Source organism: Candidatus Accumulibacter contiguus (assembly GCF_012940005.1).
Taxonomy (GTDB): domain Bacteria; phylum Pseudomonadota; class Gammaproteobacteria; order Burkholderiales; family Rhodocyclaceae; genus Accumulibacter; species Accumulibacter contiguus.
On record NZ_SPMX01000039.1, the window covers coordinates 56,157 to 109,174 of the forward strand.

Annotated in this window: 39 protein-coding genes and 3 pseudogenes (1 of these 42 only partly in view); 30 read left to right on the forward strand and 12 right to left on the reverse strand. The window is 61.6% G+C overall.

Annotated features, from left to right (window positions below):
• The 5 genes in view from traC to E4Q08_RS14150 are tightly spaced (at most 37 nt apart) and all read left to right on the forward strand, a layout consistent with a single transcriptional unit that may run on beyond the window.
• Positions 1-1,342, forward strand: the 3' portion of a protein-coding gene (gene traC / locus E4Q08_RS14130) for a type IV secretion system protein TraC (protein WP_169070849.1). The gene continues 1,232 nt to the left of window position 1, outside the view; the window shows 1,342 of its 2,574 coding nt (coding positions 1,233-2,574); its start codon lies off the left edge, out of view; it ends in the stop codon at positions 1,340-1,342.
• A gap of 12 nt (positions 1,343-1,354) precedes the next feature.
• A complete protein-coding gene (locus E4Q08_RS14135) occupies positions 1,355-1,741 on the forward strand; it encodes a hypothetical protein (RefSeq protein WP_169070850.1) in 387 nt (128 codons plus the stop codon).
• 3 nt (positions 1,742-1,744) lie between these two features.
• Positions 1,745-2,530, forward strand: a complete 786-nt coding sequence (locus E4Q08_RS14140) for a conjugal transfer protein TraF (protein WP_169070851.1) — start codon at positions 1,745-1,747, stop codon at positions 2,528-2,530.
• A 7-nt stretch (positions 2,531-2,537) separates the two neighbouring features.
• Entirely contained in the window at positions 2,538-3,959 is a 1,422-nt protein-coding gene (locus tag E4Q08_RS14145; protein WP_169070852.1) for a conjugal transfer protein TraH, read from the forward strand.
• 37 nt (positions 3,960-3,996) lie between these two features.
• On the forward strand, positions 3,997-6,819 hold the full coding sequence (locus E4Q08_RS14150) for a conjugal transfer protein TraG N-terminal domain-containing protein (RefSeq protein ID WP_169070853.1): 2,823 nt from the start codon (positions 3,997-3,999) through the stop codon (positions 6,817-6,819).
• A gap of 82 nt (positions 6,820-6,901) precedes the next feature.
• Here the strand turns inward: E4Q08_RS14150 and E4Q08_RS14155 are convergent, their stop codons facing one another.
• Entirely contained in the window at positions 6,902-7,147 is a 246-nt protein-coding gene (locus tag E4Q08_RS14155; RefSeq protein ID WP_169070854.1) for a hypothetical protein, read from the reverse strand.
• Between the two features lie 201 nt (positions 7,148-7,348).
• On the opposite strand from E4Q08_RS14155, the gene E4Q08_RS14160 reads away from it, so the two are divergent.
• On the forward strand, positions 7,349-7,597 hold the full coding sequence (locus E4Q08_RS14160) for an ATP-binding protein (protein ID WP_169070800.1): 249 nt from the start codon (positions 7,349-7,351) through the stop codon (positions 7,595-7,597).
• Positions 7,598-7,787: 190 nt separating this feature from the next.
• Positions 7,788-9,467 carry an IS1634 family transposase gene (locus tag E4Q08_RS14165; RefSeq protein ID WP_169070855.1) on the forward strand — a complete coding sequence of 560 codons (1,680 nt, stop codon included), beginning with the start codon at positions 7,788-7,790 and terminating at the stop codon, positions 9,465-9,467.
• 453 nt (positions 9,468-9,920) lie between these two features.
• Here the strand turns inward: E4Q08_RS14165 and E4Q08_RS14170 are convergent, their stop codons facing one another.
• The 6 genes and pseudogenes from E4Q08_RS14170 to E4Q08_RS14195 form a co-directional block, all read right to left on the reverse strand.
• The gene (locus E4Q08_RS14170) at positions 9,921-11,351 is read right to left on the reverse strand and encodes a hypothetical protein (protein WP_169070856.1); all 1,431 of its coding nucleotides are present in this window, start codon (positions 11,349-11,351) and stop codon (positions 9,921-9,923) included.
• A 10-nt stretch (positions 11,352-11,361) separates the two neighbouring features.
• Positions 11,362-16,319 (reverse strand): annotated as a pseudogene (locus tag E4Q08_RS14175) (AAA domain-containing protein).
• A gap of 354 nt (positions 16,320-16,673) precedes the next feature.
• Positions 16,674-17,189, reverse strand: a complete 516-nt coding sequence (locus tag E4Q08_RS14180; RefSeq protein WP_169070857.1) for a hypothetical protein — start codon at positions 17,187-17,189, stop codon at positions 16,674-16,676.
• Entirely contained in the window at positions 17,186-17,866 is a 681-nt protein-coding gene (locus tag E4Q08_RS14185; RefSeq protein ID WP_169070858.1) for an SOS response-associated peptidase, read from the reverse strand. The genes E4Q08_RS14180 and E4Q08_RS14185 overlap by 4 nt, the downstream gene beginning before the upstream one ends.
• Before the next feature lies 1 nt (position 17,867).
• The gene (locus E4Q08_RS14190) at positions 17,868-18,176 is read right to left on the reverse strand and encodes a DUF6794 domain-containing protein (protein WP_169070859.1); all 309 of its coding nucleotides are present in this window, start codon (positions 18,174-18,176) and stop codon (positions 17,868-17,870) included.
• Positions 18,149-18,649 (reverse strand): thermonuclease family protein, encoded by a 501-nt coding sequence (locus E4Q08_RS14195; protein WP_372703704.1) that lies wholly within the window; start codon positions 18,647-18,649, stop codon positions 18,149-18,151. The genes E4Q08_RS14190 and E4Q08_RS14195 overlap by 28 nt, the downstream gene beginning before the upstream one ends.
• A 302-nt stretch (positions 18,650-18,951) precedes the next feature.
• Here E4Q08_RS14195 and E4Q08_RS14205 point away from each other — a divergent pair, with 302 nt between their 5' ends.
• From E4Q08_RS14205 to E4Q08_RS14215, 3 genes are read left to right on the forward strand one after another with little or no spacing between them, the layout of a single operon-like run.
• The gene (locus tag E4Q08_RS14205) at positions 18,952-19,389 is read left to right on the forward strand and encodes a DUF2924 domain-containing protein (protein WP_169070861.1); all 438 of its coding nucleotides are present in this window, start codon (positions 18,952-18,954) and stop codon (positions 19,387-19,389) included.
• The gene (locus tag E4Q08_RS14210; protein ID WP_169070862.1) at positions 19,386-20,732 is read left to right on the forward strand and encodes a recombinase family protein; all 1,347 of its coding nucleotides are present in this window, start codon (positions 19,386-19,388) and stop codon (positions 20,730-20,732) included. The genes E4Q08_RS14205 and E4Q08_RS14210 overlap by 4 nt, the downstream gene beginning before the upstream one ends.
• Positions 20,729-21,154, forward strand: coding sequence for a ParB/RepB/Spo0J family partition protein (locus tag E4Q08_RS14215; protein WP_169070863.1), 426 nt, complete (start codon positions 20,729-20,731; stop codon positions 21,152-21,154). The genes E4Q08_RS14210 and E4Q08_RS14215 overlap by 4 nt, the downstream gene beginning before the upstream one ends.
• A gap of 222 nt (positions 21,155-21,376) precedes the next feature.
• On the opposite strand, the gene E4Q08_RS14220 is transcribed toward E4Q08_RS14215, so the two are convergent.
• Positions 21,377-21,913 (reverse strand): hypothetical protein, encoded by a 537-nt coding sequence (locus E4Q08_RS14220; protein ID WP_169070864.1) that lies wholly within the window; start codon positions 21,911-21,913, stop codon positions 21,377-21,379.
• A 1,256-nt stretch (positions 21,914-23,169) separates the two neighbouring features.
• On the opposite strand from E4Q08_RS14220, the gene E4Q08_RS14225 reads away from it, so the two are divergent.
• The 10 genes from E4Q08_RS14225 (at position 23,170) to E4Q08_RS14270 (ending at position 38,946) form a co-directional block, all read left to right on the forward strand.
• Entirely contained in the window at positions 23,170-26,751 is a 3,582-nt protein-coding gene (locus E4Q08_RS14225) for a helicase-related protein (protein WP_169070865.1), read from the forward strand.
• Positions 26,748-28,370: a hypothetical protein gene (locus tag E4Q08_RS14230; protein WP_169070866.1), complete on the forward strand. Its 1,623-nt coding sequence runs from the start codon at positions 26,748-26,750 to the stop codon at positions 28,368-28,370. The genes E4Q08_RS14225 and E4Q08_RS14230 overlap by 4 nt, the downstream gene beginning before the upstream one ends.
• An 11-nt stretch (positions 28,371-28,381) precedes the next feature.
• Positions 28,382-31,645, forward strand: coding sequence for a DUF1156 domain-containing protein (locus E4Q08_RS14235; RefSeq protein ID WP_169070867.1), 3,264 nt, complete (start codon positions 28,382-28,384; stop codon positions 31,643-31,645).
• An 18-nt stretch (positions 31,646-31,663) separates the two neighbouring features.
• Positions 31,664-34,945: a DUF499 family protein gene (locus E4Q08_RS14240; RefSeq protein ID WP_169070868.1), complete on the forward strand. Its 3,282-nt coding sequence runs from the start codon at positions 31,664-31,666 to the stop codon at positions 34,943-34,945.
• A gap of 396 nt (positions 34,946-35,341) precedes the next feature.
• Positions 35,342-35,662, forward strand: coding sequence for an IS66 family insertion sequence element accessory protein TnpA (gene tnpA, locus E4Q08_RS14245; RefSeq protein ID WP_169070869.1), 321 nt, complete (start codon positions 35,342-35,344; stop codon positions 35,660-35,662).
• Positions 35,659-36,012: an IS66 family insertion sequence element accessory protein TnpB gene (gene tnpB / locus E4Q08_RS14250; RefSeq protein WP_169070870.1), complete on the forward strand. Its 354-nt coding sequence runs from the start codon at positions 35,659-35,661 to the stop codon at positions 36,010-36,012. The genes tnpA and tnpB overlap by 4 nt, the downstream gene beginning before the upstream one ends.
• 80 nt (positions 36,013-36,092) lie before the next feature.
• Positions 36,093-37,661, forward strand: a complete 1,569-nt coding sequence (tnpC, locus tag E4Q08_RS14255; RefSeq protein ID WP_169070871.1) for an IS66 family transposase — start codon at positions 36,093-36,095, stop codon at positions 37,659-37,661.
• Between the two features lie 16 nt (positions 37,662-37,677).
• A complete protein-coding gene (locus tag E4Q08_RS14260; protein WP_169070872.1) occupies positions 37,678-38,058 on the forward strand; it encodes a hypothetical protein in 381 nt (126 codons plus the stop codon).
• On the forward strand, positions 38,003-38,503 hold the full coding sequence (locus E4Q08_RS26180) for a helix-turn-helix domain-containing protein (RefSeq protein WP_372703706.1): 501 nt from the start codon (positions 38,003-38,005) through the stop codon (positions 38,501-38,503). The genes E4Q08_RS14260 and E4Q08_RS26180 overlap by 56 nt, the downstream gene beginning before the upstream one ends.
• Entirely contained in the window at positions 38,503-38,946 is a 444-nt protein-coding gene (locus E4Q08_RS14270) for a DUF6941 family protein (protein WP_169070873.1), read from the forward strand. Before E4Q08_RS26180 ends, E4Q08_RS14270 begins: the two co-directional genes overlap by 1 nt.
• Positions 38,947-39,122: 176 nt before the next feature.
• Here the strand turns inward: E4Q08_RS14270 and E4Q08_RS24860 are convergent.
• Positions 39,123-39,296: pseudogene (locus E4Q08_RS24860) on the reverse strand (DUF6127 family protein); the annotation flags it as partial.
• Between the two features lie 146 nt (positions 39,297-39,442).
• Between E4Q08_RS24860 and E4Q08_RS14275 the strand changes: the two are divergent.
• The gene (locus E4Q08_RS14275; RefSeq protein ID WP_169070874.1) at positions 39,443-41,059 is read left to right on the forward strand and encodes an IS1634 family transposase; all 1,617 of its coding nucleotides are present in this window, start codon (positions 39,443-39,445) and stop codon (positions 41,057-41,059) included.
• 562 nt (positions 41,060-41,621) lie between these two features.
• On the opposite strand, the gene E4Q08_RS14280 is transcribed toward E4Q08_RS14275, so the two are convergent.
• Both E4Q08_RS14280 and E4Q08_RS14285 read right to left on the reverse strand, forming a co-directional pair.
• Positions 41,622-41,852 carry a DUF6127 family protein gene (locus E4Q08_RS14280; protein WP_169070894.1) on the reverse strand — a complete coding sequence of 77 codons (231 nt, stop codon included), beginning with the start codon at positions 41,850-41,852 and terminating at the stop codon, positions 41,622-41,624.
• A 73-nt stretch (positions 41,853-41,925) separates the two neighbouring features.
• The gene (locus E4Q08_RS14285) at positions 41,926-42,399 is read right to left on the reverse strand and encodes a hypothetical protein (protein WP_169070875.1); all 474 of its coding nucleotides are present in this window, start codon (positions 42,397-42,399) and stop codon (positions 41,926-41,928) included.
• A gap of 179 nt (positions 42,400-42,578) precedes the next feature.
• Here E4Q08_RS14285 and lepB point away from each other — a divergent pair, with 179 nt between their 5' ends.
• The 8 genes from lepB (at position 42,579) to E4Q08_RS14325 (ending at position 50,401) form a co-directional block, all read left to right on the forward strand.
• The gene (lepB, locus tag E4Q08_RS14290; RefSeq protein WP_169070876.1) at positions 42,579-43,061 is read left to right on the forward strand and encodes a signal peptidase I; all 483 of its coding nucleotides are present in this window, start codon (positions 42,579-42,581) and stop codon (positions 43,059-43,061) included.
• Between the two features lie 24 nt (positions 43,062-43,085).
• Positions 43,086-43,403: a hypothetical protein gene (locus E4Q08_RS14295; RefSeq protein ID WP_169070877.1), complete on the forward strand. Its 318-nt coding sequence runs from the start codon at positions 43,086-43,088 to the stop codon at positions 43,401-43,403.
• A 3-nt stretch (positions 43,404-43,406) separates the two neighbouring features.
• The gene (gene mobH / locus E4Q08_RS14300; protein ID WP_169070878.1) at positions 43,407-45,473 is read left to right on the forward strand and encodes a MobH family relaxase; all 2,067 of its coding nucleotides are present in this window, start codon (positions 43,407-43,409) and stop codon (positions 45,471-45,473) included.
• A 98-nt stretch (positions 45,474-45,571) separates the two neighbouring features.
• A complete protein-coding gene (gene traW / locus E4Q08_RS14305; protein ID WP_169070879.1) occupies positions 45,572-46,189 on the forward strand; it encodes a type-F conjugative transfer system protein TraW in 618 nt (205 codons plus the stop codon).
• Complete coding sequence (traU, locus tag E4Q08_RS14310) at positions 46,173-47,183, forward strand: conjugal transfer pilus assembly protein TraU (protein ID WP_169070880.1); 1,011 nt, start codon at positions 46,173-46,175, stop codon at positions 47,181-47,183. The genes traW and traU overlap by 17 nt, the downstream gene beginning before the upstream one ends.
• Positions 47,184-47,187: 4 nt before the next feature.
• Entirely contained in the window at positions 47,188-47,901 is a 714-nt protein-coding gene (gene trbC, locus E4Q08_RS14315; RefSeq protein ID WP_169070881.1) for a type-F conjugative transfer system pilin assembly protein TrbC, read from the forward strand.
• Entirely contained in the window at positions 47,898-49,988 is a 2,091-nt protein-coding gene (locus E4Q08_RS14320) for a conjugal transfer protein TraN (RefSeq protein ID WP_169070882.1), read from the forward strand. Before trbC ends, E4Q08_RS14320 begins: the two co-directional genes overlap by 4 nt.
• Positions 49,985-50,401, forward strand: coding sequence for a hypothetical protein (locus E4Q08_RS14325; RefSeq protein WP_169070883.1), 417 nt, complete (start codon positions 49,985-49,987; stop codon positions 50,399-50,401). The genes E4Q08_RS14320 and E4Q08_RS14325 overlap by 4 nt, the downstream gene beginning before the upstream one ends.
• Before the next feature lie 741 nt (positions 50,402-51,142).
• Here E4Q08_RS14325 and E4Q08_RS14330 read toward each other — a convergent pair.
• The gene (locus E4Q08_RS14330; RefSeq protein WP_169070884.1) at positions 51,143-52,516 is read right to left on the reverse strand and encodes a recombinase family protein; all 1,374 of its coding nucleotides are present in this window, start codon (positions 52,514-52,516) and stop codon (positions 51,143-51,145) included.
• A gap of 177 nt (positions 52,517-52,693) precedes the next feature.
• Here E4Q08_RS14330 and E4Q08_RS26400 point away from each other — a divergent pair.
• Positions 52,694-53,018 (forward strand): annotated as a pseudogene (locus E4Q08_RS26400) (ISAzo13 family transposase); the annotation flags it as partial.

Consider the following 53,018-nt stretch of genomic DNA (forward strand, 5'->3'; position numbering starts at 1 on the left):
CTATCTGCAACACCAGGCGCTCGCAGCGGCCCTGCCGATGACCCTGACGCCGGCCCTGCAGGCCGACCTGCGCCAGTTCGGCCGGATCAGCACCAAGACCGCCGACAACGCGGTGATGATGTCGCCGCTGATCGCCGAGTGGAAGGGCACACCGACCCCGGTCATGACCCTCTTCGGCCGGCGCGGACAGATCCTCGGCTTCGACCTCTTCGACAACACCGGCGGCAACTTCAATTTTGCGGTGGCCGCGCTGTCGGGGTCCGGCAAGTCGGTCTTCGTGAACGAGCTGACCTATCGCTACCTCGGCGCCGGCGCCAAGGTCTGGATCATCGACGTCGGGCGATCGTACAAGAACCTCTGCGAGCTGCTCGACGGCGAGTTCATCGAGTGCTCCGACGAGCAGAGGAACACGCTCTGCCTCAACCCCTTCTCGATGATCATCGACATCCAAACCGACATGGAGATGGTCCTGCCGCTGCTCGCCCAGATGGCGAGCCCGCGCGAACCGCTCGACAACTACGCCTATACCGCGCTCGGCTCGGCGATCAAGCGCGTCTGGGATGCCCGCGGCCGGTCGGCGACGATCACCGACATCTATGAACTCCTGCAGACCGGCCGGCTGTCGAGTGACGGCGAGTACGAACGCGATCTCAGTCGCCTCGCCACCGCCCTCGAGCCCTACACCCGCCACGGCGTCTATGCGAGCTACTTCGAGGGGCCGGCCAACATCGAGTTCGACCGCGATCTCGTCGTCCTCGAACTCGAAGAGCTGAAGGCGAGGAAGGACCTGCAGTCGGTGGTGATGCAACTGATCATGTACCGCATCACCCAGGAGATGTACCGCGACCGTTCGCGTCGCAAGCTGGTGATCATCGACGAGAGCTGGGACCTGATGGGCCACGGCGCGAGTGGCCAGTTCATCGAGGCCGGCTATCGCCGGGCACGCAAGTACGGCGGCGCCTTCGGCACGATCACTCAGTCGGTCGACGACTACTACCGCAACGAGGCGACGCGCGCGGCGATCGACAATGCCGACTGGCTCTTCCTGCTGCGCCAGAAGCCGGAGAACATCGAGCGGCTGGGCAAGGAAGGGAAACTTGTCCTCGACGAATGGCTGAAGCGCCAGCTCGCCTCGGTGAGCACCGAGCACGGCCACTTCTCGGAGATCTACCTGCATTCGCCGGTCGGCTCCGGTCTCGGGCGACTGCTGCTCGATCCGTTCTCGATGCTGGTCTACTCGACGCGTGCGGAGGACTTCGAGGCGATCAAGCGCCTGCGCCAGCAAGGGCTATCGGTTGCGGAAGCGATCGAGCGCCTGGTGGCTGAACGCCGGCTGGCCTGAGGACGACGAGCGATGAGTTTGCGGATCCCGGCGCTGACCGTGCTGACGACATTGCTGGCCGGCGCCGGCTTGGCGATCGCCTGGCTGCACTTCCAGCCACTGGAGATTCCACGCCTCGCGCGCGTCGACATCGGTAGCCTCGTCGCCCGGCAGCAGCAGGCGCTGGTGCAGCGAATCCAGCCGGGCATGACGCCGGACGAGCAGGCGAGACTGTTCGAGGAAGCGAAGACGTTCGGGGTTCAACTCGATGCCGCGCTTGACCAGGTCGCGCAGGAGTGTCGCTGCGCACTGATCAATTCGGCCGCCCTGATCAAGACGTCGCCGGCCGTCGCGGTGCCAGACCTGACGGCACGGGTGGCGGAGATCGTTCGGCCGCTGTCCAACCCAACGGCGAAATGAGCGATGCGACTCCCGGTTCTGGTCGTGCTCTCCCTGCTGGTGCAGGCGGCGTCTGCCAACAGCCGGCTCGAGTATCCGTCCGTCTGGGTCTGCGACGAGGATCGTTTCCAGTGGTATTGCGATCTGCCATCGGAGACGACCCCGCCGGACTCGCCACTGGAGAAGCCGCCGGCGGCCAGCGAGGAAGAGGAAGCCGTCGTGGCGCTGAAGGCGCTGCGCGAAGACGTCGAGCGCAAGCGCGCGCTCGCCATCGTCAAGCCGACGCCGGCGAACCTCCGGCGCTACATCGCCGCCCAGGAGGCACTGATGGATCGCGCGGCGCTGTTCTCGGATGTCTGGCGGCGCGTCCTCTGGGCGCACCCGGAACTCAACTACCAGTTGCGCAACCCGGTGAACAACGCGGCGATCCAGGTGCGCGATGTCGAGCAGGCCGGCAAGGAACGCGCGGCGCTGGCCGCTCTCGGCCGGGAGTGGGGGCTGTTCTTCTTCTTCCGCTCCGACTGTCCGTACTGTCACCGCCTGGCGCCGACCCTGAAGTGGCTGTCCGAACAATACGGCCTGACGGTCTTTCCGGTGTCGCTCGATGGCGGCGGGCTGCCCGAGTTTCCCCGGCCGGCGCGCGACAACGGTATGGCCGCCACGCTGGGGCTGCGCATCGTGCCGCTGCTGGTGCTCGGCAACGTCCGGGATCGCCGGCTGCTGCCGATCGGCTCCGGTGTCCTCTCGGCGCAGGAGATCGTCGAACGGATTTACCTCCTGACGCAGACGCGTCCCGGCGAATCGTATTGAGGGCCCCATGAATCCTGCACGCGCACGGATGCTCGCCATCACGCTGGTCTTCGCGACCCTGAGCTGCTCGTCGCTGGCCAACGTCTCGCAGTCGATGCAGGACTGGTTCAACGACATCGGCGCCTACGGGAATGTGACCGGACCCGACGCCTACCGCGGGCAGACGATGAATTTCTACACCGGCGGCAGTCTCTACCTGCGCACCCCGGTGCGCAACTACCCGCTGGCCAGCATCACGCCGCCCTCGTTCCGCGCCGGTTGCGGTGGCATCGATCTCTTCGCCGGATCATTCTCGTTCATCAACAAGCAGCAGTTCGTCGCGCTGCTGCGCAACATCGGTAACAACGCGATCGGCGCCGCGTTCAACCTGGCGCTCTGTTCGATGTCGCCCGATCTCTGCGACCTGCTGAAATACCTGCAGGACCAGGTGGCGAAGATGAATCATCTCAACGTCAACTCCTGCCAGGCCGCCGAGGGCATCGTCTCCGCCGCCGGCAGCCTGCTGACTGACCGGACGCAGGAGAAGGAAGGCAAGACCGCTGGCGCGAATCTGAACCTGTTCGGCGACGTCTTCGAGTCCTGGGACGAGTGGAAGAAGAACCGAGTCTCCGCGAAGAACATCCGCAGCGCGGCGAGGAACGCGTCCGCGGGCTACCGCGAGCTGTTCGAGCCGGGCAACATCGTCTGGCGGGCGCTGTCGCGGGTCGCCGGGGTGACCGACGAGACGAAGGAACTGCTGATGAGCCTGACCGGCACGATCCTCGTCACGCCGCCCGGCGAGCACGGCGACGAACGGGCGCGCTGGACCTATCTGCCCGGCGGCAAGCTGACCTTCCGGCAGTTCGTCGGCGATGGCGGCACGGCGACGGTGAACCTGCCGGGCCTCACGTGCGGCGCCGATAGGGCCGAGTGCCTGAGTCCGACGTTCTCGGACCGCGCCTTTACGGTGACGCCGTTCTCCCGCCAGGTGCGGACCCGGATCGCCGCGATGCGCGACAGGATCATCCAGCGCGACGCGGCCGGCCAGTCGAACCTCGATGCGGCATTGATCGGCGCCTCGTCGCTGCCGGTCTGGAAGATGCTCGCGGTGTCGAGCAGCATCCCGGGCGGCGACCGGATCACCGAGGACTACGCGCAGCTGATCGCGGTGGATGTGGCCTACGCCTACTTCACGAACCTCTCGAAGACGCTGCGCAACGCCCTGCAGAACGAGACCGGCAAGAACGGCCAGGACGCGGTGGCGGCGGCCGGGCAGATCCTCGCCCGGCTGAACGAGATCGAGCAGGAGGCGCGGGACATGTTGCGCGCCGAGTACCAGAAAGGCCTGCAGGTCGCCGAACTCTCGCGCTCGCTGCAGCTCCTGCACCAGAGTCTCAACGCCGGCCTGCCGACCAACCTCTTCCAGTCGATGATGGTCTTCAACCGCTAGGGCACAGCGAGCGGTTAGCCAACGACGAGCCAGCGACATGTACGAAGTCTATGCCTACTGGAACGTCGCCGAACTCGAGGCGATGTTCAATGCCGTCGCTTCGCTGATGGGCAGCGGCGATTACCGGGGTCTGCTGCGCACGATGGCAATCGTCGGCATCGTGGTGGTCGTCATCGCGACGCTCACCGGGCGAGAACGCCTCGACGGCATGTGGAAGTGGCTCTTCTTCCTGGCGATCTTCCAGGCGCTGCTGCTGGTGCCCAAGGTGACGGTGCTGATCGTCGATCGCACCGGCAACGAGCCGCCGCGGGCGGTGGCGAATGTGCCGATCGGGCTCGGCGCCTTCGCGCACGCGATGAGCAAGGTCGGCGACTGGCTGACCGGCGCTTTTGAGACGGTGTTCTCGCTGCCCGACGACGTGAGATTCCGCAAGAACGGGACCCTGTTTGGTCACCGGGTGCTCGCCGAGCGCCTGGCGGTGAAGAGCGGCAGTCCGGTGCTGACCAGCAACCTGCTCGAGTTCTATCGCGAGTGCGTCGCGCCGGATCTCGCGACGGGCTACATCCGGGTCAAGGAGGATCTGCTCGCCGCCAACGATATCTGGGCCCAGCTCGACGGCAGGACAAACCCGGCGCGGCTGGTCACCCTGCGCGATCCGGCCGACCCATCGCAGCTGGACACCCTGGGCTGCCAGGCGGCCTACCAGCGACTGAGCCGCCAGATCGCTGCCGAAGCGGGCCGGCAGGTGACCCTCCTGGGCTCGCGCCTGTACCCGCGCATGACGCAGGCCGATGCCGGGATCGCCATTGCCGGTGCGCTGGCGACCTCGACCAACTACCTGCTCGGGGTGTCGGCGGCGGCGCAGGACGCGGTCAAGCAGGCGATCGTCGCCAATTTCATGATCGACGCGCAGTACCTGCTGCCCGCCCAGCTCGGCGACGCGGCCAGTGCGCAGACCAATCTCGGCATGGCGCAGTCGCTGCGTTCGACCAGCGATTCGTACAAGCTGATGGCGCGGATCGCCGAATCGACGATGCCAAAGGTGCGCAACGCGATCGAGATGGTCCAGTACGCGATCTTTCCGGTCTTCCTGCTCTTCGTGGTGATCAGCGGCCATCAGGCGGGGGCGGTGATCCGCGCCTACGCCGCCAGTCTCTTCTGGATTCAGCTCTGGGCGCCGCTGTACGCGGTGATGAACTTCATCATCACGATGGTTTCGAAGAGCCAGTACACCAGCGGCAGCGCCGGCAACGGGCTCGCGATCGAGCAGATGAGTTTCCTCCAGACCGCGATCGTCAGCGATCAGGCGATCGCCGGCATGCTGGTGATCTCGATCCCGGCGATCGCCGCGGCCATCGTGCGTGGCGGTGAGGTCGGCCTGCAGGCGGTTGCGGGTCTGGTGGCGCCGCCGCGCGACCCGGAGAAGATCGCGAGTGGCCTCGCCCAGGGCAATCTGCAGATGGGTAACACCTCGCTCAACAATGCGAGCCACGACACGCTCAAGGGCCTGGCGGTCGATCTCAATCCGAGCCTGCGCCAGGGCATGACGAACTATCAGGCGCGCGGCGGTTTCGACTACAGCCATTTCTCGGGCGGTGGCTTCGTCGTGAAGCAGGCGAGCAGCGCGCTGCGCGCCAACCTCGCGCTCAACGATTCGCTCGGAGCGGCCGCCAGGGAGCACTACGAGCGATCGCAACAGGCCACCCAGCAGCGCTCGGCGGAGTACGCGGAAAGTGCGTTGGCGGCGCTGCGGCAGGAAGCCGGCTTCGAGCACAGCCACAGCCAGGGCAGCAGCGGCAGCACCGGCTACCGGCACGGCATGGGTTCTAGCCGCAGCCACGAGGCGAGCGACGCGCTGCGTCAGGTCGACCAATGGGCGCAGCGGATCGGCGTCAGCGAGAAGGTGGCGATGGAGCTGATGATGGGTGCTTCGCTCGGGATGAGCACGCCGAAGCTGCTGGAGATCGCCGGCCTGCGCGGGGGGGTCGAGATGTCGGCGAAGCTGCGCAATTCCGCCGACGCCGCCCGTTCGGTCGAGGAGATGGCGCAGGCGGCCAGCGAATCGGGTTTCGGGCGGAAGGTGGGCACGGTGATCGACAACGGCTGGGAGCGGGGCCATCGGAGCACCGACGAAGCCCGCACGGCCGGCAGCGAGGGAACCCGTGCCTCGTTCGACCGCGCCCGGCAATCCCGCGAAGCGTTCAGTGCGTCGCTGCAGGAGAGCGAAGCGCATCGACAAATGTGGGAGCAGTCGCGCAGCGGTCAGCTCGGTGCCAACCTGCAGCTGCAGGATCATTTCATCCAGGATTTCCTGCTGCCGAAGCTCGATTTCAACTACGAGCGGCTGCAGGGGATTCTCGGTGACCCCTATCGCTTGCGGCCGTACCTCGACGAGTACACCGCGGGCAACTACGACCGGATGCTCGGCGAGCTGGCGGGTGGGGTCCAGGGGGGCGAGGCGGTCCGGGCGCGCCATGCGGCCGATCGCAGCCGGGTCCCCGGGGCGGGTGCGGTCGTGACGGCGGCGGGCGGGTATCTGGGCGAGGTGCAGGGCCGGGCGGGGCGTGCCGGCGTCCCGGCGCAGGGACGCCCGAGTGACCAGACGATGCATACGGCGATGCGGGAGTTCTCGACGAACGCGCAGGAGCTGCGGGACCGGCAACAGGGGTCGGCAGAGGCGCATCGGGAGGAGGCGACCCCTGCGAGTTTTGGGAAGCTGAAACCAGTGTCACCGGTCGGGAAGGGCGCGGCGGTGGCGGAGGAGGTCGGCAACGCTGCCGGACGCGTCGTTGACGGGCTGACCGGCGAGCATCCTGGGCAGTACGTTCGCGAGACGCTGGCCGGGAAGAAGCGCCCGTGAGCAGACACTTGCTGGGTGCCTTTTTGCGGCGGTGGTTTCCCGCAGCGTCAGGGCGGGTTCGGCTGCCGGAAGCCCGCGAGGTTCACGGCCTCGCCGCAAGCCTGAGCTTGATGCGCTGCAGGCCGTCAGCGACGGATCTCGCCAGTTGGGCTGCCTCGGGATCGTCGAGAGGGTTCTCGGTGGCCCACTCGCAGAAAGAGGCCATGAGTGCAGCCCGTTCGGCGGAGATCCGTGAAGCGGCCAGGCCGGATTCGATGATGGGAATCAGGGCGGTCGCGGCGCGGAGGCGGTTCAGCGCCGGGGTTGAGGGAGGAAGCGGCTTCGACATGCGCTCATTCTATCGAGGAGCGGGCCAGGGCACGGAAAAAGCGCTGAGTAGGGTTTCCTGTGGGCGCGACGACACGGTCTTGCCGACAGCCAGGTGCAGGCGTTTGGCTCATTACGGCAACGAGTTTGGGGTGACGGCTACCTTGGCGATGCCGTACCCTGGCGTGTTCGGTCGCTCGCGACCACAGGTCGTACGGGAGACGTGAACGACGAGGAAGGGTCTTGCGTATTCCACGGCAAACTGAACACCGATTCCACAGCAAACCAGACTGCCACAGCGATTTCATGCAGCATTGCTGAAAGGACACCCCAAGGCAACCGCGGCCAGGGACTCTTTGTCGCCAGGACCTACATGGCCAAGATGGGCGGCACGATCTCGGCCCGCAACGTCGAGGGTGGCGTGAGCTTCCTGCTGACGTTGCAGCAGGTGCGAAGTGGGCAAGTGCGGTAGCCACCGGGGCGTATGCTGTCGCTGCTGATCGTTCCCCCCGAGTTCGACACTATTCGCGTGCCATACGCATAAATAGGGCTTTGGTCGCAATAAAAACAAGGAGTTGGCGCGCAGCGGGAAATTTATTGTAGTGACACGTCTTGCCTAAAAGCCTATTGCGATCATGGCAGTATGTGGATACAGTAGCGACATGTTCGTGAAGATCACCACGTCCGGCCCGCGCCAGTACGTCAAGCTCGTCGAGTCCTACCGGGACACCGCCGGGGTGCCTCGCCAACGGGTCATCGCCACCCTGGGGCGCATCGAAGCAGTGCGATCTGGCGAGGCTGACTCGCTGCTCAACGGTCTGCTGCGGGCGGCGGGCAAGCCCTCCCTGGAGGAGGGAACCGGCGAGGTCGCCTTCGCGCCAGCGCTGTCGGTCGGCGACACCTGGCTGCTGACCGCCTTGTGGAAGGAACTGGGCTTCGCCGACGCCTTTCGCCGGTTGCTGCGCAACCGCCACCAGTTCGATGCCGAACGCCTGTTGCGGGTGATGGTGTTCAACCGGCTGTGTGATCCGGAATCCAAGCTGGGGATCCTGCGCTGGCTGGAGGGCACCCGGGTTCCCGAGGTCAGCGCCGAGTCTGTGAACCACCAGCACCTGCTCCGCACGATGGATACCCTGGCGGAGGGTGCCGACCGGGTGGACGACGCCTTGACAGGTCTTCTGCGGCCGTTGATCGATCAGGAGTTGGCGATCGTCTTCTACGACCTGACGACGATCCGTGCCGAAGGCAGCACCGACGAGTCCGAAGACCTGCGGCACTTTGGCCATGCCAAGGAGGGCGGTACCGTGCGCCAGGTGATGCTCGGGGTGGTCCAGACAGCGGAAGGCCTGCCGATCCATCACGAGGTCTTTGCCGGCAATACCGGTGAGACAACGACGCTGGTGCCGACGATCGAGAAAGTGCTGGCACGCTATCCGATCAAGCGGGTGGTGCTGGTCGCCGATCGCGGCCTGCTGAGTCTCGACAATCTCGACGCCATCCGGGCCCTGCGGGTTGGCGATCAGCCGCTGGAGTTCATTCTGGCCGTCCCGGCGCGGCGCTACGGGGATTTTGACAGCCTGCTCACCCCTTTCCACGAGAAGAGCTGCCAGTCGGCGACGGCAGAGGTGTTCGGTGAGCTGAAGTGGCAAGGGTTTCGTCTGATCGTTGCCCATCGCCCCGACAGGGCCAGCGAACAGAGTCGCGTGCGCGATGAGCGCATTGCGGCGCTGGAGGCCGATGCCGCGCAGTGGGTGGAGAAACTCGATGCTCAGGAGGCCGGTCAGACCCATCCGGGCAAGAAGCTGTCAGACGCCGGCACGATCGCCCGTTTCTACAAGGCGGTCGCTGACGCGCATCTGGCGCACATCATCAAGGTCAATCTCGCCTCCGAGGTATTCACCTACGAGATCGACGAACGTGCGCTGCAGCGCGCGCGGCTGATGGATGGCAAACTGATCCTCGTTGCCAACGTTCCGGATTCTCCCCCGGCCGAGATCGTGGCGCGCTACAAGGCGCTGGCCGACATCGAACGGGGATTCCGTGTCCTGAAGTCCGAGATCGAGATCGCGCCGGTCTTCCATCGCCTGCCGAACCGAATCCGGGCGCATGCCTTGATCTGCTTCCTGGCGCTGCTGCTCTATCGGGTGCTGCGCCTGCGTCTGAAAGCGAAGGCCAGTCCCCTCTCCCCGGACCGCGCTCTGGAGATCGCCCGCCGGATCCAGTACCACCAGGTCACGCTGCATCAACGCCAGTCGGCCTCCGGTCTGTCCACCATCACCCCCCAACAGAAGGAGCTGTTCGAAACCGTCGCCCTGCCCGAGCCCTCCGCCAGACGCCTGTAGTGCCAATTTAGAACCCGTGAATTGAGCACAAACAATCACTTGGCCGTTTTTTTTGTCGAACTCGGGGTTCCCAGGTTCGAGCCACGATGGGCGCGATGGGAAAAAAGGGGAGGAGGACACCTACGACCGGTTCATCGGGAGCGGGCGGTAGGTGCTGGGAAAGGGCGGCTGGCGACCCGTAACGGCCTGATGATGTTTGCAAGCGATACGGCGGCTTACCGATCCTCAAGCCGCAGCTCGCTGGAAGTTGAGGTCCGCCTGCTGCTCGGCCTTATGCAAAGCTTTCCATAAGGCCGACTATGCATAATCGGTCGAAGCGGTCATTCAGCCGGCGCGCACCTAGCGACAGGATTGCAGCAAAAAACAGACGTTTGAAAATATTACGGAGCCCGGTCGAGCAGCACTACGGGCTCCGACGGGCTCACACAATTTACAACTCAACTCTAATCTTGATCATTCATTACGCCCGAAACGGGATAGCAATCCACAGTCGTTAGGACGTTCAAACCCAGAACTGCCCTCTAGGTATGTCGTAACCAGCCGTCCAACAGACGAGACGACATCTTTGTCGGCACTGATGAATCCGATGAGGAGGCTGACAGGGTAAGAATCAGGCAATGAGACGTGATAAACGACAACCACAAACTCGCCTTCGAAGTGCATCACCTCGACATTCCCGCCAAGGAAGCCCTCAATCAACCCATGAACCTTGTCGGTGTTAGGGTCGAACTCCCATTTCCACTGGCGGGCAGTCTTCTGGTCATCTGGTCCGGAGACAGGCAAATAGATGGTCGGCGAATAGAGCCTCTTCTCCTTCGTGCTTTCCATTCTGAGAATCTCGCTGACTCTCACCTGGAGACTGCTGCTCTTTCCCCAATACGGGTCGCTGGGTGCAAGCCAAAGGAAAGGGGTTTGCCCCACGTCCGCCTTACTTTCTCTCCTTGCCTTGATGATGGGAGCCAAGTGTTTCTGGAGCAATTCCCAATTTGCCGACGAATAGATCGGTCCGAGAAAGGTGGTTCTCTTCTTCTGACTATTGGCTTCCAGCTTCGCTAGGTCTTCGAAGAATTGCAGACTGACGGAACTGCCCTTCGAGTCGAAGAGCTTCAACGTCTCGCCGTCCCCAATGTCGAGCATCGCTTTCGCAATCTCCCCAAAATTGCTGGGTCTTCCCAAGCGGTCAAGCTCCAACGAGATCCGCTCATGCACGTAGTCTGAGCTTTTGAGCTCCTCGAAATCTTCCCGCTCGACGCTTCTGCCATCCGCGTCCACCTTGAACTGGACCGGCAGTCTCACAGGCATCTGCTTAATCTTGTTCACCGAATTGACGGTGTAGACAGTCGGCGAATCCTTTTCATCCTGAGTCAGCGACCTGGAGAGAAATTCCTTCTGCAAGATTTCATGGAATTGCCATTGGAAATGCTTTTCCACCTGCATCTCGCTGCAAGATGCGTTTTCGTCGGCAACCTTGATTGAAAGACCTGCTTTCCATTTTTCGGACGAGTTGTCTTTCCCAAGGCATGAGAAGGTTGCGAGGTCGAAAGACAAGCAAGCCGTGCTGTCGCGAACCATCGATAGACGTGGCACCTCGCCAAGCTCGGTGAAGTAACCGCTGGATTTCTCCGTAAGCGTCAGACGCCCATTTTCAGATAGCGTAAGTTCGCCGCGTTCGACGAGATCATCAATTGCTTCTTGAACCTCCTTGCGTGTAAAGCCGAAGAAGGTAGCAACCTGCGAGATCGACATCGGCGCCAAGTGGATCAGGCGAAGAACGAATTCCCGAACAAATGGCAACCCCTTTTGGGTGATGTACGAGAAATTGATGTTGAAACGTTGCGCAGGCAACAGGAAGTCAATCTCGTGATAAATCGTAGTGTTTTCCAATGTCGTCACCTTAGCGGGTCTTCTTCGAGGACATGAACTTGTAGCCGGCATCCTCGCCCATATCGCTCATGTAGAAAAAAACCTGTCCGAGAGGCTTATCCTTGTTGTGGGTTTTCCACATCTCTGCATTGCCGATGATTAGCAGCCGATCCATTGCTCGGGACATCGCGACGTTTATTCGATTGGGGGTACGCAGGAAGCCCGGACTCTTCTGCTTGTCGGAACGTGTCAGAGTCAGAATGATGATTCGGTTTTCCTTGCCTTGGTAGCTATCGACAGTGTCGATTTTCACCAATGCCTTGAAGCCGTCGCTCCAAATCCCTTGGTTGAATTTCTGCCGAATCAAACGCTTTTGTTCGGCATACATGCAGATGACACCGATCAGCGCATCATCTTTGTCCTTGAGATTGGAAAGGTCAGTCAGGAATTGACCGCTCTCGGAGATCTGCTTGAGGAGGTCAATGACCTGCTCTGCCTCACAACGGTTGTAAATACTGACGCCACGGTCGCTCTGGTGATTGGCATGATCGCCATGCGATGAGGTGTCGAGCCAAGTTACGGGTGAACGAAGCGTGTTCGGAGCACCCCGATAGATATCGGGAATAGCCCGATCTCCATTGTTCAGCTTGCCCTCGTAAAAGGTCTTGGAAACCAGATTGCCGATGGGGGGCGCCATCCGATACTGAGTGAGCAGCGTGGCGCTCGTTTGCTTCCCATATTCAGAATTGAAAGCCCGCGCAAAGTCGCTTCGCAATACTTCATCAAGCTCGGTGTGCTTGTCGTTGATACCAAGTCGGCGAGCCAGAGCCGCTTTGTGTGCATCGGAATACAGGGGAGGCAATTGCAAATGGTCGCCGACCAGCAGGACGCGTTTCGCCGACTGCATTGCAATCGCCAGTTCGCTGGATATCGAACGAGCCGCCTCATCAATGATTACGAAATCATAGATGTTGTCGTGAATCCCGATATGCCCTTGTCCGATACCGACGCATGTGCCGGTAACCAGTTGTCTCGACCGGGCGTAGAACTCGTCGCAATTGACCCTTTCCGCCGACAGGGCGTCCTGGATGTCTCGGGATATCCTAGCTAACGCCCGAACCCTTCTGGCTTCATTTGGTCGGACGCCATACTCGGAGCAGAGGTTGGAAAGCAGGATGGACTTCGCATCCGAAACCTTGCTTTCCTGGGGAAGAGCAATGCCGTAGTCCAAGTGGAGCTTGGTCCGGATAGTCTCATCCAATTCGACCACGATCGGTTTAAGGGCTTTGATATCGTCCTCGTCACCGATGTTCTCGAAATTCTTGAGCTGGGATTCGAGATGGTCAATTTGCTTGAATAGTTTCAACTCCGCATTGACGACCTTGGAAATGAATTCAGCGTCGAGACCCAGCGCATCGGATAGAGCAGCGACACGGTAGCGATATTCGGCGTTAAACAATTCGCGCCTTTCGGCAGTGATGGCATGGGAGTAGACGTCTTTCAGACCATGCGAAACCGCCCCTTCACGGTTGCTGAACCTAACGACTTCCAGTGAAGTGCCCAACCTTCCGCAGTGCTTCCTTATCCGCTCTGCAGCCGTGTTGACTGCCTCGTGAGATTGGCTGACCAGCAGAATTCTTCGCACATCCAGCTTCTCGACGAGAAAGTGGACGAATGCAGCAATGAACTCCGTCTTACCTGTTCCAGGCGGACCTTGCAATAGAGAAAGAGGTCCGTAGTTCAGCAGCTTGGTGAGTGCCTCACGCTGTTGCTCGTTGAGGCTAATCTTGTTTCCATGCTGGTCTTCGCGGTCGTATCTGGCGAAGTCATCATCAGTGACCGAAATCTTGAAATTCGTCGCATCCTTGTTGCAGGTGGGGTCGAACAAATCGAGTAGGTCTGGCAACACCCCTTCCCTATCAAGTAGTCTTTCAAGCGCTGCCTTGCGTTTGCGGTATGAAGCCCTGTCTTGTTTCGTCCGGAAGAAAACAGGGTCTCCATCCTTCAGACCGTAGGCAGAACTACGGACTTTATTCAGTCTGACCTCGTTCAACGCTGATTTTTTGAGCAAGACTTCCCCGATGACTTTCTCCGCCCCATCCTGATCGACGAGAAGAGCCTCGACTTCATCCGTGCTTGCGAAAGCACCAAGCGGATCGATGTCCGCGTCGTATGGAAGTATCAGTTCGGAATCGGTATCCGATGGCTTAATCGAGGCGCCATTCAACTCGATGTTCGGGCTTGACTCGGTCTCCGTGGCGAGGATTGCCCGCCAAAGCGCTTGTGTCGAAATATCGAACGAAATAACCGAACGTTCTTCCCCAACGGAAGCTGCTGCCCTTTCGAACACATCCTTGAGTTGTTGGCTCAACCCCGATTCATCAAATTCTGGCTGAACCGTCTGAAGCATCTCGATTGCACGATGAAACGCGTCATCATCGCGAAGATGTTCAGACAAACCTGAAAGTTGAGCCGGTCGTCCTGGCTTGATGCGAATTGCCGTGCTAATTTCGAATTGGCTTTCCTCTGTCACCCTTAAATTGACATCGGATCTGATTCGAGGGGGCAACCCTCCGACAAAGCATCGTTGTTCCTTATCATAGAAGGCGCAGAATGTTCCACCAATGCCTGCAAAGGTGACCAACAGGACGTTCTCACCCTTCTTGGACGCTTCAACCTTGACGAAGAGATGACCGTTATCCGGAAAAATCGTCGTCTGCTCATCGATCCCATTTAGAAGAATCTCGACAAACGTCTGTTCTTCCACCTTTGCTGCTGAGGTTATAGCCTTCTTGAAGCGTCCAAAATCCTTGAAGCCGAACTCGCCGTCATTCGATTCCGACTGAATCGCATCCGAGACTCTCGGATAGGTTTTTGACTCCTCGCCCCACTCCAAGCCGAGCAATTCACAAGACATTCGGAGCACCGCAAAGATATCCCGCTGTTCGGACGAGCTTCCGTCGATATTCTCGGGGCTATATCGATGGTTTCTGGCTTCGGCAGTGTTGTGGGAAAAGTCCGGAATATCTATCAGGTACACATTGCCGTTTTCCTTATCCAGCATCACGTTGTGGGGATGAAGGTCGCCGTGGGAAATCCCGAGTCCATGAAGATGCTCAACGGCATCGGTCAGTTTCTCGATAACGCCCAATTTGTCCGACTCATTGATTGCAGCATCAGCCCACGTCGTCCCATCAACCTCGTCGGTCACCAGATACATACTGCTGGACCTTGCCGCGAGTCCGTATTCATGAATTCGTGGCAGGTAAGTGGGATTTACTGCTGCCAGCTTGTCCAAGCGCCTCAAAAAAGTAAAGCACGCGGAAATTGCTTACCGAATCATCTCCCTTGCCGCCAACGTTCAACCAAGCTTTGACGAGCCTTCCCTCTGAGAAATAGACCTCTTTATCATCAGTCGAAACTAGAAACTCGCCCTCGTCTGGAAACTGCCGCGTATGATTTATGGGATGGCGATAGGCTTCCAGTTCAGAATCGTCGAACGTTGGTATCGACTCGCCCTGCGGTTCCGCACGCTTCAAGGCATCGAAGAATGCCGATGCATCCTTGAATTTCCCTGTCACTGCATCAAGAAGAACATCTGCATACCAATCACCGCTTGATAGCATCTCGTTCTGAATGTTCTCCAAGCTCTTCGGAGACATTCTTTGAGCCGTCAGCAGATGCCACGCCACAAGCCCAAGAGCATGCACGTCCTGCTGGAATGGGGTCGATTTTAAGCCATCCAACATCTCCTTCACCTCGACAGCCCCTACCGAAAGACTGCTCCGATAATCACCGACCGTTCCAATCGGTTGGTGGTACGCGGAGATGAAATTGGATAGAGCAATTTCCTTCGAAGGCGACAACCACAGACTATGCTCTGCAATGTCTCGGTGGGCAATTTTGATCTCATGCAGGTCACCGAACTTCGCGAGGAGCAGCTTCGTGAGGTTCAGTCGGTCAGTCTGGGTAAAGGACTGACCATATTTGCCCACGAATTCGTTGAACCTCACATGCCCAGGAGGAAGCTCATAGACCTCGCTGTACTGGGATGTAACCTCATTCTTTTCGAAGCTTGTCAGCGAACGTAGGCAATGGTTGTACAGGTCGCGATTCTGGTGGTTGATGAACTGCAACACCTCCCGCTCGCGAGATACGATTTCAGCCCTGCCCTGTGGGGTAATAGCCTTGTTGCCTTGGACCTTCTTGAAGTTCCAGACCCGCAGCAGAGCCTCGGTACCCTTCGAGATTTCCGAACTTGCCAGATACTCTTTATATACAAATTTCGGATGCTCGAAGATTTCCTCGACCGCTGTGTACCCTCCGATTTTCAGAGCCTTCGGTGCTGTATTGCCCTTCAGAAATAGCTCATCAAAGACCGGAATGTCTTGATTCAAGACTTGCGAATCGGGATGCGGACGGAAGTATTCGTTGAACTTACCTTTGTCCGAGAACCGTAGGAACTCTTTCAGGGAAATCGTGTGTTGGAGGTCGACCTCAGGAAGCTGACTGAAATCAGCATTTCCAGTCATGACGACAAAGAAATGGACTCGCGGCAGGTACTTCTTGTTGGTAAAGCGAGATGAAAGCCGTTTAAGCTTGTTATCCAGCAAGAATTTTTTTGTTTCTCGTGACGCTGACGGGCGAACGTCCCATGTTCTTGTCGCCCTTGAACCAGACATCCCCGTTAGCCATTACGGATTCATGGTTCCAATCCTTCAATTCAACGATGATGATGTTGCAGTGAGTCGCAATAACTAGATCAAACTCACCTTCCTTGCCCTTGGAATCGACGAACCTGAACCCTGCATATCCTTTCCACGGTTGGTTTTGGGGGCGTCCGAGCTTGTTTTGAAGCTGGTCCCGTAAGGAGTTTCCTCCACCTTGAAACTTACCAGCAGGGAGAGTATCCGCGAACGCCGCCTTGATCTTGTTGATTGCCTCGATTTCTTGTTCTTGTAGTCCGCCATCCCAAATTTCGATGTCCAAGGTGCTTCCTTTTATCCCATTACCGAATTAATCGATCTGCCGGAGGGAGTTTACACGCCAAACGGTTGCCGCGTTCGCGCGCTTCTTCACCCAGCAAACCTCCCTGCCACTGTCAGCGTTTAGCGACAATGCAGACCTATTCCTCGATGTGCACCACAGGCGGCGCTGGCCGCGACCTCGACCGCCAGCGAACGTAGCCGGCGGCGGGTTCCGGATCGGTTAGCCGCCGTTTGTGCCGGGCGATTGTTCGCTGCCGCTACGTCTCTTCCTGGCCGGAAGCTGACCTCCGTGATCCCTTTTGCGGGAGCTACAAGGAAGGGCAAGCGCTCAAGCACCGCCGTCTCAACCTCCCGGCTAACGGTAGTCATCACCCTCAATCCGTTCCACCGCCGCATTCCGGAACATGGCGATGATACCCTCGGTGACTTCCTCGCACATCTCCTCACGCAGCCTCAGTTGCTCGCCCAGCCGGTACATCGCCCCGAGGTGCCGCGCCAGCGATCGCTCCATTTGATCGAGGTCGATGGACGTCACCCCGGGTACCACCTCGATGGTCTCGCACAGACAGCTCTCCAGCAGCTTGATCGACTCGTCGGCTTGGGACAGGAAGAAGAACCAGTAGGACCACTCCCGGTCCAGGCGATCGACGTACGCGCGCACCTCGGGGATCTCGAACAACTCCCTCGGGTCGTCGTTGTAACCGTCGACTACCAGGCTGATCCGGCCGCAGAACTTGATTGCGACATCGCGATCGGCGGTCAGGCTGCGCAGAAGCTCCAGCGGCTCGTCCACGTCGCAAGTCTCTACCTGGAGGCGTGAGAACATCAGGATGACCGGGTCGGTGACGGCGGGGCGGAGGCGCTGGTTCATACTGGTTCCACGAACGTCGGCGAATCGCCTCGAGACGAATTGACCGCCCGGCAAACCTTGTAGGCGATCATGCCGTCAGCCGCAGCCGGCCCCAGCAATGCGCGCAAGCCGTCCGCATCCGGATTACCCGGGTCCAGCCACGCGCCATAATCGTTGGGTGCAAGGATAACGGGCATTCGGTCGTGAATCGGCATCATCAGTGCGTTGGCGTCCGTCGTGATGATGCAGCACGTGTGAACCTCTTGGCCCTCCGGCGACATCCAACGCTCGGTGAGGCCGGCAAACCCGAACAGATCGCCGTCATCTTGTGGGCGAATGAAATACGGTTGCTTAATGGTGCGACTGCCTTCCTGTACTGGCTTCCACTCGTAGAAACCGTTGGCAGGCACAATGCACCGCCAGCGACGAAAGGCAGCGCGAAACGCTGGCTTTTCAGCGACCGTTTCACTACGCGCGTTGATCAGCTTCGCACCGATCGTGACGTCCTTTGCCCACGACGGGATCAGCCCCCACCGATATGTGCTCGCCAACCGCTCGCAGTGCTGTCCTGGGTGGACAACCAAGACCTTCGTCGTCGGCGCGATGTTATAGCGCGGCCCAAAGTCGAACCCGTCATCGAGATCGAACTGCTCCCGAATGCGAGAGGTCGGACCGTAGAGGGCGTATCGACCGCACATCTCAATGCACCTTCGGCACCATTTCCCGCAGCCGCCGCCACACTGCCTCGACGATCACCATCGAAGCATCATCGGCGTTTGGCGCGTCCGTGCACTCCAGCAGCGGTCGGTTGCCCTGCCACAGCCCAAGGTTGTTCCGAATCCACGCGCCGAGGCCCATATGCAAGCCGATGAGTTCAGACTCCGCCATGGCGCTGATCGTCGCCTTGTCTTCATCAGAGAGGGCGGCGATCACCACGCCGACTGCTTCGTCGATCGTGACTGGCCACTGCTTCCGTTGCATCAGCGCCCGCCCTTCCGCCAGTCCCAAGGGGGTATCGGCTGACCATCGGCCCACAGCCCGACACGTTTCGCCCGCGCTTCATGTTCGGCGAATTCATACCGCCCAGCGTCCTCGGTCGATTGCTCCTTGGCGTACTTCTGGTACCACCATGCAAGGGCGACGGTGAGTTGCGCGAGGCCGGCGTCGAGCGTCTTGGGGCAGGTCGGACAGCCGGAAGGTTGCACCATCACTTTTCCGACGATCCGCTGGTAACGGTCACGCTTGTTCCACTGCACATCGACCTCCTTCCCGAAAACAAGGGTCGACATGGATTGTTTCGAGCGCTGCCCGAAGGGTTGCGCCTTCTCGGGTGCGTCGATGCCGCCGAGCCGGATCTTGTGCTGCTCACGGTTGGCATCGAGCACGGTGATCGTGTCGCCGTCCGCCACGCCAACAACTCTCCCCGTGAGCGTTTCCGCAGACGCGCCGATGCCGACCATCAGCAGCATCGCCGGAAACACGAGATTTCTTATGTGAATCTTCGCTCTCTTGCTCACGCCTACTCCAAAACACCACGCACCGAAAACTCTCTAGCCATATCATTTTTGGGGTCCGCACAACCCGAATGGATACCGAAGATGATCGCTGAACTCACTCTACCCGAATCGATGTCGCCACGCGAGCGCGCCGCCGAGATCGCCACCCTTCTTGCCACAGCGGTCGCCCGACTGCACGCCAGTCGGCCCCTGCAGAGCGAAGTTTCGCTTGGCTTTTCGGCGCCCAAGCGCGTTCATATAACTCCCTCACCACCGGGAGTACCACGATGACTTCGCCTTCCGTCGCCGCGCAGCTCGCGGCACTGCCCCAAATGCCCCTCGATCGCCTGTGGTCGCTGTGGGATCAGCATTTCCCCCGCCGGCCGATGCGTGTCACCCGGCGCTACCTCGAAAGTCGCCTCGCCTATCGCCTCCAGGAAGTCGCCTACGGCGGCCTGCCGAAGGTGATCAAGACGCAACTCGCCGACTGCGGGGAGCGCCTGTCAAAGATCAAGGTCGGGCGCGGTGGCGAGGTCCGCCTGATGCCGGGCACCGTCCTGATCCGCGAATGGGACGCCCGCGAGTACCGCGTCACCGTCACGGCCGACGGCCTATACGAACTCGACGGCCAGCAGTACAAGAGCCTGTCCGCCGCTGCCAAGGCGATTACCGGCACCCACTGGTCGGGGCCGGCGTTCTTCGGGTGGAAGAAGGGGCGGCGATGAACCTCCCCGCCCCGAAACGCTGCGCCGTGTACTGCCGAGTCTCGACCGACGAACGGCTACACCAGTCCTTCAACTCCATCGATGCTCAGAAGGAAGCCGGTCTGGCCTCGGTCGCCAGCCAGCGGGCGGAAGGGTGGATTCCCGTCCCCGACGACTACACGGACCCTGGCTACTCCGGAGGCAACCTCGAGCGGCCCGCATTGAAGCGCCTGCTGACCGACATCGAGGCCGGCAAGATCGACATCGTCGTGGTCTACAAGATCGACCGACTGACCCGGAGCCTGACCGACTTCTCCCGACTGATCGAAGTTTTCGAGCGCAACAAGGTCTCGTTCGTCGCCGTCACCCAGCAGTTCAACACCACGACATCGATGGGACGGTTGATGCTGAACGTCCTGCTGTCGTTCGCGCAATTCGAGCGCGAAGTCACCAGCGAACGCATCCGCGACAAGATCGCCGCCAGCAAGGCCAAGGGGATGTGGATGGGCGGGCCATTGCCCTTGGGATACGACGTGGAAAACCGACTGCTGGTGATCAATGAAATCGAGGCCAGTCTGGTCAAACACATCTTCAAGGATTTCGTGCGTTGTCGCTCGACGACCGACATGGTGCGGGAACTCACCGCCAACGGCCAGACGACCAAGTCGGGACTGCCTTTTACCAAGCAGATGCTCTACAAGATGATGCACAACCGCATCTACCTGGGCGAGATCCTCCACAAGGGCACCTACTATCCCGGCCAGCATCAGGCCCTCATCGACCAGGATCTCTGGGACGCCGTCCACGCGATTCTCGCGGAGAACAACCGTCAGCGCGCCTCGGCAACCTTGCAGCGTCGTCAGCCCGAGGCTTTGCTGCTCGGCCTGTTCTATGCGCAGGACGGAGAGCGTTTTCAGCCGGCATTCACCCGCAAGGCCAATGGCAAGATTTATCGCTACTATGTGCCGATCCGCAAGGTACGCTTCGGCGCCAAGGCCACGGGCGCCGGCAGGCTGCCGGCCGAGGTCATCGAGCGGCTGGTCCTGGCCCAAGTCCATGTCGCGCTGAAAACACCGGAGGTGGTCCAGGCAGTGTGCGACCGCGTCGCCGCGGCGAAACCCAAGGTCACCGAGCCGGAGGTGGTGCTGGCCCTGCGACACTTCGGCAACGTCTGGGAGCATCTCTTCCCGGCCGAGCGCCAGCGCATCGTCCAGTTGCTGATCGAGCGGGTCACCCTGCGCGACGCGGGGATCGAGATCATCTGGCGGGATGCGGGGTGGGCGACCCTGGTGGATGAGATGCTGCCTGGCACGATCGGCGCCGAGTTGGCCGAGTTCGAGCAGAGGCAGGAGGCCTTGGCATGACGCGGATCATCCAGACTGGCGACGCCATCCAGCGGCGGGAACCGAGGCTCACCACGGTCATCCCGGTGCACCTCAAACGTAGCGGAGGTCGGAAGGTGGTGATCCCGGCGTCGGAGACACCGGAAGCGGAAGCGCCCGAGCACCACGAACCGATCCTCAATGCGCTGGCTCGGGCCTACCACTGGCAGCGCCTGCTCGACGAAGGTCGCATGACCAGCGGAGTGGAGATCGCTCGCCAGGAGGGTCTGAACCAGAGTTCCGTCAACGAACTGCTGCGGCTGACGCTACTCTCACCACAGATAGTCCGGGCGCTCCTCGCCGGCCGGCAGCCGAAGATGCTGACGCTGAGCTGGCTGAAGAACCACGCGCTACCGGCGGATTGGGAGGCGCAGCTGGAGGTGTTCGGGGGGTTTGATCGGTAGGGCGCTCGAATCCGCTACCTCCCGGGTGGTCAGAGCCTTGCCCGCCCGGATCACGCTTAACCTGCAGCAGCTCGTCGCCAACCGGTCGAAGCCCCGAAAGCCCAGCCCAAACCCCATCTCGCTAACGCTTACGAGCCAATATGACCACGAGTTAAGTCGAGAGTATTGGAGAAGGCTGCCCGACTTCGTCAGCGCACCCCTCGAAGAAATCAACGCGGCCTATCACCAGGTTTCGGAGAGGCGGGCTCCCGGCTGCTCAGCAACGAAGACTGGATCGGTAAGGTGGTCTGTAGCGAAAGTGTCCGCGACGAGGTGCTCCTCGCTTGGCGCGTTTAGATAAACTCTGTAGCCATGAGCGCACTGAATTGCCATCCCGGAGACGTGCGCATTTCGATTTGCGCCATTAACTAGAGGTATCCGGCCGTCCAGTTCCATGTCTACCCGAATTTTGCACAGTGCCGAAAAAGCGTCGCCGCCTTTAGTCCAGTATCGCACGTCCTTCATGGTCAAGACGATCAAGCCGCTCTCGTAACAATCGAAGCGCCCTGGGGACTCCGTACCGTCAATGTTCAGAACCATAATGTCATGAGTCTCGTTCAAGACGTCTTTCGGCTCAATCAAGGTCGGTTTTCGATCCACGGACACCAGCCTCGACATGGCGAGAATGGTCCAACCACCGCCAGGTTCGCTGCGCGTGGCCGTATATACGATCCCGGCCTTAAGGCAGCCCACCACAGGATGTTCTTTTCGCACCTGCACGTGCGTTTGGCCGGGCCTTCGGAACGATCGGCACAGGTTCGCGGATGTCACTGGAGTTCCGTGAATATCGCATGTTCCCCGCTCACCTCGGCCATATGTGCACGCACAGTGCATGCGATCAAGGCACTCTCGCCGCCGGCGTTACTCGCAACAGGCATTGTAGTTCTCCCTCTAAAGCCGGCTTGAATCCATCAGAAACTTGGTCAGACGATTCGAGAGACAAGCGTAAGAACAATCAGTACAACAATGCGCATGCTGAGTCCCTTGTAGAGGAGGGGATGCCTTGCGAGGCCCACCGGAAATAGCATTCATCCGCCATGTCGGAAAAATTGAGCAGAGCGAGGTGCCCCTACGGAAGATAAGCCTCGGTGGGGCTGAAGCGCCGCGTCGGCGCTATCCGACTACAAACATTGTAGGCCGAGCGCATGCTCGGTCAACGGCTTTCGGCGAGACGACGCGGTGCGAGGCGCGGCCGGCCGACCCGGTCGCTGCGTCATCAGGGCCGGCGCTGGCGATCGAAGTCCCTAACCGACCCACCGTTGCTTCCTACCGCCCCCCCCCGCACGCCCTCCCACATACCGATTACGCCACAAACTGATGATCGAGTTCGCTTTTTCGCTTGGGTGGCGATGCAATTTCACAACTGAGGGTCAAAAACACAATAAAAAACAACGACACCATCCTTCGGCTACCCGAAGGATTAACGGAGAAAAAAGAGGAATTCGGGCGGGTTGGGGCGCGAAAACCGACCCCTGGGGCAGTGAGGAGCCAAAGCATCCTGGAAAAAAATGTCGCGAAAACATGCGGTTATAGCGACAAAAAGCCCCGACCGAGAACGGAGGGGGCTTCGTGTCTGGTGGTGCAATCGCACCCTGGATCACAACTCGCTATCGGGGCATGTGAGTACTGGTGAGGAGGTGTGAGGGTGTTTGTCCGTGTAATGCGGGCGAATGCTACCGAACCACAGCGACCTTCAGCCCAGATCGTACCAGCCGCCCGGCCCGCTACTCTTTTTGGATCAGGTGCCGTTCTCGGTCAGTGAACGCCGTCCTGCGTCTTCAGATAGTTCCAACCAATCCCGCGGCAAAATGGCCCCGCCAAGAAGCGCTCATCCGGAATTTCAGGCGCCCCTTGTTGATGGCGACGCTTGTCATTGTTCACACAGCTATCTAAGCACTCAACTTCCCTTATGCAAAAAGATTTGCATCGATTTATATCGCGTGATATAAAGCGCAATTCACCGTACGCGAACAACAATGGAAGCCAATCAAATCCGCGATCTTCGTAAGAGGATGGACCTCACCCAACAGCAGTTTGCTGGACTGCTGGGGGTCTCGTTTGTAACGCTCAACCGCTGGGAAAACGGGCAATCAAAGCCATCGGCGATGGGTCTCGCCAAACTGCAGCAGATTTCGGTCGCAGAGTCTGGGTCGGTCGGTGAACGGCGTGCGGCTAGCGGTGAAGTGCCCATCGATCAGTGCGAGCTTGTGCGGCTCGACTTCCTGGGCGATGCCAACGCTCTGCGCGTGCTGGTCGAGGGTGAGCGGCTGTCTTACGGGCATCTGTTCAATCCCGCTTTCGCCACAGAAATCAGCGAGATCGATCCGCTCCCCCACCAGCGCATCGCCGTCTACCAGAGGATGCTGCCCCAGCCACGACTGCGTTTCCTGCTCGCTGACGATGCAGGCGCCGGCAAGACGATCGTGACGGGGCTCTATATTCGGGAAAGCTTGTCTCGCCGCACGATTCGGCGCGTCATGGTGGTAGCGCCAGCTGGTCTTGTCGGCAATTGGTACCGGGAACTGCACAAGCTCTTCCAGCTTCAGTTCAACATCGTTGTTGGCGCAGACACCAAAGACGGCAACCCATTTGCCGGCAAGAGCAGCGATCTGGTTATCGTCAGCCTTGACAGCCTGCGCGCTCCGCGACTGTTTAACGCCCTGCGTGAGCCCAAGGTTGCTCCCTACGACCTCGTAGTGTTTGACGAGGCGCACAAGCTTTCCGCCAACCGGGATCCCGATGGCAGCTTCCGGCCGACTGACCGCTACCGGTTGGCCGAAGCCATCGCTGGTGTGCGTGAGTTACCGGACGACTGGCGACTGCCCTGGGCGGCACATCACCTTCTGTTGCTCACAGCAACGCCGCACATGGGCAAGGAGTACCCGTACTACTGTCTGTGGCGCCTGCTGGAGCCTGAACTCTTCAGCACCGAAACCGCGTTCACCAAGTTTCCGCGTGATTCACGCGAGCGCTACTTCATCCGGCGAGTGAAGGAAGAGATGGTCGATCTTCGCGGCAAGCCGCTGTACGCCGAACGTATGTGCGATACGGTCAGCTACGACCTCTCGATCGGAGCCGTGAGCGAGCAGGCCCTCTATGACCGCACAACCGTTTACATACGCCACTACTACAACCAGGCCCGCCTGCTCAACCGCCAGGCTGCCCGGTTTGCGATGATGGTCTTCCAGCGGCGGATGGCCAGCAGTACCTGGGCACTGCTGTGCTCGTTCCGCAATCGCCGCGCCAAACTCGACGCGTTGATCGATGACATCCAGTCCGGTCGTATTCCAGAAGAGGAACTGCGCGCTCAGCAGGAACGTTTGAACCGCAAAGTCCGTGAAGGGCGCCTCGTCGACGTCCTCGCTGTCAAGACTGGCGACGAAGAGACCTCTGCCGCTGGCAAAGAAGAGCACGAAGAAGGTGAAGCCGAGGCACTCGGTGCATTCATCGCCACAAGCCTGGCAGAGCTCATTGACGAATGCAGCCAGGTTCAAGACCTGATCGCGCTGGCCGAAATGGTGCATAACAGCGGCCAGGAGTCGAAATTCGAGCGCATGGCCGCACTGCTGCGCGCGCCGCAGTACCGGGACCAGAAGGTCATCATCTACACCGAGCACCGGGACACGCTCGAATTCCTGAGGCGCCGTTTGGAAGGCATGGGTTACGCCGACCAGGTGGCATACATCCATGGTGGTCTTGGGTTTGAGGAACGTGATGCGCAGGTCGAGCGCTTCCGCAAACCTCACGACGCCGAAAGCAAAGGCGCACGCTTCTTCATCGGCACCGACGCGGCAGCTGAGGGAATCAACCTGCAATTCTGCTGGATACTGATCAACTACGACGTGCCCTGGAATCCAGCCCGCCTCGAACAGCGGATGGGCCGCATTCACCGCTACGGGCAGAAGCGCGACCGCGTCGCGATCATCAATTTGGTTGCGGGCAAGACACGCGAAGGCCGCGTCATCAAGACGCTTCTCGATAAGCTGGAGGAGATCCGCAAGCAGCTCGGATCCGACAAGGTGTTCGACGTTGTCGGTCGCATCTTCGAGGGGATGTCGATCACCGAGTACATCCAGCGCGCCGTGGAATCGGATGATGAGGCCGACAAGAAGGCGCTTGAACTTGCCGGCCAACTGACGCCAGAACAGATCAAGGCGATCAAAGTGCGGGAACAGGCGATCTACGGCAAGGGCGGCGAGGTGCTGACCGACCTGCCGCAGCTTCGTGAGGCGATGGCGATCGAGGAGATGCGGCGGCTGCTGCCCGGTTATGTACGCCGCTACCTGGAGCACGCGGCGCCGGTGATCGGCGTCGACTTCATTGGCGACCTAGACAGCCAGTTCTTTATGCGGCCGCGCAAGCGGGGGGTGCTTGAAAGCCTTCTGCCTCTGCTCGAAAACTACCCAGAGTCAGCACGCAACCGCTTCACTGTCTATCGCCCGGACGACGGGCGCGACGCTATCTTCATCCACCCTGGTGAACCGGTATTCGAGCGGTTGTCCGCCATCGCCATCGAGCACTCCCGTTCGGCAGGCCAGCGGGGTGCGATCTTCACCGACATCAGCGCCACCGCCCCGTACCTCTTTCATGTGGCCCGGGTGACCATCGTGCGCGGCATCGATCCAGGCATCCCTAGCTTCAACACCGTCGACGTCATTGAACAGCGGCTGGTCGCGATCAAGCAATACGCCGATGGTCGCTTGATTGAGGCGCCGGTTGAGCATCTTTTGCTGCTGAGGCCAGCTGCGAAGTCCAACCCTGGCAGTGTCGTCTTCCTGGCCCGGAGCAACACCTGGCGCCTTGCGGCCGAGGAGCACATCCGGCGTGACCTCGCCAGCAGACTGGCCGATTTGCAGCGCATGGGTGCGATCAATCAGTTGAGGGACACCGAGGAGTACCTCCAGTGCGCCTTCGACTACCAAGAATCCGAGCTTGCTGCTGCGCGCAAGCGGTTCACCGACAAGGCGCGCGCTGGTGAACGCGCGGCGCACACCGAACTGGATCGGATCAAGGCGCAACAGAGGAGCCTTGCCAGTCGGCGCGATCTGGCGCTGCTTCAGGCGCGGCGCGAGGTTGAGCTGATCCAGGCCGGCCACGTCGAAATGGTGGCCACCGCGCTTGTGCAGCCATCGCAAGACCCGGAAGACATCAAGGCGCGGGACGCCGAAGTCGAGCGCATTGCCGTCGAGGTAGCCATCGCATTTGAAGCGGCCCAAGGCGCCGATGTACGCGATGTCTCCACACCCCCAAAGGCGCGCTTGGCTGGCCTGAACGACTACCCAGGCTTCGACCTCATGTCCAAGCGAGCCAGTGAGGAGCGGGGTATCGAGGTGAAGGGGCGTGTGGGTGTCGGCGAGATCGAGCTGACCGAAAACGAGTGGGCCCGCGCCTGCATCCTGCGCGATCGCTACTGGCTCTATGCCGTGTTCGACTGCGGGGGCGTGCAACCACGACTCCTCAGGGTGCAGGACCCCTTCGTCAAGCTGATCGCCAAGGCACGCGGCAGCGTGGTCATCGCGTACAGCGACATCGCCAACGCATCAGAGGCCGTCGAATGAACTCGATCGAGACCCGTGCCGGAGGCGATCCCCGCCTCACTGCACTCAAGGAAAGTGCACGCGTTCGCGAACGTGAGCTGCTCCGCGTCGTTGGGCAACTCACCGGTGCTGATTCCGCGGTCGCAGCCCAAGCAGCTCGGATGGAAGTCCTGAAGTGGGCAGCTCAGCAGATTGGCGATCAACTACCCGGTGTGGCGATGGAGGGTCGATCCTTCGAACATCTGCGTGGCGGGCGAACCTGCATTGCTGCTGGCTTTGCGGACGACTATCGCGTGCTGTGGGCGCTGCGTGTGGACCGGCCCGATGCTAATGTTGCGCAACGCACATGGACCACTGAGATTGTGGTCGGCCACGCACCGGGTGGGACGAGTGCTCTATTCAGCCTGCGGCTGCTCGCCAGCAGCCCTGAAGCCACGCTCCAGGTTGATCCTGCGGTTCCTGGCCTGGTGCGACAAATCGCTACCACCTGTGGGTTGCAGCAAAGCGGCAGCCGGCTCGACGCAGCGGCATGGCACATCGCATCGGAGGACGACGCGCATGAACTTGTCGCCGCGCTCCTCAATCCTGCCCGCATCGTTCCCTATCTGGTCTGCTCTGTTGCCGAGCGCGAGGATCAACCCAGCATCAACAGTCAGATGCTCGCCAAGGTGACCTTGGGGATCGCCAAAGTGGTGGTCGTCCCTGCGGCCTACACCTGGGTGTTGACCCAGCAACTGGGCAAGCCGCTTTCGGTCTTCAACGGCGCCGTTCGCGCCTACATGCCAGGTTTCTCGTACGACGCGAACCCCTACGCACACCGGCTCTTCTTCGTCGACCCGAAGCCTAGCGAAGAGCGCGCCAAGTCGACGCTCGCCGCGCTGCGGTGGCTCGCCGCCAATGAAAGCATCCGCCGCTTGCAACTGGGTGCTGATGTTCTCGCGTTCTCCGCCGTCCGTGAGGTCAGCCTAGACGTCGAACGTGAGCGCCTGAAGCAGACGGGGTCGGCCGATACCGAACAACTGCGGGCCGCGCAGGCGCAGATTGATGCGTTGAAGGATGACCTGCGTCGATCTGTTGAGACCCAGCAGTGGCTGTCTGACGAGCACACGTTCATCGAAGAGCACGCGCAGAACCTGGAACAACAGCTCCGTGGCGCCCAGTTCCGGATTCAGCAGCTGCTGGACCAGATCAAGGCGCGTGGCGATGAGCCTGATGCCGGCATCAGCCTTCCTGAAAGCTGGGATGCGTTCGCAGACTGGTGTGACGAGGTGCTTAGTGGACGTGTCGCGCTGTCGGGGAGGGCGCGCCGGGAAACCAAATCGGCGGGCTTCGATGATCCGCAGGCGGCTGCGCGCTGCCTGCTCTGGCTGGCCAACGAATACCGAGACTCCCGCATTAACGGTGCCAGCGGCGACTTGCGCAAGCCAATCGACAGAGGCATTCACAACGACCGCTGTGGCGCCGACAGCTTTGAGTTCGACTGGCTTGGCCGCAAGGTGTCGGTGGAATGGCACCTGAAGAACGGCGGCAACACGCGGGCCCCGCACCGCTGCCTGCGTATTTACTATTTCTGGGACGAGGAAAGTCGACTGGTGGTGATTGCCACCATGCCGGCACACATAAGAACCGGGGCGACCTGAAGGAAACACCCATGAACAACGACAAGCGGCTGATCGAAGTGGCCTTCCCGCTCAAGCAGACCTCGATCGACTCGGTGCACGAGAAGAACGTGCGCCATGGACACATCTCCACCCTGCACATCTGGCCGGCACGTCGCCCCCTGGCGGCCAGCCGCGCGGCATTGATCGCCACCCTGCTGCCCGACCCGGGCGACAAGGACAAGCGCGACGAGCTCCTCAAGCGGCTGGGCGGCACGCTCAACAAGACGCTCAAGAAGAAGAAGATGCCCAGCGGACGCATCGAATACATCGAGGCTTGGGAGACCGACGGGGGCGTCCTGCGCTGGGGGCGCGAGGTTGGCCCGGATATGGACTGGTTCCGGGACGAAATCCGGCGGGTCTACGGTGGCCGTCAGCCCAAGGTGTTGGACCCGTTCTCTGGCGGCGGCGCCATACCGTTGGAAGCCATGCGCCTGGGCTGTGACGTCACGGCGGCCGACATCAATCCGGTCGCATGGTTAGTGCTCCGTTGCACTTTGGAGTATCCGCAGCGCCACGCGAACTTCAATCGACCGCTGCCTGCGTTTGTCGCTGCTGACGAGACGTTCATGACTGCCTATCTAAAGGCGAAAGACATGACGCCGGCGCAGATCAAGCGCCATCTCCGGGATGCAAAGGCCAAGCAAGCAGTCCTGCCGCCGGTCAGCGTGATGGAAACGGTGGAATGTGGCGAGAACCTGAGCTTCCTGGAACATGCAGAGGTCGACACCAATCTCATGCAGGCCGGCTTGGCCTGGCATGTCCGTGCCTGGGGGCGCTGGATCCTCGATAGTGCGCGCGAAGATCTCGCGAAGCTGTATCCGACCTACGCCGAGTACTGCTCAGTCAAACCCTATCGGCGCGTGCATCTTGATGTAGATGAGCCGCTGAAGCGGGTGCCGCTCAACGACGCGGGCCAGCACCGAGTCGAGGTGCTGAACGTAGGGTTCGATGTCGCGTATCTCGACAACCCGACGAATCCACGCTGGGTGGCCAAACCCACGGTCGCCTATCTTTGGGCACGTACGGTCAACTGCAAGGCGTGCCGGGCTGAGGTGCCCCTGCTGAAAACACGTTGGCTCGCCAAGAAGGACAACAAGCGCGTGCTATTGACCATGCGGCCGCGTGGGGATCGCAGTGGGGTGGAGTTCGGAATCGACACCGACGCCAAGACCCAGGGTGGCAACGCGGCGCAGCGGCGGGAGTACGATAAGAAACTCAGCGCTGGAACGATGAGCCGCTCGGGGGCCACTTGCCCCTGCTGCGGCACCATCATGACGATGGAGGATCTTAGACTCGCCGGGCGCACCGATCGGCTCGGCGCCTTCATCACGGCTGTCGTAGTCGACGGAATGGCAGGGAAGGAATACCGCCTGCCGACGGCAGATGAAGTCGAGGTCGCACGTTCTGCCAGCACGCAGCTCGAACAGGTGTACGCCGAGGTGCCGTTTGGATTGCCCACCGAGCGGTTGGCCGGCGCAGATGCACTGGGCTTCCGCGTTCCCCTCTACGGCCTCGATTGCTGGCACAAGATCTATAGCCCGCGGCAACTGGTCGCCCTTGGTTGTTTCGTCAAGGCCATCAGGCAAGCCCGCCAGGAGTTGGCCAAGTCAGGCTATGACGCGGCAGAGGTCGAAGCGCTCTCCGCATACTTGCAATGCGGCTTCGACCGCATGCTTGACTTCAACTCCAGCATCCTGGCTTGGATCACCAGCGTGGAGGCGATTGGTCACACCTTTGTGCGGTTTGCGCTTCCGATGAACTGGGATTTCAGCGAGGCAGCACCTATCAATGATGTTCGCGGCGGATGGTGGATGTGTCTGAACGCCGTCGGCGAGTCAATTGAGACGATCTTGCGCGCTGCGAACTCGGTGGCACCGGTACCGAAGGTACTCAACCAGAGTGCCATCGAATGCCCCGAGGTGGGCGCTTTCGATGTGATCGTTACCGACCCTCCGTATTACGACGCCATCCCGTACTCCGATTTGATGGACTACTTCTACGTCTGGGACCGGCGCCAGCTGGCAGACGTCTCAGATGCCTATCGACTGGCCTTTGACTCTCCTTTGGGTCCGAAGTGGCGCAATGACACGAATGACGGTGAACTGATCGACGACTCGTCACGCTTTGGCGGCAACCGTGAGGCGTCGAAGCGCAACTATGAGGAAGGTATGGCGCGGTCCTTCAAGGCTTGCTACACAGCGCTGCGCCCCGAAGGCCGACTGGTCATCGTGTTTGCGCACAAGCAGCCCGATGCCTGGGAAACGCTGGTGTCCGCCATCATCAAGGCTGGCTTTGTCGTCGATGGATCGTGGCCCATCCAGACCGAGCAGGCGGCGCGCATGCGCGCACAAGGCTCAGCTGCACTGGCGTCGTCGGTTTGGCTGGTCTGCAAGAAGCGCGACTCGCTTGCGCGCGCCGGTTGGGACACCCAGGTGCTCAAGGAGATGGAGGCCAGCATCACGACCAAGCTCCGCGACTTCTGGGACGCCGGCATCCGCGGGCCCGACTTCATCTGGGCCGCCACCGGTCCGGCGCTGGAGTCGTACAGCCGCTATCCGGCGGTGAAGAAGGCGTCCGAGCCTGGCGCTTTGATGTCGGTCACGGACTTCCTGGGCCACGTGCGGCGCATCGTGGTCGATTTCGTCGTCGGCCGAGTGCTGTCGCATGGTCAGGGAGAGCCTACGCCCGGAGACCATCCGCTGGACGATGTGACAACCTACTACCTGTTGCACCGCAATGACTTCGGCCTGAAAGAGGCGCCGGCCGGGCCTTGCATCCTCTACGCGGTGTCTTGTGGTCTGTCCGAGCGTGAACTCACCGACCAGTACGAGCTGCTCGTGCGCAGCGGCAGCGCGGCAGCGACAGAAGACGAGGAAGACGCTAACGACGAAGAGGACGGCGATGCGGATGAATCCCCATCTTCGGGCGGTGGTGGCAAGTACAAGCTTCGGGACTGGCGTGCTCGCAAGCACCGCTCGCTTGGGATGGAAACGGCCAGCGGCCGCGTGATTCCGCTGATCGACCAAGTGCACAAGCTGATGCAGCTCTGGGTGGCGGGCGACGTCGTCAAGGTCAACGAGTTTCTGGACAGCCGCGCGTTGCGTCGCAGCCAGGTGTTCGTACAGCTGATTCAGGCATTGATCGAGAAGAGCCGCGCCGAGGGCTGCACGGAAGAGTGCTCGATCCAGGAGCGCTTGCAGAACTATCTGCGCTCGGTCGGTAGTACGGCTCAAGCCCCGCTCGGGTTGGAATAAGAACAAGGAGAATCATCGATGGCCAAGCCCACCACGAAGCCCTGGCATCAGGTCGTGCAGTTGCGCGACGACATCACCAACCAGGATCTGTCGCAGAAGCAGTTTGCTGCGGACCTGTACGACGTCGTGATGAACCGCAACCCCGGCGTGTATCACGACGCCCAGGAGTTCTTCGCTCTCACCTACCCCACGGTCAAGCTGCGCGACCTGGCGCGGGACGTCACGCACCGCCTGTCGGGGAAGTCAGAGAAGGCGGTCCGCCAGCTGCATATGACCTTCGGCGGCGGCAAGACGCATTCGCTCATCACCCTTGTGCATCTAGTACGTGATCCGGCGAACCTGCCTGACATCCCGGCCGTAGCCCAATTCAAGGCGCACTGCTCGCTGGAAGCTGGGCTTCCAAAGGCGCGCGTTGCGTCGGTGGTGTTTGACCGGTTGGATGCCGAAAAGGGCATGGAGGTGGCCTCGCCCGATGGTACCGAAGCCACCTTCAAGATGCCCTGGAGCGCGATCGCCTGGCAGCTCGCAGGCCAGGCTGGTCTGAAGCTGCTCAAGGACGACGGTACCGAGCGCACGAGCCCACCTGCCACCGGCGTAATGGAAGACCTGCTGCAACTGGCTCGGAAGGACGGCTCGGGCGTGCTGATCCTCTTCGACGAGGTCTTGTGGTTCGTTCGCGTGATGGCCGACATCGATCGCGCATGGATCGGCCGTATGCGCGAGTTCTTGCACAGCCTTACCCAGGCTGTCGCAAAGGTGCCCCAGTGCTGCCTGGTGGCCTCACTGCTGGCTTCCGACACGAACAAGATGGACGAGCTTGGCAAACAGATCAGCAAGGATCTCTACGACGAGTTCAAGCGTCTGGCCGACGAGGGCATTCAGCCGGTGGAGAGTCAGGATGTGCCAGAAATACTGCGCCGCCGATTGCTCAAGCTCGAAAGCTACACCGACCGCTCCCAGTGGCCGAGCCAGGTGTTCGGCGCGTTGAACGGCGTGCAAGCCGTTGATGACTACACATCCAAAAACCGCACCGCCGAAGAGAAGCGCTACTCCGACTCCTACCCGTTTCACCCGGCGCTGATCGAAACGCTGTACCAGAAGTGGACACAATTGGAGGGATTCCAGCAGACGCGCGGAATCTTGAAAACACTGGCATCAGCCTTGCGCGACGCAGTCAAGTGGGACCAGATGCCGATTATCGGCGCGCAAGTGTTCCTGGTCGACCCAAGTGTCGAAGGCCTGGGTGTGGCAGCACGGGAGATGGCGAGCATTGCCCAACTGGAACAGTACGAAGGACGGCGCCAGAACTGGACCGCCATTCTCGAGGCAGAACTTGGGCACGCTCGCAAGGCTCAGGAGGCTCTGCTGGGCGTCCAGAACCGCGAGATCGAACAGGCGGTGATGGCGACCTTCTTGCACTCGCAGCCGATCGGACAGCGGGCAACGAGTCGTGACCTGAAGATGCTGGTGGGAGTCGGTTCTCCAGATCGCATCGAACTGGACAAGGGCCTCGCACGCTGGTCCGATGCGTCCTGGTACCTGGACGACACCTTCACTTTGGACCGTGAAGGCGGCTTGCCCAAGGTCTGGCGACTGGGTTCGAAGCCGAACCTCAAACAGATGCACCACGATGCCCGCCAGAGCGTGAGCGTAACGCTGGTCGACGAGGTGTTGGAGAAAGAAATTCGCGGCGCGGGCAAGCTGACCGAGGGCGCACGCGGCGCTGGAGCAAAGGTGCATGTTCTTCCGGCAAGGCCGGCGGATATCGAGGACGACGGTGAGTTCCACTACGCCGTTCTGGGCCCGAAGGCAGCTTCCAGCGGCAAGCCGAGTGCTGAAGCGAAGCGCTACGTCGACGAGACCACAACCCCAGAGAAGCCCCGCGCTCAGAACCGCAACGCCGTGGTGCTTGCCGTGCCTTCGAAAGACGGCATGGACGTTGCCCGCGAGAAAGTGCGGGATCTGCTCGGATGGGAGAAGGTTCGGGAGATGCTGAAGGAGCGCAGTGATATAGACACTGCCGCCACGACGCGCCTGGAAGGCAATCTGCGCGCCGCACGTGGCGAGATGGTGTCGCAGATCGTCATGGCGTATAGCATTGCCGTGACAGTCAATGACGCCAATGATGTGGCCGCTTACCGCATCAACGTGGACAACGACCCCCTGTTCCCAAAGATGGTGGCCGACAAGCGCCTGCGGATCGAAAGCTCCGCTGTCAATGCGGAGGCGCTATTGCCCAGCGGTCCGTTCGATTTGTGGAGTACGGGCGACAAGGCACGCTTCGTGAAGGATCTGGTGGGCGCTTTTGCAGCAACAGCCAGGCTGCCGAAAATGCTGAACCGATCGGCGATTCTGGAGACCCTGCTTCAGGGCTGTGAGGCCGGCGAATTCGTGCTGCGCGTGACGCGTGCGGACAAGTCCACACGCACGTTCTGGAAGAATCGCCCTGACGACACGGCGATGCAGGATAGCAGCCTCGAAGTCGTTCTCTCGGATGCCGCCACGCTCACCGAGATGGACCCTCAACTCATGGCGCCCGGCAAACTGCCGACGCTGTGGGAGAAGGAGCCGATCACGCTATCCGATCTTGGCGTGTACTTTTCGGGCAAGCACTTCGTTGCAGTCGACAAGGGGGGCTACACAGAGAACCTGCTGATCCCAGCCGCGACACCGCAGGCGATTGCCGACGCCACGGCCAGCGCGGTGAAGAGCGGTCGCGTGTGGCTGGTCAACGGAATGATCAGTGTGCTGTCCGAAGACGTGCCGCCAGGATTTGTCAACGAGTCCGCGCAGCTGTTCTCCCCGCCGCCTCCGGTTCTCAGCGTCGATGTTCTGCCAGCTCAGCTCGCCGCTGCATGGCAAGAGGATGAGAGCAACGCACACCTGATCCACGCTGCGCTGTCGTCAAAAGCTGGGAAGCCATTGCCCTGGTCACGGGTCGCGCATGCCTTGGACGAGGCTTTCCGGCTCGGTCTCATCGAGCGCACCTTGGACTCCGGAGCATGGCCTTGCGACCTGGGAGGAGCGTCGGCTGTCAAGGTTCGCGTACGCAAGAGCGAAGCCAAACAGTCTCCGCCAAGCAAACACTACGGATCAAAGGTCGCCAGTGCCGAGCTTCAAACCCATGAGGTGCAGGACTTTGCTGACAACATCGACGCGCTGCGCGAGGCGACTGCTGGTCAGCCTTTGCGCATACGCGTGACATTGGAAATCGGTGAAGAAGGCCAGGTCGATCAAGCCGTCGTGGACAAGGTGAACGGAATCCTTGGGCAGATCAAGGCGGGCTGGAAGGCAGAGTAGTCTTCTCAGGGGAACCGTGCTTATCCGGTTAGCACCCAAAACATGCGGCTCACCCCACGTGATGGCCGATTTTGCGGAAAACGCTCGCAGCGCGGCCATGCATGAGGTCGCAAACAGGGGCACCGCCCCACTTTCGGCCTAAAAACAGGCCACCGTTTCTGAGTTGGGTGCTAACCGGATAAGCATGAGGGGAACATCGGCACGAGACAATGCAATGCTAGCCGCTCATTTGCATCCACCGGTCTTACCGAACTTGACAAATTATACCTAGGTCGATATGGTACTACGACTGTTTGTTCATGATGATGCGGAAGATGATCTGTAAGCGTCCAGCCCCTCCACCTGTAAAACCCGCGAGAAAAGGAGCAACCTCCGGGTTTTCGACAGGAGGAAGAGATGGACAAGGCTGGGGAACTGGAAGCGCAGTGGCGGGGGCATGTGGACGCCTGGCGGGCGAGCGGCGGCAGCCAGAAGGCGTACTGTGAGCAGCACGGGCTGAGAAGCCATTCGCTCAGTTACTGGCACCTGCGCTTGGCGAAGGGTCCAGGACCGAGCGGAGCGAGAGTCCCACTGACCCTGGTTCCTGCAGTGAGGGTTCCCAGTGCCGCGGCCTCAACGCCGAGCCTGTCACTCCATAGCCCGCAGGGCTGGCGACTCGACTTTGCCGCGCTGCCACCGGCCGAGTGGTTGACGGCCCTGTGGGGAGGGCGCGCATGAACGCGCCGCTCGGAGCGGCGCCGGAGCGCATCTGGCTTGCCGTCGAAGCGGTGGACATGCGCCTGGGCATTGATGGCCTGTCGGCCCGCATCCAGGCCAGTCTCGGGCGCAGCCCCTGTGACGGCACCACCTACGCCTTCACCAACCGGCGGCGCAGCCGGCTCAAACTGCTGGTCTGGGACGGCACGGGCGTCTGGCTGTCGCAACGCCGGCTGCACCGCGGCTACTTCACCTGGCCGAGCGCCAGCGACCCGGTTTTCGCCCTCACTGCAGCGCAATGGCGTTGGCTGACTGCCGGCGTAGACTGGCAACGCCGGGACGCGCCAGCACCCGCCCACTGGCAGGTCTAGGCATGCGCCGTCTTGTCATAAAAGCACGCAAAATCCGTGACTTCCACGCCTTTCTGAGCATCTTGATGGTATAATTCGTCATGGATTTAGCCAGCGAACTTGCCCCCTTCTCACCCTCGCCGGAACTGCTGTTCTGGGCCGAGAATCGGGTCGGTGGGCTGCTCGAACAGGTCAAGACCAGCGCCACGGAGATTCACTGGCGCGATGCCAAGATCGAGAAGCTGACCCTCGAACTGGCCTATTTGCGGCGGATGAAATTCGGCGTCAAGAGCGAGTCCCTGGCTGCCGCCGCACGGGACCTCTTCGACGAAACCCTCGCTGCCGACCTGGCCGCCTGTGAAGCCAGCCTGGCCGAACAGCGCCAGGCGGCCGAAATGGGACCGCACCAGCTGCCCCCCGAGAAACCCAAACGCGACCGCGCCGGTCGCCAGCCCTTGCCCGAGCAACTGCCGCGTGTCGAGCACCTGCACGAGCCCGAAACCTGCACCTGTGGGCAATGTGGTCAGGCCCTGGTGCGGATCGGTGAGGACGTGACCGAGAAGCTCAGCATCGTCCCTGCCGAGTTCTTCGTCGAGCGCCACCTCTATCCCAAGTACGCCTGCCGGCCCTGCGAGACCCTCATCGCCGCACCGGCCATCGCTTCGGTCATCGATGGCGGTCTGGCGGCACCGGCCTTGCTGGCCTGGGTGATGGTCAGCAAGTACGCCGATCACCTGCCACTTTATCGTCTCGAACGGCAGGCCGCTCGCTCGGGGGTGACCCTGTCGCGTTCGACGCTGGCCGACTGGGTCGGCCGTACCGGCGTCGCCTTGGAACCGCTCTGGCTGCGCCTCGCCGAACTGCTCCGCCAGGGCACGGTGCTGCATGCCGATGAAACCCCGGTGCAGCAACTCGATCCGGGCAATGGAAAGACCAAGCGGGCCTATCTCTGGGCTTATCGCAGCAATGCCTTGGCAAGCGACCCGCCGATCGTCGTCTTCGACTACCAGCCCGGCCGGGGTGGGAAGTATGTGGCGGAGTTCCTCCGGGACTGGCAAGGCGCGCTGATGGTCGATGAATTCGCCGGCTACCAGGCCCTGTTTCGCGGCGAGGTGATCGAACTCGCCTGTCTGGCCCATGCCCGGCGGAAGTTCTTCGATCTCCATCAGGCGAATGGGAGCCCGATCGCGGCCGAGGCCCTGCGCCGTATCGGCGAGTTGTATGCCATCGAGGACGCGGTGAAGGGGGAGACGGTCGAGGAACGGGCCCGACGACGAAAGGAAACCAGCCAGCCGCTGCTCGAAGCCCTGCACCTATGGCTCCAGAACACCCGCCGATCGGTGGCCGACGGCGGTGCTCTGGCCAAGGCGATCGACTACAGTCTGCGGCGCTGGCCGGCCTTTGCCCGTTATGCCACGAACGGTTTCTACCCGATCGACAACAACCCCGTCGAGAATGCCATTCGCCCGATCGCCATCGGCAAGAAGAACTGGCTGTTCGCTGGTTCCGAGGCGGCCGGCCAACGCGCCGCGGCGATTCAATCGCTGCTCGAAACCGCGCGCGCGAACGGTATCGAGCCCATGGCCTGGCTTACCGACACCCTCGAGAAACTCCCCTCCTGGCCGAACAGCCGCATCGACGAGTTGCTGCCGCTCAAAAAGCCACTGTGATCCGGCGCGCCCTGGGGTGGGTGCGCTGAACGCTTACGATGATCTGAACGCGCTGTGGGATGAGGCGCCAGAGACTGCTGCCCGGATCACGGTCTTGCTTGAGGAACTCGAAGGCAACCAGGATCTGCTGGACCGACTGACGCAGCATGACTTTGGCGCGTACGGGTCGCGCGACTTTCACGTCAGCAAGTGGATTGAGCAATGGAGGAAAGGGAAAGACCTATGGCGTTTGAAAGTCTGGGAACTGGAGAAAACAGGCGTCAGGTACCGGATTGTTTACGCGTTCGTTCCAGGCAAGGGGCAATACCATGTGCTGGGCATCGTACCGAGGGAATTCAACTATGAAGCTGACCATGAACTCAGTCGTCGCATCCTCACAGCGTACGAAAACCTTTGAAAAGCTGGTTGCGGCGCCAGGAGTGGCTTGCGAGGCTACTTCTGTTGCACAACCGTGTGCTATCTTTCGATTTGAAGATCGCGCCAATCCGAGGGTTGACACGCCCTCCAAACACACAGCGATCAACGATCTTGTCGGTACGTGGAGCAAGAGCGAGAAGCGGCGTGCCGCGCTCGAACAAGCCCGCCAATGGGTCGCTGACTCGTTCCATGGCGACGATGGTGATACGGTTCGTACACTTCGGCTTCGCAAAGGATGGTCGCAGGCGCAACTGGCAGCCACCCTTGGAACAAGTCAGTCGCACGTCGCACGCATCGAGCGCGGCACTGAGAATCTGTCGATTGAAACATGTCGTCGCCTGTGCGTCTCTTTGGGCATCAACATGAACACTCTCGACGAGGCACTTCGCCGCCAAGAGACTCTGGCTGCCAGTAAGGCTACGTAATGGACCGTCAGATCCAGACAGTTTTCTGCGACGATATTCGCCACGAATTAGGCGGAAAGCTTTCCTATATTGGCGTTTATAGCGGCATGCTATTCGTGCCAATTTTCCCTGCAACACTATCAAAGCTTTGTCTGGCGATGAATGTCCTTACGCCTGCTGACAAGCCATTTGCGAAGCTTACCGTGAGGCTCCTGAAGGACGAAGATGTGCTGGTTGAAGGCACATTGGACGATGCACAATTGTCGGCAGCTGTAGACTTGCCCACAGATGATGCAATGGCCAAGGACCGGATTCTTGCCCTTCAATCCATCATCGTGTTTTCTCCCTTTGTCCTTGAAGGCCCTTGTACCCTTCGAGTGCGGGCTGAAACCGAAGAAGGCGAACTGCGTGGGCTTGGGTTGCGGGTTGAACAGGCGCCGGCGGAAATGGTGATTCAGCAGTAGCACTGCTACGTTGTATTTTGCTGCGCTACTTTTCGCCGGGACACCCGCGCCGCCTGCCCCGATCAGATCGACGAAGTCTGCCGCCTCCATCTCAGCACATCCTTCACTGCCTTGGCAACTTCATCGACTCTCAACGGAAGCGCCAAGATCGGTCAATCGGTTCCACGGCTGACCACTCACTGCCCACCCCCGAACACCTTCAACCTCACGAATGCCCCAGCGAGCAGCGCCATCACCAGCCCGGTGACCAGCATCCTCACGATCGTCAGTCCCGCCCTCTTCTTCGCCTCGTTGAACGCGTCGAGCAGACTGCGCAGTTCGCTGATGTCGCGTGCGGCCTCGGGCCCATCGAGTCCGACCTCCGACGGACCTTCCTGGAGCCCTTAATGTAAGTCGTTGATTAATTGTAAGAAATCATAAAGTCGGCGGAAATGTAGGCATGTACATGTGATAATAGTGCTTCACAAACAATGCGATATATGCTTTTATTGTCGGCATGTACATCGCCCGCGTCCCCAACCGAAAATCCCGGCCCGCCATCCTGCTCCGCGAGTCCTATCGTGAGGGCGGCAAAGTCTGCACGCGGACGATTGCCAACCTGACGAACTGGCCACCGGAGCGGATCGTCGCCATGGAACGTCTGGTGAAGGGCGAATTCGACGACTGGTCGGGAGAGATGACCAGCGGCGAGATCTTTGGGGTGGTGTTTGCGCTCAAGCAGTTGGCTGATCAGGTGGGCATCACGCGGGTATTAGGCAGTGCGGCGGAAAGCAGGCTCAACCTGTTTCTCATTCTCGCACGCATCGCGCATGGTGGGTCGCGGTTGTCGGCGGTGCGCTGGGCGAAACAGCACACGGTGGCCGATGTGTTGGCGCTGGAGGCGTTCGATGAGGACGACCTCTATGCCGCGCTGGACTGGCTGGCGAGCCAGCAGGAGCGTATCGAGCGGGAACTGTACCAGGCCTACGTCAAGGAGCAGGGCCAACCACCGGTCCTGGTGCTCTACGACGTCACCTCCAGCTATTTCGAAGGAGAATGCAACGAGCTGGGGCAATACGGCTACAACCGCGACGGCAAGCGAGGCAAGCAGCAAATCGTCATCGGTTTATTGACCGCCGAGGACGGCGAGCCCCTCGCTGTGCGCGTCTTCGAAGGTAACACCGCGGACCCGATGACGGTGGCCAGTCAGATCACGATTCTCAAAGAGCAATTCGGCATGGCCGAGGTGGTGATGGTGGGCGACCGGGGAATGATTAAGGCCAAGGGGAAAGCCGCGCTGTCGGCACAGGGCTTCCGTTATATCACGGCCTTGACTGACGCCCAGATACGCACCTTCCTCAAGGAGGGCGTGCTGCAGACGGATCTGTTCGATGCGCATCTGTGCGAGGTGGAGCACGACGATAAGCGCCTGATCGTGCGCCGGAACGAAACCGTGCGGGTGCGCGAGGGGCGGCGACGAGAGGACAAGTTGGCCCAGTTGCAGGCGAAGATCGCCGACCGTAACGCCTTCGTCAAGAACTCCAGGCGCGCCAACGCGGCAATCGGCCTGGCCGCCTTGCAGCGCTGGGCCAAACGCCACAAACTCGCCGCGTTTGTCACCCTCGCGCTGAACGAACGCGTCATTGTCTGCACCATCGACCAGGAGGCTAAAGCGCAGGACGCCCTGCTCGACGGCTGCTATCTCCTGGAAACCGATGTGCCGCAAGGTTTGATGGATGCGAAGACGGTCGATGCGCGTTATCGCGACCTGCAGAAAGTCGAGCGCAATTTCCGAGCGGTCAAAACCACCTTCCTGGAAATTCGCCCGATCTTCCTGCGCAAGGCCGAGCGTACCAAGGCACATGTCTTCGTGGCGATGCTCGCCTTGAAGATCACGCGGCGGTTTGAAGCCGATCTGCACCGCACCTTCGGCAGCACCGAAGACGACCCCGCCGCCATTACTCCGGACGACGCCCTGGTGGCCCTCGGACGATTGACCTATCTCTACAGCACCGACCGCAACGGTCAGCGTCACACGCATCTGCCACGCCCGGACGATCAACAGGCCAAAATCCTCGACGCCATCGGCCTGCCCTTCCCGCTCAAGGCCAAAGCCGACAAGCGCGGCGTCTAGGCAGACGCCGCTTTTACGGCATTGGCTATTTTTTAACAAAAACCGATAGTTAAAGCGTAGTTGCGTCTACTAGCTAGGGGAAGATCCGTCCGACAGTGCATGGCGAGCGCCTCGCTGATCCGTCATCTCTCCGAAACCTCCAAGGATTGCGCTTATGACCTTCTCGCACCCGTATACTCAACCGAGGAGAAACGGAGACGTGGGCGCCGCGCTACCGCCTTTCTCGCCTCTGACTACGCCAAGATGGTCACCGACGATGTGATGTAGATGGGCTGCAGCTATCACAGCCTGGGCTAATTGCGGCCCGAAGCGAACGTTCGAAGGAACTTGGGGGTCCGATTCCTTCCAGACCTACCAAAATTCTTTTTTCGCCCACGAAAGGAAGTAAAGATGTTTGAAAACTATGCAGACCTCGAAGAAATTCTTGAGGATCGACGCAACGATTCAACAGACGCAATCGAAAGTGCGGAACGACAAGGCCCAGGGAGCCCCGTTTGTTTGGACAGAGCATCCCCCTCGGACAGTGGAGCCCTGCCGGTTGCGATCGATTGACCAGCCTCTCTCACTGCCCACCCCCGAACACCTTCAGCTTCGCAAACGCCCCGGCGAGCAGCGCCAACACCAGCCCGGTAACCAGCATCCGCACGATCGTCAGCCCCGCCGTCTTCTTCGCCTCGTTGAACGCATGGAGCAGACTGCGCAGTTCGCTGATGTCGCGTGCCGCTTCCGGCCCATCGAGTCCGACCTCCGACAGCGCATGCCGCGCGCCACGCTCGGCCGCTCGCTCCAACATCGCCTCGAACTCGTCCTGCGGCAGCGTGACCAAGGGTGACCGCTTGAATTCAGCCGCGCCGCCTACGCCAGACTTACGACGCGGTCCACTCTGTGCTCTGCAACCGCTGGTTCGCGACCACGGCCGTCCCCGAGTACGTTACCCGCGCCACCCGCCACTTGGACCCAGCCTGATCGTAGTGGGCGTTGCTCTTGCGCACGCCGACGATGGCATTGGCCCCGATGCCAAGCCCCTGGCGAGCGAGAGCGAGCAGCGCCTGTTTCTCCGCCAGGCGGTACTCCCAATCTGATGCGGCCTCGGTATCCGACAGTGCTTCCACGTAACCCAGGGTCCGTACCGTCCTGCCGCCAGGAACCGCGCTGGTGGTGACGAGCAGGATCTGGCTTTGGACCGTGGCGAGTTCGCGCTCCACTTCCTCCAGCCGCCGGGTCGTGGTCGCTTTCGACCGGCGACTCCAGCGGAACATCACGACCCCGATCAGCAGCAGACCGAGTACTGGCAAGAACCAGAAGACGGCACTTGTCTGAGTAGCAGCGGCGATTGGCATGGGTATCTCCAGAGACTTTTCAATCCAGCATCGCACAGGTCGCCAAAAATGCAATACCTCGGCTTGGGCCCGCGGCCCTTGGCAATCGGAACACCTTCCCTGCAGGCCGCAGACCGAAATGCACCATCGCTGGCGACATTTCCAGCACCGCAACCCGACCACTCCGATAGAGTCCGGCCATGCCGATTCGCCGTCTCAATCTCCGTGGCCTTGAGCTACCTCTGATCCTCTGGGTCGTCGCCGCGCACCTCGCCTTCAGCCGCGCGTATCTGGTCGCCTTCAATCTCACCGAAAGCCTCCCCGGCACGCTCTTCCTGATTCAAAAGGGCACCCTGCCAAACCGCGGCGATCTCGTGGCCTTCCGCTGGCAGGCCAACTGGCCCTATCCGCAGGGCAGCCTCTTCGTCAAGCGTTTGATCGGTATGCCCGGCTCGATCGTCAGTGCCCGCGACCGCGATTTCTTCGTCGATGGCGACCCGGTCGGCCGTGCCAAGGAAAGGGCCAGGACTGGGGAAGCTCTTGAAATCGGCGCCGTCGGCATGATCCCCGAGGCGCACTACTACGTCGCCGGCGAACATCCCGACAGCCTCGACTCTCGCTATCGGCTGACCGGCTGGGTCGCACGACAGCAGATCGTCGGCACGGCCCACCGGATCTTCTGAGGGACGAACGGCCGGGCACCGGGGATGCGACACGAGCAGGCGGCACGGGTCTTCGCGCAACGATCGAAGCGCCTGTGGATCGCCGTCGTCCAACAGGCGATCGACGATGCCATGGGTCGGGCCAGTTTCGCACCCGGCTCGCCCGAGGAGATCCGAAGGATCCAGCGCGAGGCGCTGAGCTGGATCTTTCATGACCGTTCGCCGGTTGCCAACTCCTTCCACTCGCTCTGCGACCTCCTCGACATCGACCCAGACCGGGCTCGCGAGCACCTGCGGCAGGATCCTGCGATTCGCCGCGGGCTTGCCAGTGCGCAACGCCAGCGCAGCGGGGAAGGGGGCTGACCGGTGTTCGGGTTTCTCAAGAGGACGATTCGCCCCGAAACGTCAAAGCAGGCGCTCGCCACCAGCCTCCCGGTGATCACCCCTGCAGAACCTCTCCTCGACGACGAGATTCCGCGCTACCCCCCGTTCATGAAAGGCCTGCCGGCCACCCATCCGGACAAGCTCATCGAGACGCAGCGCGAACTGATCGGCCAGATTCGTGAAACCGGCGTCGCCACGCCGGAGATCTTCGAGCAGTTCCATCTCGCGGCCCTGCGCCGCTTCGCGTCCTATGCGCACCTCCTGCCCGCCAGCCAGACGCATCATCACCGCGGGGCCGGCGGGCTGCTGCGTCACGCGGTAGAAGTCGCCCTGTGGTCGCTGCAGTCTGGCGATCGCGTGCTGCTGCCCGGGGAGCAGACCCCACGCAGACGCCGCGAACTCGAGCCGCGCTGGCACCTGGCGGTCTTCCTGGCAGCGCTTTGTCACGACCTGGGCAAGCCGGTGACCGACCTCGTCGTCACCAGCCGCGAAGGTGCAGAGGTCTGGAACCCCTTCGTCGAGGATCTCCACGCCTGGGCGACCAGGAATCATGTCGATCGCTACTTCCTGCACTGGCGCGACCAGCGCGGTAGGAAGCACCAGGCCGTTTCCGCCCTCATCGCCGAACGCATCATCGGAGCGCAGGGCCTCGCCTGGATCGCGGCGGGGGACACCGAACTCGTGTTGTGGATGATGGAAACCATCAACGGCTCATCCAGCGCCGAGAACCCGATGCACGATCTCGTCGTCCGATCGGACCAGGTCAGCGTCGAGCGGGACCTGCGCAGTCTCGGCGTCGCGTTCACCGGCTACGAGATCGGCCTGCCGGTCGAGCGCTTCCTGCTCGACCTCATGCGCCGGCTGGTCCGCGAGGGGACGTGGGCCATCAATTGCCCGGGGGCGCGCCTGTGGTGCATCGACGGGCAGCTTTATCTGGTCTGGCCGGCCGCCGGCGAGGAACTCGCCGCCCTCATCCATCAGGAACAGATCCCCGGCCTGCCGAGAACCCCGGACAGCCTGCTCGAGATGCTCGTCGACCGGAGCCTGGCCTGTATCCGGGCAGATCGCGGCGAAGGAGAGCGCTACTGGCTGATCGCCCCGGCGGTGCTGACCGAGAAGATCCCGAACCTCCGCCTGACGGCGATCCGGCTGCGTGACCCGGCTTTGCTAAGCGAGCCGCCACCGCCTTCGATTCCCGGGAGGCTACTCGTTGACGAGGACCCGGCAACGAAGGCGCCTGCCGTTCCGGTTCAGTCTGGCACGGTGTCTGAGCCGCTTCTTCCAGCAACGCCGGGTGGACCGCCCGATCCGGATGGGAAGCCCCAGGGGTCGCCCGACCGGCAGCCTCCGGCGCAGCAGGCCGGTCACCTCGATGGCGCGGTCGGCGAGGCGCTGCAGGCGCTCGCCCGGGATCTCCAGTCCGGCAAACGATTCGCTGCCACGCTGACCCAGGTCGACCCCGCCGGCGTCGTCTGCCTCAAATGGCCGGACGCATTCAATGGTTGCGGTCTGGAGAGCAAGGCGATCCTCGACGAATTGTCGCACCATGACTGGCTGGCGGTCGATCCGCTGTCGCCCTTTCGCAAGGTGACCGAGATCGAGGTCGAGGGCGGCGAGAGGTGGCGGGTCATTCGTCTTCAGCCCGCAGTCAGCCGGCTGATGGCGATCGGACAGCCCGTGCACCCGGTCGGACCGACGCCAACCGCCGAACCCACTGAACGGCCACTGCAGCTGCGTCCAGTGCCGCGCGAGACCGATGGTGCTGGCACAGACGAACGGCTGGCGCTGATCCGGAGGATCGTCGCCATCTTGCGGGAAGCGATCCAGGAGGGCCTGCTGACGCCGGAACCGGACGGCCCCTTCGTGTGGCTTCCCTCGCGGAAGGCCGAGTCGCTGTTGATCGAGCGACTGCAACTGGAGAGAACGAAGATCCTGCGCTTGGGTGCCGTCGTCCCGGACGTCTTCCTCTGCCAGACCCGCAACAAGGTGCACTGCTATCGAATTCCGGCCGCTCCCTTTGGCGATGGCGGCGGCAGCCACCGACCGTAGCAGCGTCGAAGCCGGGGTCCGTCGATGCACCGAAATGCGCCCGCGAGCTGCGCATTTCGGCCGCCAGCGCGCGCAGCGACAGACCAGAATCGATCCCCATGTCGACGCTTCTTCCCCTCCTCGCATTGCTCCTGGTCGGCTGGATGCCGGCCGTCCGTGGCGATGAACTCGGCGTCGTCGGCCCGACCTGGGAGATTGCCGAACCCGACCTGCTGGCGGTCATCGAGTCGCGTCTGAAGCGCATGGCGCAGACCGGCGAACTCGCCCGGAAGCAGCGCGAGCACCGTAATCGCGTCGTCTCTGCCGTCGAGAAGCCGCGACCGGTCGCCGGTCTGCGGACGACAGTGACGCCGCGCCGTTTCTTCCTGGATCCAACGTGGGTTCTCGATCGCGACATCCGGACTGCCGACGGGGCGCTCCTGTTCGCCCGCGGCCAGAGGGTCAATCCCCTCGATCACGTTGCCCTGCGCGAACGCCTGGTCCTTTTCGATGGCCGTGATCGGCGGCAAGTCACCCTGGCGCGACAGATGCTGCAGCGTGGCGGTGCGAAGCCGATCCTGGTCGCCGGCGAGCCCCTGCGACTGATGCGCTCGTGGCAGCGCCGGGTCTTCTACGATCAGGGCGGAAGCCTGACGCGGCGCCTCGGCATTCGGCAGGTGCCGGCCGTGGTCAGTCAGGATGGCAAGCGGCTGCGGATCGATGAAATCCGTCCGTGAGCTCGCGCTCGGCCTGCTGCTCCTTTGCCTCGGCGGTCCCGGCTTCGTCTCGGCGACGCCGACCTGCACCGGTCGCTTCGCCAACCCGATCACCGACATCTGCTGGCGCTGCATGCTGCCGATCCGGTTCGGCGGCGCGACCCTGTTGTCGAAGGGGCAGGAAGACACGCCAAATCCCGGCGGCTCGCCGATCTGCACCTGTCCGTCGAAGCGGCGTATCGGCTTCAAGGTGAGCTTCTGGGAACCGGTGCGGCGGGTCGATGTCGTTCGTCGCCCGTTCTGCCTGACCAGCCTCGGCGGGCTTGAACTCGATCCCGGCTTCGACGCGCCGCGCGGCTCCCGTTTCAGCCAGGACAGCACCTCGACCGCTTCCTTCTATCACGCGCACTGGTATGTCGATCCGGTCCTCATCTGGATCGGAGCGATCTTCGACAATGCCTGCCTGGAGCAGGGCGGCTTCGATGTCGCCTATCTCACCGAACTCGACCCGCTGTGGCACGACGACGAGCTGACCTTCCTGCTCAATCCCGAGGTCGCGCTGTTCGGCAATCTGCCGGCGCGCGCCGCCTGTGCCGCCGACTGCGTGGCGGCCAGCGCCGGCTTCCCGCTCAACAGCCTGTTCTGGTGTGCCGGTTGCCAGGGCAGTCTCTATCCCCTCAACGGCAATGTCCAGGCGCACATCGGCGGCGTCGAGGCATCGAGTCTGGAAATGACCCGCCTGATTGCCAAGATGCACCGCGAAGGGCTGATGTGGGCCGCTGCCGGCGAGGACGGCCTCTGTGGCTACTACCCGCAGCCGATCATGGACAAGACCGGCTACAAATACCACATGCTTTATCCGGTTCCCCAGACCGCGCGTATTGACGGCAAGTGCTGCCAGCCGCTCGGGCGATCGACGATCCGCTGGGGCGCCGGACGGGAGTTTCCGTTCGAGGGTGAGGATTTTGCGTACATGGTTTTCCGCAAGCGCAACTGTTGTCAGGGGGCGTTCTGAGGCCATGAGCAAGTCCTTGGTGCGGGCCAGTTTCCGGGCCATGTTCCTGGCGACGGCCTGGGGTCTGACGCTGACGCCGGCATTCGCTCAGGTCGCGCCAGTCCCGCAGGCCGAACTCCAGTCGGCTCGCGAGCGAATGGCTGCCACGCTGAAGGCCATCGATGGGGCAGGGACTTCGAGCCTTTCGGTGGTGCCCGAGCTGCGAAAGCTGCCGCAGCCGGCAGCGAGCGCTCCCGACCTGGCTGCGCTCGCGCAGGCACACCGCCCGTCCGTGCCGGGCGGGAATTCGGCGAACCCGGACGTTCCCGAGCTGATGGTGTTCGTCTCCTTCTCGCTGCCGCGCGAAACCCTGCAGCGCATCGTCCACCAATCCGAGCGATCGGGTGCCGTGCTGGTCCTGCGCGGTCTCAAGGGCCACTCGCTAACGCAAACGGGCGAGGAAATCGCGCGGCTCGTCGGCGAGCGGAACGTCACGGTCCTCATTCACCCGCCAGCCTTCCAGCAGTTCCAGGTACGGCAGGTCCCTTCTCTGGTACTGGCCCGGTCGGGATCGGCGGCAAAGATCGACGAAGACGGTTGCGCACCGGCAGCGAGCTTCATCCGGATCGACGGCGACGTCGGTCAGGACTACGCGCTCGATCTGATCGAGCGCCAGGCGCCGGCGTGGGCGGACATCGCGCGTCGCCATGCGGCCCGGCTTGAGGGACCGCGGCCATGAACTGCCGGCCCGGGCTGCTCCTGGCGCTGCTGGTGGCGAGCCGTGTGTGGGCGCAAGGCGACGATCCGGCGAACGCCTTCGCCGACGGCAAGGCACTGGGTGCCGGTTCGCTCGATTCCTCCTTCCAGGGCATTGGCCGCGGCACGGCCGCTGCCATCGTGCCTGGGTTCGCTGCGACCGCCCCGCAGTCGCAGTACTTCCAAGCTGGCCAGGGGCAGTTGGCGGGACCGGGTGTTGCCAGGGTCACGGCGTGCGCCACCCTGCCGCCCGAGGTCGATGCCTATCGCCGGCAGGAGTGTGAAGCGGTCAATTTCGTGGCGCGGAATCCGTCGCTGCGGCCGGCCTTCTCGATCGATCGCGCCAACGAGCCTCTGATCAGTCGTGCCACTGCCGTGGCCCGCCATCCGACCATGGCCCCGACCGGGGTGACGGCCGGCAGTGGTGCCGAGGACTGCCGGATGGTGACCGAGACGACGCCGGCGTCAGTCACGCGGGAAACCTGCAGTGACTACCGTCCCGTGACCAGCCAGTCCTGCACGACCGGGCGGCGGATCCAGGTCGATCGGCATCACCGCTATCAATGTGTCGAGCGAATGCCAGACGACTGCGCGGCGATCGAGGCGACCGAAGGGTGTGTCCTGGTCGGTTCGACCTGTGACAGCACCGCTGTCGACGGGTCCTGCAAACAAGCGACGCGAACCTACCGGTGCACCAACGTGACGGTCTCGACCAGCCCGGTGGTGGCACTCGACACGTCCTACACCATCGCCTCGAACACCCTCGACACCAGCGCCTGCACGTCGCTGGCGCAAAGCAGCGACTGCGTCCATGCGGTGCAGACCTGCATCGATGACACACCCTGCAAGACGATCAACGGCCTGCAGGTCTGCCTGAACACCGTTTCGCCGCTGCCAGCAGGCGCGCAAAGCGCCGGGGACTCCTGCTGGGCGTGGTCGGAGGACTACACCTGCGCCGCGACCGCGCTGAGCCATGACTGCCAGAAACTGATCGACCGCGGATGCACCCCGGTCGCCAGTGACTGTCTCGACCGTGCGGCCTCGGGTGCTTGCGAGATGAGTGAGCGCACCTACGCCTGTCAGACCTCGCCGGCCACGGAGACTCGGCGCAGGGTGTGCGATCAGAGATCGTTCTGTCCGGGTGGCACGGGTTGCTTCGATACCAGTCATCCGGCCGATGAGGATTTCGGTCGGGTCGTCGCGACGCTGGAAGCAGCCCGCGAAGCCGGCGTGTACGGGGCGGATCAGAGGCTGTTCACGGGCGTTGCGGAACAGTGCCGGAAAAAGCTCTTCGGTGTGGTCAACTGCTGCCGGAAGGGCGGCGGCAGCACGGCCAAGAGCAACAACGCGGTGATGTCGGCGGCGATTCAGGGCGCTTCTGCGGGTGGCCAGCTCGCCGTCAATGCGGGTAGCAAGTACCTGTTCGATTTCATGTATCCGCAGTACGCCGGCTACGTCGAGGCCGGTATGCAGGCGATGATCTCGTCGGAGGTGCTGTTCACCCCGACGAACTTCCAGCCGTCGTTCAGCTTCTACGGTCTGACCCTGTCCACGGGGACGATGAGCACCGGCCTGCTCGGGGGACCGATCTATTCGCTCGGAACCGTGGGTCCCTTCAATTTCTACTTCGACCCGTACTCGCTGGCGATCGCCGTGGCCATGCAACTGATCTCGGAGCTTCTCTCGTGCCAGGAGGCCGAGAAGCTGCTGGCGATGCACCGCGAGGCCAATCTCTGCGTTCCGGTGGGTTCGTTCTGCTCGCGGCGTGTGCCGATCATCAGGACCTGCATCGAACAGACGCAATCGTACTGCTGCTTCAACTCCCGCTTGGCGCGGATCATCAACGAGCAGGGCAGGGGACAGGTGGGCAAGGGATGGGGCAGTGGCAAGCGTCCGGACTGTTCGGGCTTCACCCCGGAGGAGTTCGAGCAGATCGACTTCTCGCGCATCGACCTGAGCGAGTTCATTGCCGAGGTGGTGGCGAGCGTGCGCGTGCCCAGTGCTTCGGCGATCGGCCAGAACGTGCAAAGCACCGTTCAGCAGCGCGTCGAGAGTTATTACCGGCGATGAAGCGACGCGCAACCGGACTCGCCATGGCGCTTGGCTGCGCTGTCCTGCTGGGCAGCGGCGATCTGGCTGCTGCGGACTTGAAGGCGCATCTGCTCGCGGCGCTCGATTCGCCCGAAGGTCGCTCCGATGGGGATCTGAGCGGCCCGATGGCGGAGTTTTTCCAGGCACAGACACGATCCTCGGCGGCGGTGCGGGTTCAGGTCAGAACGCTGACGAAGTTTGCCCAGGTGGGTTGTGCTCGCCTGCAGGCGACTCTGCTGCAGGATGATGTGCCGACAAGAGAGGGCCAGCGAGTTCCGTTCGCCGTTCGCTACGAGCTGAATCTGTGTCGTGACGGGCAACCGCCGAGTGAAGGAGTCGATCTGGAGGCGGCGGCGCGGGGGCTTTCTGGTGGATCGCCGGCGCAACGATAACAGGCACGGCTCTCAATTAGGATCTCGTCGAGACCCTTGTTGGTTGGTCAGTTACGGGTAAAAATTGGAACACCAGTCGCGCATCGTTGAGGTGCAGCGACGCTGCAGGCGCTTACGTTTCTGGTGTGTCGATCAATTGCCTCGCAGCCATGGGGCACACTGCTGAGCATCGTTTTAGAACCCCAAAAGCATAAAAGGATTTCCGCAACCCTGTGCCCCCTCGACGTAGGTACTGGGTTCCAGATGCCTCGAATCGCCAACGTTTGCGGAAATTAAACGTGTGCAACGAATTGAATAAAAAACGAGTATCCGAAAGACTCGAAATCAGGCGTAGGTGTGAGCCTACCGCGGGTTCGAATCCCGCCCTCTCCGCCAGGATACCAGACCTAAACTGTCTGCACCAAAAACGAACACCCCGCTCAACGCCTTGTTTTGCGGGGTTTTTCGTGTAAACCTCCTGACCTCGCCTACGCCACAAATGTCATATCTGCGCTCTTGAGAGCCATTTCTCTCGAAACCTCCTGACTTCGAAAATTTAGTACGGTTTTTTCAAGTGGTTGTTTTGAAGTGACTTTTCGATGGGCTTGGGCGGGTTTCGCGTTGGCGTGTGCTTTGGTTTCGTGAGGTACGCCATCGCGAAATTTCCGGTTGGTGATGCGCCGAAATGGCCAATAGCGTTCCACTCCGCTTCACCTGGCACATGATTTGGGTCGTCCCGGCTACAGGCATCGGCATCGAACTTCACGGCGTCGCAGCCGCCGCCAATTTGGGCGACAGCCCTTTCAACAGATCCAGAACCACCTGTCCGAGGCCCTCCAAGTCGAGGCTGATGCTCACCTTGTCTGTGCTGACGGTGACGCGCCTCACCATCGTCTGAACCAGATCGTGGCGAACGTCGAACACAAGCATGTCCCATACAGCGTCGATGTTGGCCAGCATGGCAAGCACGGCGGCCCCCTCGTAGCGCGGGTGCTGCTGTACCGATTCGGGCAAATTTCCCAGCCAGGATGCTGGCGCTCGAAGCTGGCCTCTCAGGTATTCGATGATCACTGCCTCCAGTTCACCCGCGGGGCAGCGCGGAAGTCCGGAGGCGGCAGCGCCTTCTGCGATCTTGCTCTGGGGGACGTAGTAGGCGTAGCTACGGCCGTTGCGCACGCTGGAACGCCACGGCGAGTAGGCACGGCCGTCGGAGCCAAACACCAGCCCCTTGAGCAGGAAGTCTTGGTGTTTGTCCGACGCACGTTTTTTCGGACGGCGCCGGTCATCGAGCAAGGCATGGGCGCTTCCCCATAGGTCGGCCGCAACGATCGGCTCGTGGGCGCCGACATGCCACTTGTCGCCAGACTTCATTTCACCGATCAGCGTTCGGTTGTTGAGCAGCTTGTACAGGTAGTTCTTGTCGAGCGGCCGTCCGCCTCGCGCCCTGCCCGTCTTTGTCGTCCACGACTTGGTAGTCACGCCTTGTTCGCCGAGTTCCTGGAGCAGGTCGGTGATCGATCCCACAGCCACGAAGCGCTCGAAGATGTGCCGCACCACCCGTGCCTCATCCTCGTTGACCAACAACTGCTGGCCGCGGGCCTCGTAGCCCATCGGCGGCACGCTGCCCGTCCACATCCCCTGGCGCCGCGTGGCGCGGATCTTGTCGCGGATGCGCTCGCCCGTGTTCTCCCGCTCAAATTGGGCAAAGGTCATCAGAGCGTTGATCGCCAGGCGACCGGCGGCGTCGTGGCTGTTGAGGTGCTGCGTGACGGAAACCAAGGTGACGTGGTGGCGCTCGAACATTTCCATCAGTCTAGCGAAGTGCGCCATGCTACGGCCCAGACGGTCGAGTTTGCAGACCACGACCATGTCAATCCGGCCGGCTTCGATGTCGGCGAGCATCTGCTGCAGCGCCGGGCGATCGAACGTGCTACCGGAAAAGCCTGGGTCGTCGTAAGAAACGGATATCGGCAGCCAAGTCAGGTGGTGCCGGCTGGCGATGTAGGCGTAACAGGCCTCCTGCTGAGCGTTGATGGAAGTGAACGCCGGGTCGGTCTCGCCTTCGCGGGAGGTGCGTGTGTAGACCGCACAGCGCAACGGGAATGGTGGCGACGAGGGGTCGACGTGGGTTGCCATCCCTCGATCATCTCAGGGATCGCTGTCGTTGGTCGAGCAGTCACAGTTCGCCAGTTCCTGCAGCTCGTCTTACTTGGGTACCAGTCATGGGTTCGGCAAGATTTTCCAGACACCTACCAGTAAGTATCTGTCCAGAAATAACTTGTACAACTTATACGAGTAGGCGACGATCTCGTCATGAGTAATGACGAGCTAGTTGAAACGATCCGTAAGAAGTTCGAGCGCGTGTCCACGGTTTTGGATGAGCGGGGGCGTCGTGTGTGGGCGTTGGCGGAAGCGAGGCGCTCGGTTACGGCGGACAAAGCATCGTCGCTAAAGCCACGGGGCTATCGCGAATGACGCTGTATTCGGAAAAATGCGGTCATGCCCAGGACGACCCGGCGGGTTCTCGTAGACACGTCCGAAAAGCAGGGGGTGGACGCAAGAAGCTGATCGAGCACGAGCCGACATTGCTCTCGGCGCTGGAAAGATTGGTGGAACCGACCACCCGGGGAGACCTGAG

What these genes read in the sequence shown, in the direction of transcription:
- lepB (WP_169070876.1), top strand. Translation starts at nt 42,579, where the DNA reads ATGCCGATTCGCCGTCTCAATCTCCGTGGCCTTGAGCTACCTCTGATC.
- E4Q08_RS14295 (WP_169070877.1), top strand. Translation starts at nt 43,086, where the DNA reads ATGCGACACGAGCAGGCGGCACGGGTCTTCGCGCAACGATCGAAGCGC.
- E4Q08_RS14155 (WP_169070854.1), bottom strand. Translation starts at nt 7,147, where the DNA reads ATGTCGAAGCCGCTTCCTCCCTCAACCCCGGCGCTGAACCGCCTCCGC.
- traU (WP_169070880.1), top strand. Translation starts at nt 46,173, where the DNA reads ATGAAATCCGTCCGTGAGCTCGCGCTCGGCCTGCTGCTCCTTTGCCTC.
- E4Q08_RS14285 (WP_169070875.1), bottom strand. Translation starts at nt 42,399, where the DNA reads ATGCCAATCGCCGCTGCTACTCAGACAAGTGCCGTCTTCTGGTTCTTG.
- E4Q08_RS14325 (WP_169070883.1), top strand. Translation starts at nt 49,985, where the DNA reads ATGAAGCGACGCGCAACCGGACTCGCCATGGCGCTTGGCTGCGCTGTC.
- E4Q08_RS14185 (WP_169070858.1), bottom strand. Translation starts at nt 17,866, where the DNA reads ATGTGCGGTCGATACGCCCTCTACGGTCCGACCTCTCGCATTCGGGAG.
- tnpB (WP_169070870.1), top strand. Translation starts at nt 35,659, where the DNA reads ATGAACGCGCCGCTCGGAGCGGCGCCGGAGCGCATCTGGCTTGCCGTC.
- E4Q08_RS26180 (WP_372703706.1), top strand. Translation starts at nt 38,003, where the DNA reads ATGAAGCTGACCATGAACTCAGTCGTCGCATCCTCACAGCGTACGAAA.
- E4Q08_RS14225 (WP_169070865.1), top strand. Translation starts at nt 23,170, where the DNA reads ATGGAAGCCAATCAAATCCGCGATCTTCGTAAGAGGATGGACCTCACC.
- E4Q08_RS14135 (WP_169070850.1), top strand. Translation starts at nt 1,355, where the DNA reads ATGAGTTTGCGGATCCCGGCGCTGACCGTGCTGACGACATTGCTGGCC.
- E4Q08_RS14210 (WP_169070862.1), top strand. Translation starts at nt 19,386, where the DNA reads ATGAACCTCCCCGCCCCGAAACGCTGCGCCGTGTACTGCCGAGTCTCG.
- tnpC (WP_169070871.1), top strand. Translation starts at nt 36,093, where the DNA reads ATGGATTTAGCCAGCGAACTTGCCCCCTTCTCACCCTCGCCGGAACTG.
- E4Q08_RS14205 (WP_169070861.1), top strand. Translation starts at nt 18,952, where the DNA reads ATGACTTCGCCTTCCGTCGCCGCGCAGCTCGCGGCACTGCCCCAAATG.
- E4Q08_RS14230 (WP_169070866.1), top strand. Translation starts at nt 26,748, where the DNA reads ATGAACTCGATCGAGACCCGTGCCGGAGGCGATCCCCGCCTCACTGCA.
- E4Q08_RS14235 (WP_169070867.1), top strand. Translation starts at nt 28,382, where the DNA reads ATGAACAACGACAAGCGGCTGATCGAAGTGGCCTTCCCGCTCAAGCAG.
- traW (WP_169070879.1), top strand. Translation starts at nt 45,572, where the DNA reads ATGTCGACGCTTCTTCCCCTCCTCGCATTGCTCCTGGTCGGCTGGATG.
- E4Q08_RS14165 (WP_169070855.1), top strand. Translation starts at nt 7,788, where the DNA reads ATGTTCGTGAAGATCACCACGTCCGGCCCGCGCCAGTACGTCAAGCTC.
- E4Q08_RS14145 (WP_169070852.1), top strand. Translation starts at nt 2,538, where the DNA reads ATGAATCCTGCACGCGCACGGATGCTCGCCATCACGCTGGTCTTCGCG.
- E4Q08_RS14180 (WP_169070857.1), bottom strand. Translation starts at nt 17,189, where the DNA reads ATGAACCAGCGCCTCCGCCCCGCCGTCACCGACCCGGTCATCCTGATG.
- E4Q08_RS14140 (WP_169070851.1), top strand. Translation starts at nt 1,745, where the DNA reads ATGCGACTCCCGGTTCTGGTCGTGCTCTCCCTGCTGGTGCAGGCGGCG.
- E4Q08_RS14270 (WP_169070873.1), top strand. Translation starts at nt 38,503, where the DNA reads ATGGACCGTCAGATCCAGACAGTTTTCTGCGACGATATTCGCCACGAA.
- E4Q08_RS14330 (WP_169070884.1), bottom strand. Translation starts at nt 52,516, where the DNA reads ATGGCAACCCACGTCGACCCCTCGTCGCCACCATTCCCGTTGCGCTGT.
- E4Q08_RS14150 (WP_169070853.1), top strand. Translation starts at nt 3,997, where the DNA reads ATGTACGAAGTCTATGCCTACTGGAACGTCGCCGAACTCGAGGCGATG.
- E4Q08_RS14240 (WP_169070868.1), top strand. Translation starts at nt 31,664, where the DNA reads ATGGCCAAGCCCACCACGAAGCCCTGGCATCAGGTCGTGCAGTTGCGC.
- E4Q08_RS14215 (WP_169070863.1), top strand. Translation starts at nt 20,729, where the DNA reads ATGACGCGGATCATCCAGACTGGCGACGCCATCCAGCGGCGGGAACCG.
- E4Q08_RS14280 (WP_169070894.1), bottom strand. Translation starts at nt 41,852, where the DNA reads ATGTTGGAGCGAGCGGCCGAGCGTGGCGCGCGGCATGCGCTGTCGGAG.
- E4Q08_RS14275 (WP_169070874.1), top strand. Translation starts at nt 39,443, where the DNA reads ATGTACATCGCCCGCGTCCCCAACCGAAAATCCCGGCCCGCCATCCTG.
- tnpA (WP_169070869.1), top strand. Translation starts at nt 35,342, where the DNA reads ATGGACAAGGCTGGGGAACTGGAAGCGCAGTGGCGGGGGCATGTGGAC.
- trbC (WP_169070881.1), top strand. Translation starts at nt 47,188, where the DNA reads ATGAGCAAGTCCTTGGTGCGGGCCAGTTTCCGGGCCATGTTCCTGGCG.
- E4Q08_RS14320 (WP_169070882.1), top strand. Translation starts at nt 47,898, where the DNA reads ATGAACTGCCGGCCCGGGCTGCTCCTGGCGCTGCTGGTGGCGAGCCGT.